General features: G+C 72.6%; 51 protein-coding genes and 1 tRNA gene (1 of these 52 running past the window's edge). 13 read left to right on the forward strand and 39 right to left on the reverse strand.

The genetic code is table 11. The annotated features are described in order from the left end of the window. Positions 1-490, forward strand: a 490-nt coding sequence (locus MOPEL_RS10545) for a hypothetical protein (RefSeq protein WP_040634093.1), incomplete at its 5' end; no start/stop codon positions are given. 23 nt (positions 491-513) lie between these two features. Here the strand turns inward: MOPEL_RS10545 and MOPEL_RS10550 are convergent. From MOPEL_RS10550 to MOPEL_RS10570, 5 genes are all read right to left on the reverse strand, one after another. Continuing rightward, the gene (locus MOPEL_RS10550) at positions 514-828 is read right to left on the reverse strand and encodes a transcriptional regulator (protein ID WP_040634096.1); all 315 of its coding nucleotides are present in this window, start codon (positions 826-828) and stop codon (positions 514-516) included. Then, the gene (locus tag MOPEL_RS10555; RefSeq protein WP_009482894.1) at positions 825-1,277 is read right to left on the reverse strand and encodes a hypothetical protein; all 453 of its coding nucleotides are present in this window, start codon (positions 1,275-1,277) and stop codon (positions 825-827) included. Before MOPEL_RS10555 ends, MOPEL_RS10550 begins: the two co-directional genes overlap by 4 nt. A gap of 121 nt (positions 1,278-1,398) precedes the next feature. Then, complete coding sequence (locus tag MOPEL_RS10560) at positions 1,399-3,756, reverse strand: ATP-binding cassette domain-containing protein (protein ID WP_009482895.1); 2,358 nt, start codon at positions 3,754-3,756, stop codon at positions 1,399-1,401. 136 nt (positions 3,757-3,892) lie between these two features. Beyond that, positions 3,893-4,726: an undecaprenyl-diphosphate phosphatase gene (locus tag MOPEL_RS10565; RefSeq protein ID WP_009482896.1), complete on the reverse strand. Its 834-nt coding sequence runs from the start codon at positions 4,724-4,726 to the stop codon at positions 3,893-3,895. Between the two features lie 59 nt (positions 4,727-4,785). After that, positions 4,786-5,340: an NUDIX hydrolase gene (locus MOPEL_RS10570; RefSeq protein ID WP_009482897.1), complete on the reverse strand. Its 555-nt coding sequence runs from the start codon at positions 5,338-5,340 to the stop codon at positions 4,786-4,788. A 104-nt stretch (positions 5,341-5,444) separates the two neighbouring features. Between MOPEL_RS10570 and MOPEL_RS10575 the strand changes: the two genes are divergently transcribed. Then, on the forward strand, positions 5,445-5,966 hold the full coding sequence (locus MOPEL_RS10575) for a glycine cleavage system transcriptional repressor (protein WP_009482898.1): 522 nt from the start codon (positions 5,445-5,447) through the stop codon (positions 5,964-5,966). A 116-nt stretch (positions 5,967-6,082) separates the two neighbouring features. Here the strand turns inward: MOPEL_RS10575 and MOPEL_RS10580 are convergent, their stop codons facing one another. Next, on the reverse strand, positions 6,083-6,256 hold the full coding sequence (locus tag MOPEL_RS10580) for a CsbD family protein (protein ID WP_009482899.1): 174 nt from the start codon (positions 6,254-6,256) through the stop codon (positions 6,083-6,085). 266 nt (positions 6,257-6,522) lie between these two features. Here MOPEL_RS10580 and MOPEL_RS17300 point away from each other — a divergent pair, with 266 nt between their 5' ends. Both MOPEL_RS17300 and MOPEL_RS10590 read left to right on the forward strand, forming a co-directional pair. Further along, positions 6,523-7,842 carry a M15 family metallopeptidase gene (locus MOPEL_RS17300; RefSeq protein WP_009482900.1) on the forward strand — a complete coding sequence of 440 codons (1,320 nt, stop codon included), beginning with the start codon at positions 6,523-6,525 and terminating at the stop codon, positions 7,840-7,842. 182 nt (positions 7,843-8,024) lie between these two features. Next, positions 8,025-8,378: an RNA polymerase-binding protein RbpA gene (locus MOPEL_RS10590; protein WP_009482901.1), complete on the forward strand. Its 354-nt coding sequence runs from the start codon at positions 8,025-8,027 to the stop codon at positions 8,376-8,378. A 152-nt stretch (positions 8,379-8,530) separates the two neighbouring features. Here MOPEL_RS10590 and MOPEL_RS16060 read toward each other — a convergent pair whose 3' ends face one another. The 4 genes from MOPEL_RS16060 to MOPEL_RS10610 form a co-directional block, all read right to left on the reverse strand. After that, a complete protein-coding gene (locus MOPEL_RS16060; protein WP_009482902.1) occupies positions 8,531-9,106 on the reverse strand; it encodes an FxsA family protein in 576 nt (191 codons plus the stop codon). A gap of 10 nt (positions 9,107-9,116) precedes the next feature. After that, complete coding sequence (locus MOPEL_RS10600; RefSeq protein WP_009482903.1) at positions 9,117-9,938, reverse strand: polyprenol monophosphomannose synthase; 822 nt, start codon at positions 9,936-9,938, stop codon at positions 9,117-9,119. Positions 9,939-9,969: 31 nt separating this feature from the next. After that, entirely contained in the window at positions 9,970-11,733 is a 1,764-nt protein-coding gene (lnt, locus tag MOPEL_RS10605) for an apolipoprotein N-acyltransferase (protein ID WP_009482904.1), read from the reverse strand. A 107-nt stretch (positions 11,734-11,840) separates the two neighbouring features. Then, positions 11,841-13,484 carry a methyl-accepting chemotaxis protein gene (locus MOPEL_RS10610; protein WP_009482905.1) on the reverse strand — a complete coding sequence of 548 codons (1,644 nt, stop codon included), beginning with the start codon at positions 13,482-13,484 and terminating at the stop codon, positions 11,841-11,843. 675 nt (positions 13,485-14,159) lie between these two features. Between MOPEL_RS10610 and ybaK the strand changes: the two genes are divergently transcribed. Both ybaK and MOPEL_RS10620 read left to right on the forward strand, forming a co-directional pair. Continuing rightward, positions 14,160-14,675 (forward strand): Cys-tRNA(Pro) deacylase, encoded by a 516-nt coding sequence (gene ybaK, locus MOPEL_RS10615; RefSeq protein ID WP_009482906.1) that lies wholly within the window; start codon positions 14,160-14,162, stop codon positions 14,673-14,675. 62 nt (positions 14,676-14,737) lie between these two features. Beyond that, positions 14,738-15,670: a 5'-3' exonuclease gene (locus tag MOPEL_RS10620; protein WP_009482907.1), complete on the forward strand. Its 933-nt coding sequence runs from the start codon at positions 14,738-14,740 to the stop codon at positions 15,668-15,670. Positions 15,671-15,727: 57 nt separating this feature from the next. Here the strand turns inward: MOPEL_RS10620 and MOPEL_RS10625 are convergent, their stop codons facing one another. The 12 genes from MOPEL_RS10625 to dop form a co-directional block, all read right to left on the reverse strand. Then, entirely contained in the window at positions 15,728-18,721 is a 2,994-nt protein-coding gene (locus MOPEL_RS10625; RefSeq protein ID WP_009482908.1) for a DEAD/DEAH box helicase, read from the reverse strand. 34 nt (positions 18,722-18,755) lie between these two features. Then, positions 18,756-19,505 (reverse strand): twin-arginine translocase subunit TatC, encoded by a 750-nt coding sequence (tatC, locus tag MOPEL_RS10630; RefSeq protein ID WP_051992289.1) that lies wholly within the window; start codon positions 19,503-19,505, stop codon positions 18,756-18,758. Positions 19,506-19,553: 48 nt separating this feature from the next. Further along, entirely contained in the window at positions 19,554-19,895 is a 342-nt protein-coding gene (gene tatA / locus MOPEL_RS10635) for a Sec-independent protein translocase subunit TatA (protein ID WP_009482910.1), read from the reverse strand. Between the two features lie 135 nt (positions 19,896-20,030). Beyond that, positions 20,031-21,161: a helix-turn-helix transcriptional regulator gene (locus MOPEL_RS10640; protein WP_009482911.1), complete on the reverse strand. Its 1,131-nt coding sequence runs from the start codon at positions 21,159-21,161 to the stop codon at positions 20,031-20,033. Next, positions 21,158-21,748 carry a helix-turn-helix transcriptional regulator gene (locus MOPEL_RS18535; RefSeq protein WP_009482912.1) on the reverse strand — a complete coding sequence of 197 codons (591 nt, stop codon included), beginning with the start codon at positions 21,746-21,748 and terminating at the stop codon, positions 21,158-21,160. The genes MOPEL_RS10640 and MOPEL_RS18535 overlap by 4 nt, the downstream gene beginning before the upstream one ends. A gap of 536 nt (positions 21,749-22,284) precedes the next feature. Continuing rightward, a complete protein-coding gene (locus MOPEL_RS10650; RefSeq protein ID WP_009482913.1) occupies positions 22,285-23,280 on the reverse strand; it encodes an FKBP-type peptidyl-prolyl cis-trans isomerase in 996 nt (331 codons plus the stop codon). A 322-nt stretch (positions 23,281-23,602) separates the two neighbouring features. Further along, complete coding sequence (gene pafA, locus MOPEL_RS10655) at positions 23,603-25,021, reverse strand: Pup--protein ligase (RefSeq protein WP_009482914.1); 1,419 nt, start codon at positions 25,019-25,021, stop codon at positions 23,603-23,605. Positions 25,022-25,106: 85 nt separating this feature from the next. Beyond that, entirely contained in the window at positions 25,107-25,874 is a 768-nt protein-coding gene (prcA, locus tag MOPEL_RS10660) for a proteasome subunit alpha (protein WP_009482915.1), read from the reverse strand. Continuing rightward, complete coding sequence (prcB, locus tag MOPEL_RS10665) at positions 25,871-26,737, reverse strand: proteasome subunit beta (protein WP_009482916.1); 867 nt, start codon at positions 26,735-26,737, stop codon at positions 25,871-25,873. Before prcB ends, prcA begins: the two co-directional genes overlap by 4 nt. Continuing rightward, positions 26,734-26,937: a ubiquitin-like protein Pup gene (locus MOPEL_RS10670; protein ID WP_009482917.1), complete on the reverse strand. Its 204-nt coding sequence runs from the start codon at positions 26,935-26,937 to the stop codon at positions 26,734-26,736. Before MOPEL_RS10670 ends, prcB begins: the two co-directional genes overlap by 4 nt. Positions 26,938-27,069: 132 nt before the next feature. Continuing rightward, positions 27,070-28,347, reverse strand: coding sequence for a biotin synthase BioB (gene bioB / locus MOPEL_RS10675; protein ID WP_009482918.1), 1,278 nt, complete (start codon positions 28,345-28,347; stop codon positions 27,070-27,072). A 280-nt stretch (positions 28,348-28,627) separates the two neighbouring features. Then, positions 28,628-30,163: a depupylase/deamidase Dop gene (dop, locus tag MOPEL_RS10680; protein WP_009482919.1), complete on the reverse strand. Its 1,536-nt coding sequence runs from the start codon at positions 30,161-30,163 to the stop codon at positions 28,628-28,630. A 150-nt stretch (positions 30,164-30,313) separates the two neighbouring features. Between dop and MOPEL_RS17770 the strand changes: the two genes are divergently transcribed. From MOPEL_RS17770 to MOPEL_RS10695, 3 genes are all read left to right on the forward strand, one after another. Beyond that, entirely contained in the window at positions 30,314-30,517 is a 204-nt protein-coding gene (locus MOPEL_RS17770) for a hypothetical protein (protein ID WP_169316308.1), read from the forward strand. Positions 30,518-30,931: 414 nt separating this feature from the next. Further along, on the forward strand, positions 30,932-31,912 hold the full coding sequence (locus MOPEL_RS10690) for a ribose-phosphate diphosphokinase (RefSeq protein WP_009482920.1): 981 nt from the start codon (positions 30,932-30,934) through the stop codon (positions 31,910-31,912). 43 nt (positions 31,913-31,955) lie between these two features. Continuing rightward, positions 31,956-32,375, forward strand: coding sequence for a DUF3054 domain-containing protein (locus tag MOPEL_RS10695; RefSeq protein WP_009482921.1), 420 nt, complete (start codon positions 31,956-31,958; stop codon positions 32,373-32,375). Between the two features lie 115 nt (positions 32,376-32,490). On the opposite strand, the gene MOPEL_RS10700 is transcribed toward MOPEL_RS10695, so the two are convergent. The 6 genes from MOPEL_RS10700 to metH all read right to left on the reverse strand — a co-directional run bounded on the left by MOPEL_RS10700 (position 32,491) and on the right by metH (position 42,192). Continuing rightward, on the reverse strand, positions 32,491-33,672 hold the full coding sequence (locus MOPEL_RS10700; RefSeq protein WP_009482922.1) for a thiolase family protein: 1,182 nt from the start codon (positions 33,670-33,672) through the stop codon (positions 32,491-32,493). 276 nt (positions 33,673-33,948) lie between these two features. Next, positions 33,949-35,637, reverse strand: a complete 1,689-nt coding sequence (gene arc / locus MOPEL_RS10705) for a proteasome ATPase (RefSeq protein ID WP_009482923.1) — start codon at positions 35,635-35,637, stop codon at positions 33,949-33,951. Further along, entirely contained in the window at positions 35,630-36,742 is a 1,113-nt protein-coding gene (locus MOPEL_RS10710; RefSeq protein ID WP_009482924.1) for a tRNA (adenine-N1)-methyltransferase, read from the reverse strand. The genes arc and MOPEL_RS10710 overlap by 8 nt, the downstream gene beginning before the upstream one ends. A gap of 34 nt (positions 36,743-36,776) precedes the next feature. After that, the gene (locus MOPEL_RS16075; protein ID WP_009482925.1) at positions 36,777-37,895 is read right to left on the reverse strand and encodes a site-2 protease family protein; all 1,119 of its coding nucleotides are present in this window, start codon (positions 37,893-37,895) and stop codon (positions 36,777-36,779) included. Positions 37,896-37,911: 16 nt separating this feature from the next. Continuing rightward, positions 37,912-38,601 (reverse strand): HAD family hydrolase, encoded by a 690-nt coding sequence (locus MOPEL_RS10720; protein ID WP_009482926.1) that lies wholly within the window; start codon positions 38,599-38,601, stop codon positions 37,912-37,914. Between the two features lie 3 nt (positions 38,602-38,604). Next, positions 38,605-42,192, reverse strand: a complete 3,588-nt coding sequence (metH, locus tag MOPEL_RS10725) for a methionine synthase (RefSeq protein WP_009482927.1) — start codon at positions 42,190-42,192, stop codon at positions 38,605-38,607. A 178-nt stretch (positions 42,193-42,370) separates the two neighbouring features. On the opposite strand from metH, the gene MOPEL_RS10730 reads away from it, so the two are divergent. Beyond that, positions 42,371-43,282 carry a PAC2 family protein gene (locus MOPEL_RS10730; protein ID WP_009482928.1) on the forward strand — a complete coding sequence of 304 codons (912 nt, stop codon included), beginning with the start codon at positions 42,371-42,373 and terminating at the stop codon, positions 43,280-43,282. Positions 43,283-43,416: 134 nt separating this feature from the next. Here MOPEL_RS10730 and mshC read toward each other — a convergent pair whose 3' ends face one another. The 6 genes from mshC to MOPEL_RS17775 all read right to left on the reverse strand — a co-directional run bounded on the left by mshC (position 43,417) and on the right by MOPEL_RS17775 (position 48,239). Further along, positions 43,417-44,685 (reverse strand): cysteine--1-D-myo-inosityl 2-amino-2-deoxy-alpha-D-glucopyranoside ligase, encoded by a 1,269-nt coding sequence (gene mshC, locus MOPEL_RS10735; protein WP_009482929.1) that lies wholly within the window; start codon positions 44,683-44,685, stop codon positions 43,417-43,419. A 31-nt stretch (positions 44,686-44,716) separates the two neighbouring features. Continuing rightward, positions 44,717-45,655, reverse strand: coding sequence for an SCO1664 family protein (locus tag MOPEL_RS10740; protein ID WP_009482930.1), 939 nt, complete (start codon positions 45,653-45,655; stop codon positions 44,717-44,719). Further along, entirely contained in the window at positions 45,652-46,170 is a 519-nt protein-coding gene (locus tag MOPEL_RS10745; RefSeq protein ID WP_009482931.1) for a DUF3090 family protein, read from the reverse strand. The genes MOPEL_RS10740 and MOPEL_RS10745 overlap by 4 nt, the downstream gene beginning before the upstream one ends. Positions 46,171-46,277: 107 nt before the next feature. After that, positions 46,278-47,003 (reverse strand): MSMEG_4193 family putative phosphomutase, encoded by a 726-nt coding sequence (locus MOPEL_RS10750; RefSeq protein ID WP_009482932.1) that lies wholly within the window; start codon positions 47,001-47,003, stop codon positions 46,278-46,280. A gap of 9 nt (positions 47,004-47,012) precedes the next feature. Beyond that, the gene (locus MOPEL_RS10755) at positions 47,013-47,906 is read right to left on the reverse strand and encodes an LLM class oxidoreductase (protein WP_009482933.1); all 894 of its coding nucleotides are present in this window, start codon (positions 47,904-47,906) and stop codon (positions 47,013-47,015) included. Next, positions 47,907-48,239, reverse strand: a complete 333-nt coding sequence (locus MOPEL_RS17775) for a hypothetical protein (RefSeq protein WP_009482934.1) — start codon at positions 48,237-48,239, stop codon at positions 47,907-47,909. Positions 48,240-48,359: 120 nt separating this feature from the next. On the opposite strand from MOPEL_RS17775, the gene MOPEL_RS10765 reads away from it, so the two are divergent. Beyond that, the gene (locus MOPEL_RS10765) at positions 48,360-48,542 is read left to right on the forward strand and encodes a DUF5703 family protein (protein WP_009482935.1); all 183 of its coding nucleotides are present in this window, start codon (positions 48,360-48,362) and stop codon (positions 48,540-48,542) included. A gap of 218 nt (positions 48,543-48,760) precedes the next feature. Here MOPEL_RS10765 and MOPEL_RS10770 read toward each other — a convergent pair. Then, positions 48,761-48,845: transfer RNA gene (locus tag MOPEL_RS10770), tRNA-Leu, on the reverse strand. Between the two features lie 84 nt (positions 48,846-48,929). Then, positions 48,930-49,193, reverse strand: coding sequence for a DUF3263 domain-containing protein (locus MOPEL_RS10775; protein WP_009482936.1), 264 nt, complete (start codon positions 49,191-49,193; stop codon positions 48,930-48,932). 169 nt (positions 49,194-49,362) lie between these two features. On the opposite strand from MOPEL_RS10775, the gene galE reads away from it, so the two are divergent. Continuing rightward, positions 49,363-50,310, forward strand: a complete 948-nt coding sequence (galE, locus tag MOPEL_RS10780; RefSeq protein WP_009482937.1) for a UDP-glucose 4-epimerase GalE — start codon at positions 49,363-49,365, stop codon at positions 50,308-50,310. A 227-nt stretch (positions 50,311-50,537) separates the two neighbouring features. Here galE and MOPEL_RS10785 read toward each other — a convergent pair whose 3' ends face one another. The 3 genes from MOPEL_RS10785 to MOPEL_RS10795 form a co-directional block, all read right to left on the reverse strand. After that, the gene (locus tag MOPEL_RS10785) at positions 50,538-51,371 is read right to left on the reverse strand and encodes a DUF2382 domain-containing protein (RefSeq protein ID WP_009482938.1); all 834 of its coding nucleotides are present in this window, start codon (positions 51,369-51,371) and stop codon (positions 50,538-50,540) included. A 365-nt stretch (positions 51,372-51,736) separates the two neighbouring features. After that, the gene (locus MOPEL_RS10790) at positions 51,737-53,986 is read right to left on the reverse strand and encodes a RecQ family ATP-dependent DNA helicase (protein WP_009482939.1); all 2,250 of its coding nucleotides are present in this window, start codon (positions 53,984-53,986) and stop codon (positions 51,737-51,739) included. A 70-nt stretch (positions 53,987-54,056) separates the two neighbouring features. Next, positions 54,057-54,854: a lysophospholipid acyltransferase family protein gene (locus MOPEL_RS10795; RefSeq protein WP_040634106.1), complete on the reverse strand. Its 798-nt coding sequence runs from the start codon at positions 54,852-54,854 to the stop codon at positions 54,057-54,059. Between the two features lie 119 nt (positions 54,855-54,973). Between MOPEL_RS10795 and MOPEL_RS10800 the strand changes: the two genes are divergently transcribed. After that, a protein-coding gene (locus tag MOPEL_RS10800; RefSeq protein ID WP_009482941.1) for a HipA family kinase crosses the window boundary here: on the forward strand, positions 54,974-55,733 show its 5' portion. Its footprint extends 11 nt past the window's final position; 760 of the gene's 771 nt are visible here — the first part of the coding sequence; its start codon is at positions 54,974-54,976; its stop codon lies beyond the right edge, outside the window.

Raw genomic sequence — 55,733 nt, forward strand, 5'->3', positions numbered from 1 at the left:
AACCCCGGGGGCGGCCTCGGGCATGGCCTGCCTAGTCCCACGCCTCAACGCCGGGAACCACGCAGGCCTGCAACAGGCACTGCTCGCCGGGCTCCGCAGCGAAGTGGCAGATCTCGTGCAGCTGCTGCTGATGTTCACACCCTCGAAGCGGACTTCCTCCGCGGCGACCGCGGCCAGGATCGGCTCGATCGAGGTCCATACCGTCGACCAGCCGGCGGCGCACCCCGTTGACGGACACGTGCTCACGGGGGACCTGCTCGATCACCCACCGGCACGCCCTGCTGGTCAGCTTCACCCGCGGCACCGCCACCGCCTCGCCCTGTTCGACGAAGGTCACGACCGGGCAGCCCGTGTACCGGCACACCCACCGCCGCTTGCGCCCGCGGATCCACACCGGAGCACCGAACACTGGCACGTCGACCAGCGGGCGCTGAGCGCCCGGCTCGGACAGGAGCTGGGCCGTGACTACGAGGTGGTCTACGAGCCCTGACCCCCGATGGGCGTCGATTCCGTTCAGGGTGACGCCGCGAGGCCGCGGACGATCTCGTCGAGCGCGGCCAGGTGCGCGGCGTAGGCGGCCCGGCCGGCGCGGGTGAGGGCGAGGTCGGTGCGGGGCGTGCGGCCGACGAACTGCTTGGTGATCCGCACGTAACCGGCCTGTTCGAGGATCGCGGCGTGCTTGCTCAGCAGCGCGTAGCTGACGTCGAGGGCCTCCTTGAGAGTCTGGTAGTCGGCCTGGTCGACGGAGGCGAGGGCGCTCATGAGGGTGAACCGCACGGGCGAGTGGACGGTGTCGTCGAGTGCCTTGCGCGCCGACGCGAGGCTCACCGGCGCCCGTCCTCGGTGCGTGCGGCACCCGTGAGGCGCAGGGCGAGGATCAGCGACGGCGCGACCGCAAGCAGGGCCACGAAGCTCGTCGCCCACCACGGCGAGGCGTGCGGACCCTGGGCGATCCAGAACCACCCCGCTACGGCGACGACCAGCACCGCCCATATCCCCGCACCGCGTGCCGCGCCGTTGAACCCGCGCGGGTGGACCCGGCGGTGCCGCGCGACGCGCGACGACAGCCCCACCTGGCCGAGCAGGAAGACCGCGAGCGCGACGAACGTGAAGATCCCGCCCCAGACGGGCAGGTTCGCCGCCTGGAACACCACCGCCAGCACGACGAGCTGGAACATCGCCCATGCGGTGAGGATGCGCCCTTCGCGGGCGCTCACCCCGACCGGGGCGGTGGGGGTGCGGGTGGCGGCGGAGGTGAAGCGTCCTGGGGTGCTCATGGCTTCACCCTTCCGTACACTCAATGTTTCGTCAAGTGGTCGACGATTCGTTGTGACGGTGGCCGCGGGCTCCTCGGGACCGCCCCACGAGCACCGCGCGCCGCCCCGTGGCCCCCCGTCCTCACTCCCCCACGTATCGGGCGAGGTGCCGGCCGGTGAGGGTGGAGCGGGAGGCGACGAGGTCGGCGGGGGTGCCTTCGAAGACGATGCGGCCGCCGTCGTGGCCGGCGCCGGGGCCGAGGTCGATGATCCAGTCGGCGTGGGCCATGACGGCCTGGTGGTGCTCGATGACGACCACGGAGCGGCCGGTGCCGACGAGGCGGTCGAGGAGGGCGAGGAGGTTCTCGACGTCGGCGAGGTGCAGGCCCGAGGTCGGCTCGTCGAGGACGAGGATGCCGCCCGGCTCCCCCAGGTGGGTCGCGAGCTTGAGGCGTTGACGCTCGCCGCCCGACAGGGTCGTGAGGGGCTGCCCGATCGTCACGTAGCCGAGGCCGACGTCCTCGAGCCGGTCGAGGATCTTGGCCGCGGCGGGCACCTTCGCCTCGGCCGAGCCGAAGAACTCCCGCGCCTCGCTCACCGGCATGGCGAGGACCTGCGCGATGTGGCGCCCGCCGAACGTGTACTCGAGCACCTCGGGCTGGAACCCGAGGCCGTCGCACACCTCGCACGGGCTCGATACCGTCTCCATGAACCCGAGCTCGGTGTAGACGACCCCGGCGCCCTTGCACGTCGGGCACGCGCCCGCCGAGTTCGCGCTGAACAGCGCGGGCTTGACCCCGTTGGCCTTGGCGAACGCCTTGCGGATCGGCTCCAGCAGCCCTGTGTACGTCGCCGGGTTGGATCGCCGCGAGCCCTTGATGGCGCCCTGGTCGATCTCGACGACGTCGTCCCGCCCGCCGAGCGCGCCATGGACGAGGGAGCTCTTGCCCGACCCCGCGACACCCGTCACGGCGACGAGCACCCCGAGCGGCACGTCGACGTCGACGTCCTGCAGGTTGTGCGCGGACGCGCCGCGGATCTCGACGTGCCCCTGTGGCGTACGCACCGACTCCTTGAGGCGGGCGCGGTCGTCGAGGTGCCGCCCGGTGAGCGTCCCGGAGGCGCGCAGCCCCTCGACCGTGCCCGCGAAGCAGACCGTGCCGCCGCCGGTGCCGGCCCCCGGGCCGAGGTCGACGACGTGGTCGGCGATCGCGATGGTCTCGGGCTTGTGCTCGACGACGAGCACGGTGTTGCCCTTGTCGCGCAGCCGCACCAGCAGGTCGTTCATCCGGTCGATGTCGTGGGGGTGCAGCCCGACGGTGGGCTCGTCGAAGACGTACGTGACGTCGGTGAGCGCCGAGCCGAGGTGACGGATCATCTTGACCCGCTGCGCCTCGCCGCCCGAGAGCGACCCGGCGGGCCGGTCGAGCGAGAGGTACCCCAGGCCGATCTCGACGAAGCTGTCGAGCAGGTGCGTGAGCGAGCGCAACAGCGGCGCGCCCGAGGGGGCGTCGAGGTCGCGCACCCACGCGGCGAGGTCGGTGATCTGCATGGCGCAGCACTTGGCGATGTTCGTCCCGGCGATGCGGGATTCGAGCGCGTGCCGGGCCAGGCGGGTGCCGCCGCACTCGGGGCACGGCAGGAACACGACGGCGCGGTCGACGAACGCGCGGATGTGCGGCTGCATCGCCTCCCGGTCCTTCGACAGGATCGACGTGCGGATGCGCGGCAGGATCCCCTCGTACGTGAGGTTGACGCCGTCGACGCGGATCCTCGTCGCCTCCTTGTGCAGGAGGTCGTCGAGCTGCGCGGGCGTGAACTCCCCCACCGGCGTGTCCATGTCGAACCCGAACCCGGCGAAGATGCGCCCGTACCAGCCGTCCATCGAGTATCCGGGCACGAGGATCGCCCCGTCCGCCAGGGATTTGGTGGGGTCGTAGATCGCCGTGAGGTCGATGTCGGAGACGTGCCCGGTGCCCTCGCAGGTCGGGCACATGCCGCCCGTGATCGAGAACGTGCGCTTCTCCTTCGTCCCCTTGCGAGCGCCGGTCTGGATCGTCACGGCGCCGGCTCCGGTGACGGAGGGCACGTTGAACGAGTACGCCTGCGGGGAGCCGACGTGCGGGTCGCCGAGGCGTGAGAACAGCACGCGCAGCAGGGCGTTCGCGTCGGTGGCGGTGCCGACGGTCGAGCGGATGTTCGCGCCCAAGCGTTCCTGGTCGACGGTGATCGCCGGGGTGAGGCCCTCGAGCACGTCGACGTCGGGGCGGGCGAGGCTTGGCAGGAATCCCTGGACGAACGCCGGGTACGTCTCGTCGATCATCCGCCGCGACTCCGCCGCGATCGTGTCGAACACGAGCGAGCTCTTGCCCGAGCCGCTCACGCCCGTGAACACGGTGAGGCGCCGCTTGGGGATCTCGACGGTGACGTCGCGCAGGTTGTTCTCCCGCGCCCCCTCCACGCGGATGACGTCGTGACGGTCGGCGGGGTGCGCGGTCATGGGTCTCCCTGCGGGTGAGGACGCCTCAGGGGTGGGTGGACGGTGGGCGTCCCGATCATTGTGGGGCAGCCCGCCTCCGACCCGCGTCAGGCGCGACCGCCGAGCGACACGACCGGGCGAGGAGTCGGGGGGCCGCTCAGACCTGGTCGTCGGGGCGCACGACGCCGGCGGCGAGGAGCGCTGCGACGAGTCCCGCGAGCGCGACGCGGTACCGGACGAACAGGCGCAGGTCGGCCTCGGCGAGGTGGTGCATGAACCAGCCGATGACGACGTACCCGGTGCCGAACGCGACGCCGGTGGCGGCGGCGATGCGGCACCACTCCGGCGGTTCGGGGTCGTGGGTGACGTCGAGGGCCTGCTGCGCCCCCGAGAGGAGCACGGCGGGGATCGCGAGGAGGAAGCTGTACCGGGCCGCGTCGGGTCGCGGGTAGCCGAGGAGGAGACCCCCGGTGATCGTCGCGCCGGATCGGGACACGCCCGGCACGAGCGAGAGGGACTGCGCCCAGCCGAACCGGACGCCGTCGCGCACGGTCATGTCGCCGAGTCCCCTGTCGGGCTCGGCGATCTCGTCGACGACGGCCATGACGACGCCGAACCCCGCGAGCATCGCCGCGGTGAGCTGCAGGTCGCGGAACGGCCCGGTGATGAGGTGCCGCAGCCCGGCGCCGACGACGCACACGGGCACCGTGCCCGCGACGATCGACCAGCCGAGACGCGCGTCGGGGTCCTCGTGCGGCACCCGCCCCGTCACCGCGCCGGTCCAGCCGCGGACGATGCGGGTGACGTCGTCGCGGAACCACCAGAGCACGGCGGCCTCGGTGCCGAGCTGCGTCACCGCCGTGAACGCGGCGCCGGGGTCACGCCCGCCGAACAGCCGCCCGACGAGGGAGACGTGGGCGCTCGAGGAGACGGGGAGGAACTCGGTGAGCCCCTGCACCGCCCCGAGCGTGAGGGCCACGCCCCACCCCATCCGGGCAGGGCGTGCGGGGAGGGTGGCGCGCGCGTCGCTGCAACGCCGACGGGGGCGTCTCACCCGACGGCCTCGGTGTGGACGGCGTACGAGCCGCTGCGGTGGTCCTCGACCCACAGCTCGAGCCCGCGCCGCACGGTGCGGAACGCCAGCTCGTCCCACGGGATCTCGTCGATCGTGAACAGCCCGTTCTCGATCGTCTCCGGCCCCGCCTCCAGGTCGAGGTCGAGGAGACGGGCACGGAACAGTACGTGCACCTGGCCGACGTGGACGACGTCGATCGCGCTGAACAGGCCGAGGAGCTCGACGCGCGCGCCGGCCTCCTCCCGCGTCTCGCGGGCGGCGCCCTCGCCGAGGGTCTCCCCCAGTTCGAGGAACCCCGCCGGCAGCGTCCAGTAGCCCTTGCGGGGCTCGATGTTGCGGCGGCAGAGAAGGATCCGCTCGTCGGGTCCGCCCTCGTCCCACACCGGGATCGTGCCGACGACGTTGATCGGGTTGACGTAGTCGATGTACCCGCAGTTCGGGCAGCACGGGCGCAGCCGGTCCTCCATGTCGGGGATGTGCTGCTCGGTGGGGGTCCCGCAGCGACGACAGAAGCGGATCTCGACGGCCATGTCCGAAACTCTAGAGTGCGCGAGCGGGCACGCCCGGGAGGTGTCCCTCGGTAGGCTCGTGGCGCCCTGGCATGCGATGCCGCTCCGACGAACAGGTGGACGACGTGGACGTACTCGTGGTGGCCTTCACCGGCGACGATGCTCCGGGGCTGGTTCATGCCCTCGCGGAGGTCGTCTCGGACCACGGCGGCAACTGGGAGTCGAGCCACATGGTCTCGTGGCACGGCGTGTTCGCCGGCACCCTCGTCGTCTCCGCCGAGCGGGACCGCTGCGAGGCGCTCGCCGAGGACCTGCGCGCCCTCGACGGCATGCTCCAGGTGACCGTGCACCACGCCTCCGGCACCCCGGAGCGTCCCCACGCGCAGTCGCTCCACCTCGACGTCGTCGGCGGCGACCACCCCGGCATCGTCGAGGACATCGCCGCCGCCATCGCCCGCCCCCGGGTCAACGTCCGCTGCCTCGACAGCGAGAGCCGGCCCGCCGCCGCCGACGGCGCGCACGAGTTCCACGTCCACGCCGAACTCGAGGTCGGCGCCGACGTCGACGTCGCCGCGTGGGGCGAGGAGCTCCGTTCCCGGGGAGAGGCCGTCGGTGTCACGGTCGACCTCGTCCCCGTCGAGGACTGACGCCCCCCCCGCACTGCGTCCGAGGTCTGCCCCACGACGAGCCGAGGGCGGGGGAGCATCGCGCCCCCCGCCCTCGGCTCGGCCACGTCACCCGAGAGGGCGCGTGGTCGTGGACGTCACTTCTCGAAGGCGTCCTTGACGTTCTCGCCGGCCTGCTTGAGGTCGGCACCCATCTGGTCGCCCTTGCCCTCGGCCTGGAGGCCCTTGTCGTCGGTGGCCTTGCCGGCCGCCTCCTTGGCCTTTCCACCGAGGTCCTGGGCGGTGTTCTCGAGCTTGTCGCCGATACCCATGTGCCACTCCTTCGTGCGGGGACGTACGGACACCGGCACGTTACGTCGGCGTGTCGGGCGGCGCCAGATCCCGGCTCCGTCGGCGCGGCGGAACCGTCGGTGGCCGCGAGGTGAACAGTGGCCTGAACAGGGACGATGCCACGCCGAGGTCAGACGTCCGAACGGGCCGGCGCGTTTGTCGCGGAGGGAAACACCGGGCTACCGTGGATGTCGGTGGGGCCGTGCGTCGTCGCGTACGGACGATGCGGACGAGGGGTGGACGAGGGATGCAGAAACGCCGGTGGACGACTGCTGCGACGGTCGCCCTCCTCTCGCTCGGTGTGTTCGGCGCCCCGGCGGAGGCCGCCCCCCGCACCTCCCCGATCGTCTCCACCCGGGTGGGCAGCGCGCCCGCCTCGAAGGACCACGGCTCGGGCAACTCCGACGTCCCACGCGCCTTCGGACCCGGAACGGTCGCGAACCCCGCTCCCACGGTGCCCCCTCGTGCGGGAGCCGACGAGCGAGCCCCGCTCACCGCGGGTCAGGTGCAGGCCCAGGTGGCCGAGGCGACGCGGCTGCAGGAGCAGCTCACGAAGGACGACGCTCAGCTCGCCGTCGCCGGCGGCAAGCTCGCCGAACTCGCGGCCGCGTCGAACACCCGGATGAACGCCGTGACGGAGGCCCGCGCCGCGGAGGACGCCGCGCGACAGGCCGAGAAGCGCGCCACCGTCGAGCTCGGCGCGCTCACCAAGGAGGTCGCCGCCGCCCGCGCCGACCTCGACGGCATGGCCTACTCCGCCTACGTCAACGGCTCCGGCATGCTCGGGCACGTCGCCGCGCTCGTCGACCTCGTCGGCTCCGGGGGTGCCCGTGCCGACGCCGCCGCCAAGGCCGACTACCTCGCCAAGGCGCGCTCCGCCGACGAGGAGCACTACGCCAGACTCGCCGCCGAGCAGCGCCGCACCGCGGCCTCGGCCGCCGCCGCACGGGCCCGCAGCGAGGCCGCCGCCGCCGAGGCGGAGAAGGCGCAGAAGGCCGCCGCCGATGCGGTGAAGCAGCAGCAGGCCGCGGTCGCCGAGCTGCAGAAGCTCACCGGCGAGCGGCGCGCCCGCCTCGAGGCACTCGGTGTCGACGGCGGCATGCTCGCCGGGGTCGACCTCGCCACGCTCGGGCAGGTGACGACGACGCCCCTGTGCACCGAGGAGAAGGTCGCCCACCCCAACGGGCAGTGGCCCGGATCCGCGCTGTGCGCACTGCGCACCGCCCCCGGGCACATGCTCCGCCCGTCGGCCGCGCGCGCCTACGACGCGATGTCCGCCGCCTACGCCACGGCCCACCGAGCACCCCTGTGCGTCACCGACAGCTACCGCAGTCTCGCCGCGCAGATCGACGTCAAGCGACGCAAGCCCACCCTCGCCGCCACTCCCGGCACGAGCAACCACGGCCTCGGCCTCGCCGTCGACCTCTGCGGCGGCATCGAGAGCTTCGGCACCCCCCAGTACATCTGGATGAAGCAGCACGCTCCCCTGTTCGGCTTCTACCACCCCGGCTGGGCCGAGCCGACGGGCTCCAAGCCCGAGCCGTGGCATTGGGAGTTCGCCGGCTGACGCATCGTCGCCGCGCCCGACCCGTGGTGACGATTCGCGGGTGGTCACGGAATCGGGGAGAATGCCCCGAGCGGTATTCGGAACATCCACGCGCCCCGGCGCGTTCTTACCGAGCGCCCACACCCGCCCGGTGCACGTAGGCGGGTCGTCGCCCGGGCAGTCGAAAGTGATGGAGGAAGTCGATGGCAGAGCGATCGTTGCGGGGCACCAACCTCTCGGCGCTGAGTATGGAGACCGACGAGAACGTCATTCTCAGCGAACGCCGCATCACGCGGTACGTGTGCGAGAACAAGCACATCAGCGAGCTCCCGTTCTCGGTCGAGGCCGACGTTCCGCCCGTCTGGGAGTGCCGGTGCGGCCTCGAGGCCAAGCTCGTCGACGGGCCGGAGCCCGAGACGAAGCCGACCAAGGTGGCACGTACCCACTGGGACATGCTGCTCGAGCGTCGGTCGATCTCCGAGTTGCAGGAGCTGCTCGAGGAGCGTCTCGACCTCCTGCGCACCTCGAGAGGACAGAAGCCCAAGAAGAAGAAGTGACGAGGCACCCGGCCGTCCGCGGCCGGGTCGCCCACCGACGAGAAGACCGCCACCCGAACCTCGGGTGGCGGTCTTCTCGTCGGTGGGCGGGATCGGCGGCAAGGATCACCCCTGCGCGGTCTGCCCCCGGGGAAGGCAGGGGCGTCCGGTCGTCAGCGGCGTTCCGAGTCGGGACGCAGGTCGACGTGCGGCAGGACGTGGGAGGCGGGAGTGACCGGCGGCGTCGGGTCGCCGAGGCGCACCGACCGGACGACGTTCGCCCGCACGTCCATGCGACGCTCGACAGCCCGGTGCAGGAGACGGGCGGCCGCCGGCCGGGCGACCGGCAGGAGCAGGACGAGCGCGGCGACGTCGGTGAGGAACCCCGGCAGGACGAGGAGCGCCCCGGCGAAGAGGACGATCGCCGCGTTGGCTACCTCCGCCGTCGGCATGCGACCGGCGCGGGTGGCCTCCGTGAGGGACCGCCACGCCGAGAGGCCCTCACGCTTCATGAGCCACAGCCCGAGGACGGCGACGACGAGCAGGACGAGCACCGTCGGCAGCACGCCGATCGACCGGCCCGCGAGGACGAGCGCGGCGACCTCCACGACGGGCAGGAGGACGGCGAGGACCACGACCGCGAGCAGCGTCGGGCGCAGCCGACGACGTCCACGGGGGGCGGAACCGGTGAGCTGCGGGCCCGGGTGCACGATGCGCGGGCCCGAGCGCGGAGGGAAGGGGGACGACACGGTGGTGCTCCTAGCGGCGCGCGGACCCCCCGGACCGACGGGAGGAGAGTAGTCCGCGAACCTGGTCGTACCGGTAACGCACACCCCATGCCGTGACGTTCCGCAACGACTCGGCGAAGATGTCGCGGCTCATCTTCGAGTCGCCCGCGTCGCGCTCGACGAACGTGATGGGGACCTCGACGACGCGCATCCCCGCGCGCACGACGCGCCACGTGAGGTCGACCTGGAAGCAGTAGCCCTGGGAGGCGACGCCGTCGAGGTCGATGTGACGCAGGGCTTCGGCGCGGTAGGCGCGGAACCCGGCCGTCGCGTCCATGACGGGCATGCCGAGGAGCATCCGCACGTACTGGTTGCCGCCGACGGAGAGGAACAGGCGGTGCGGAGGCCAGTTCTCGATGTCGCCACCCGAGACCCAGCGGGACCCGATGACGAGGTCCGCCGTCGGCGCCGCGGCGAGGACGGCCGGGAGGTCCTGAGGGCGGTGGGAGCCGTCGGCGTCCATCTCGACGAGGGTGTCGTAACCGCGGTCGAGCGCCCACGCGAACCCGGCGAGGTAGGCCCGACCGAGCCCCTCCTTGCCGGTGCGGTGGAGGACGTGGACCGCGGGGTCGGTCTCGGCGAGGGTGTCGGCGATGTCGCCCGTGCCGTCGGGCGAGGCGTCGTCGATGACGAGGACGTCGACCTGCGGACACACGGCACGCACCTGGGTGACCTGCCGGACGATCGAGTCCTTCTCGTTGTACGTCGGGATGAGGACGACGACGCGCTCCACCGGAGCGCTCGAGAAGAGTCGCCCGGGGGCGTGGGGCCGGGGGCGAGGAACGGCGGGCATGGATCTCCTCGGGGTGGGTCGAACGGCCAGTCTATCGAGCGGGGGTTGCGCGGCCGCGGCGCCGCCCGGGCAGCAGTAGCCCCGCGGCGGCGAGTGCGGCGAAGGCGGCATCGGGGAAGACCCCGAGACGCGTCGCGAGGGTGGCCGTGTCGCGTAGGGGCAGCGTGCCCGAGACGACCGCAGGGGTGAAGAGCTCGGTCGCCCCGTGCGCCACCCCGTCGGGGGTGACGAGCGCGCTGATGCCGACGTTGCTCGCGTGGACGACGCCCCGCCCGTACTGCACCGCCCGCACCCGACTGATCGCGAGCTGCTGGGCGGACTCGGCCGAGAAGTCGAACATCGCGTTGTTCGTCTGCACGACGAGGAGGTTGGCACCCTCCCCCACGGCCGCGTCCATGACGTGGTCGACGGCGACCTCGAAGCAGATGCCGAGTCCGGCGCGGATCGTGCCGCCGCCGTCCCGGAGTGGCACCTCGACGACACCCGGCGTGTGACCGGGCACGAAGTCCCGCTCGAGGAGGTCGACCTGGCGGGTGATCGCGCGGAAGAACGCCCGGTACGGCATGAACTCGGCGAACGGCACGAGCGCCTGCTTGTCGTAGCGCACGGACGTCGCGCCGACGCCGGGCTCCCAGAGGATCGACGTGTTCGTGAGGTCGTTGCGGCCCCCGCCGAGGACCGCCCCGACGAGGACCGGACGCCCGATCGCGTCGACCGCCCCGTCGACGACGATCCCCGCGTCGCGGTTGACGAAGGGGTCGATGTCGCTCGCATTCTCGGGCCACACGACGAGATCCGGCATGGGGAGCCGGCCCGCGGCGATGTCGTCGGCCGCCTGCCGCGTGACGCGGCCGTGGTTGTCGAGGATCTGTCGCCGCTTCGCGTTGAAGTCGAGACCCGTGCGCGGCGCGTCGCCCTGGACGGCCATGAGCCTCGCGGGGATGCCGTCCGTCGGCGTGGGGACGAGCATCGGCGTCGTCGCGACGAGGAGTGCCGCGACGGTGGGGACGAGGATGGGGACGAGCGCCGGACGCGACGACGTGACCGCGGGGGATCTCGTGCTCGACGCGGCATGGGAGCCGGTCGGCTCGTGGGCGTGGGCGTGGGCGTGGGCGTGGGCGACGGCGGATGCGTCGTGGTGCGCGTCGTGGCATGAGCCGACGGTGCGGTCGCTCCCGCCCTGCGTGCGGGCCGTGGTGCGGGCGTGGCGGAGGGCGTCGACGGCGGCGAGGACGAGACATCCGAGGAGCGCGGTGCCGAACCCGAGGAGGGCGGGGCCGCCCCACGCGGCGAGATGGAGGAGCGGGCCGTCGGCCTGGCTGTAGGCGACGCGTCCCCAGGGGAACCCGCCGAACGGCCCCGAGGCGCGGGCCCATTCGCACGCCGACCAGCTCGCGGCGACGACGACGGGCCACCACGGGCCCCACGGTGCGCCGGACCGGAGAGCGCCGAATCGTGCAGCGGAGGCGGTGTGGTCGGTGGACGCATGCGCACGACGGCGCCGGTGCGCGACCGCGACGAGCGTACCGAATACCCCGACGAAGACGGCCTCCGCGGTCGCGAGCGCGAGCCACGGGAGCGGGCCGACGTGGAGACCCGTCCACGAGACGTAGGGGACGAACCATCCCAGGCCCGCGACGAACCCGAGCCCGAACCCGGCAGCCGGGCGGACGTCGCGGCACGCGGCGACGATCAGGGCGATGCCGAGCGGGGCCGCCGCCCACACGCCGATGTCGGGGAACGCGATCCAGACGAGGAGGCCTCCGAGGAGAGCGAGGACGGGACGGCGCAGCACCCGCTCAGACTAGGGGCTCCCCCGTCTTTCCCCGCCCGCCCCGGAGTCCGGGCTCGGTGGGGCGGTGGCGGAGATGACACCCGTCGGGCGGGTGGCGACGGCGGTCGTCAGTACCGGAACCGGCCGACGAGCGACTGGAGCTCCTGGGCCCGGCCCGCGAGCTCCTGCGCCGCGTGGGCGGTGTCCCCGGCGGCCTGTGTCGTCTCGGCGGAGGCCTGGGAGACCTCGCCGACGTATGCGGCGATCTGCGTGGCGCCGGTCGAGGCGTCGGAGACGTTGCGGCCCATCTCGTTCGTCGTCGCGGTCTGCTCCTCGACCGCGCTGGCGATGGTGGCCTGGGTGTCGTTGATCTGCGCGATGATCGAGCCGATCTGGGAGATCGCGGCGACGGCGGCCTCGGTGTCGACCTGGATCGCCTCGACCCGGCGGCCGATGTCCTCGGTCGCCTTGCTCGTCTCCTGGGCGAGGTCCTTGACCTCGTTGGCGACGACGGCGAAGCCCTTGCCCGCCTCCCCGGCACGCGCCGCCTCGATCGTCGCGTTCAACGCGAGGAGATTCGTCTGCTCCGCGATGCTCGTGATCGTCTTGATGACGTTGCCGATCTCGACCGAGCTCTCACCGAGCTTCGCGACGGTCCCGTTCGTCCGGTCTGCGACCTGCACGGCACTGGCGGCCACACCGGCGGCGTCGTTCGCGTTCTTCGCGATCTCCCGGATGCTCGCGGTCATCTCCTCGGTGCCCGCGGCCACCGTCGAGACGTTCTGAGAGACCTCGCCCGCCGAGCCCGCGGCGGCGTCGGCGCGCTGGGCGCTGAGGGTCGCCGAGGAGTTCATCTGGGCGGCCGTCGCGGTGAGCTCCTCCGAGGCGGCCGCGACGGTGCCGGACGCCTGGCCGACGTCGCGGAGCACCCCCCGCAGCGACTCGCGGCTCTCCTCGAGGGCCCGCGCCATGTCGCCGATCTCGTCGTTCGTCGACACCTCGGCACCGACGCGCAGGTCGCCCTCACCCATCGCCCGCACACTCGTGAGGACGCTGCGGACACCGCGGAGGATGTTCCCGGAGATGCGCCCCGTGAGCACGGTGAGCGCGAGCGCCGCGAGGAGGAGACCGGCGAGGGAGATCCACATCGCGCGGTTCTCCGCGGAGGCGGCCGCGGCCTTCGACTGGGCGACCGCCGTCGTGATCGCCGAGTCGATCTCGCCGTACGCGGATCGGATCTCGTTGACGGACGCGGCGGACTCCGTCGCGCCGAGACGCTTCGCCTCGGCGAGATCGGCCGGCTTGCCCGTCTTCACGAGGCCCGCGATGCGGTCGTCGTTGGCCTTCCATCCGTCGACGGCCTTCGCCATCGTCGCGAAGGCCTGCTTGCCCTCGGCGGAGTCGGCGCCGGCGCCGAGCTCCTTCAGGTGGGTGTCGAGCTCCTTCGAGGCCTCGAGGTACGCGGCCCGGCTCGGTGACGACGGATCCACGGCCTTCGCGCCGATCTCGTCGGCCTCGAGGAGGTACCCGTTCTGCTGCCCGTCGAGTTCGCTGATCTCACCGTTCACTGCCTCGACGAGGCGACCGGCCGTGAGGGCCCCCGCCTGCGACTCCGCTGCGGCGTCGAGCCGTGCGAGGGAGGAGAGGTTGAGAAGGGTCAGCAGAACCGCGACGAGGAGGCCGGAACCTCCGAGTGCGGTGAGCTTCGCCCGGATCCCCACCCGGCGTCGGGTGGGGGTGGTGTCGGGGACGTCGTGCTCCGAGATGCTCATCGTGATCCTTGGCCGGACGTGGTTGATCACGTCCCGGCGTGGCATGGCGGCGCAGTGCACCGCGGGGTGGGGAGGGGGGTGTCACCGTGCCCATCGGCAGCGAACGGCCGGAAACGAGGACCGCCAGCGGATCGTGCGCCTCCTCGCGGGAGGGCCCGCGGGCGCGTCGTCCTCGCGGGCGCCCGCGAGGGGGCGAGGCCTGCACACCGGTGGGGCCAGACTCCCGCCGCCAGGAGGCGGAGAGCCTGTTGTCTACTGGGTGTGCAGGCCTCGCAGCCACCGCGTTGGTCCGGGGAGCCGTGGAGGTCTCCCCCGCCGGAATCGACGACCGCGCGCGCACGTCGCCGCGCCGGGCAGTGCGGAGGGGACCACCGTGGGCCCTGGCAGGGGTCCGGCGGTGACAACACGTCCACGCTACCGGTCCCTCGATCTCAGTCAACACGGCCCCCACCTGCATCGATTTGACAAATTCGCAGATGGGACCTGGACGGCACGAAACGTCAGCATTCGTTCAAGAAGTTGGCGGGCACCTGCACGGATGACCGGAGGTCTCAGGCGCCGACGTGCCCCCTGCTGCGTGAGGCGCGCGGAGCGATCGCCGTGTCGCACAGGAGAGCCGTCGAGAGGGGCCTCTCCACCGCGAGTGGCTCTCCCCCACCGTGGGAGACTGCGCCCATGGCGCGACGCACCACCACGAAGCCCGCACACGGCGGGGCGACCCCGGCCGTGACGCTTCTCACTCGACTCGGCGTGCCGTTCACCGAGCACCACTACGACCACGATCCCGACGCCGAGTCCTTCGGTCGGGAGGCGGCCGAGAAGCTCGGCGTCGACCCGGCAGTCGTCCTCAAGACCCTCGTCGTCGACCTCTCCCCCGGCGGTGGACGCGGCCTCGGCGTCGCCATCCTCCCCGTCGACCACCGGCTCGACCTCAAGGCCGCCGGCGCCGGACTCGGCGTGAAGAAGGTCGCGCTCGCCGACCACGCCGCCGCGGAGCGCTCGAGCGGGTACGTCGCCGGGGGCATCAGCCCCCTCGGCCAGCGGACGGTGCTGCCCACCGTCCTCGACGAGTCGACCCTCGCCCACGAGACGGTCTACGTCTCGGGCGGACGCCGCGGTTTCGACGTCGCAATCGCCCCGGCCGACCTGGTCTCGATCCTCTCGGCCCGCACCGCCCCGATCACGCGTTGAGGCCGACCGAACCCGCCCGCCCGTCCCCCCTCACCGACCGGAGACGCCCCGTGAGTCCTCTCATGCTGCTCGACACGGCCTCGCTGTACTTCCGCGCGTTCTACGGCGTGCCCGACAGGTCGGGACCCGGGGAGACGCCGCGCAACGCGGTGACGGGCCTCGTCGACATGATGACGACCCTCGTCCGGACACACCGCCCGTCGGGCCTCGTCGCGTGCTGGGACGACGACTGGCGTCCGGCGTTCCGCGTCGAGGCGATCCCCTCCTACAAGGCGCACCGCGTCGACGAGGGCTCCGTCCACGAGGGCGTCCCCACCGGCGTCGCCGAGGAGGTGCCCGAGACGCTCGCCGTACAGGTGCCGGTGATCGTCGACCTCCTCGCGGCCATCGGCATCCCCCGCATCGGGTACCCCGGATACGAGGCCGACGACGTCATCGGCACCCTCACGACCCGGGCGAGCGAGGCGGGGCGTCCCGTTCTCGTCGTCACCGGCGACCGTGACCTCTTCCAGCTCGTCGACGACGACGCGGGAGTGCGGGTGCTCTACACGGCGCGTGGCGGGATCCGCGGTGGGGACGTCGTCGACGAGGCGTTCCTCCAGGAGCACTACGGGGTGCCGCACGGAGCGGCGTACGCCGATCTCGCGCTCCTGCGTGGGGATCCGAGCGACGGCCTTCCCGGCGTCAAGGGCATCGGCGAGAAGACCGCGGTGCGGCTGCTCGCCGAGTACGGCAGCGTCGCCGCGCTGCAGGAGGCCGTCGCCGCCGGCGACCCGCCGAAGGGAGCCGTCGGGCGTCGCCTCGTCGACTCGGGCGACTACCTCGACCGGGCCCGACCCGTCGTCCTCGTCGCCCGCGACATCCCCGTGGAAGGCTCGATCGACGGCGGCGTGCCCGAACGCGTCGCCGACCCGGCCGCCCTCGCCCACCTCGTCGAGACCCACCGACTCACCGGCGTCCCCCGCCTCCTCGACGCCCTTGGGATCCGTCTCTGAGCCCCGCCCGCGACTCCGGCCGGGCCGTTCGTGGCCCGACCGAAGGGGAGCGACGGTTCAGTCGAGCCGGTCGGCCGCGATGACGCCACGCATGACGGCGTCGACGGCCTTGCGCGCCGCGAGCGACACCTTGGCGTCGGGGGCGACGTCGGCGATCTGGTCGAGGAGGTCGACCGTCTGCTTGCACCGGCGCACGAAATCGCCTGCGGCGAGATCGGAGTCGCGGAGCACGACCCCGAGGCTGCGGCCGCTGGCCCATCGGTACACGAGCGGTGCGAGGCCCGGATCGGGGTAGGCGGTCGTCGGCAACCCGTGGTCGTTCTCGGCATCCTCGATGCCGCTCCAGAGCCGCACCATCTTCGTGTGGACCTCGTCGAGGGTGTGCGTCGGCATCTGCGGGAGGAGATCACCCTCGTCGCGCCTCGGCTCGTGGATGAGGCACGTGACCGCCGCGGCGAGCTCCGCCGGGGTGAGCCCAGAGAACAGCCCGTCCCGCAGACACTCGGCCGTGAGGAGGTCCCGCTCGGTGTAGACGTGCCGCAGCCGGCCGCCGAGCTCGGTGACCTCCTGCCCCGCCTCGTCGAGGTACCCCCGCGCCGAGAGCAGGTCGCACACCCGGTCGAACGTGCGGGCGACGGATCCCGTGCGGCCGCCGACGCGACGTTCGAGGTCGGCACGCTCCCGCTGTGCCCGCCACCAGCGTTCCGCCCAGCGGGCGTGGGCCTCCCGATCCGAGCAGCCGTGGCACGGGTGGGCGCGGAGCTGCCGCCGCAGCTCGGTGATCTCCCGCTCCTGGGGTGAGAGGGGCGCGTCGTCGACTCCCCCATCGGAGCGGGCGGCGTCGTCGCGCGGCTCGTCGGGGATCTTGACCCGCATCGTCGCGGCGAGGTCGCGTCGCTCTTTCGCGTTGCGGGGGTTGAGACCCTTGTCGACGGTGAGATGCGCGTACGGCTCGAGCGGACCCTGCACGTCGTCGGTGGTGAGGCGCCGCAACCGGGCCTCCTCCGTGACGACCTGCGGCGCCGCCCCCTGCCCCTTGTGCCCGCGCGAGGCCGTGACGACGACGGCACGCCCGCCGTGCCGCCCCGGCAGCCACACGACGTCGCCGGGGGCGAGCTCGGCGAGGGAGGCGTCGACGGCGAGACGCGCCGACGCGGCCCGCGCCCGGCCCGCGTCCTTCTCGACGTCCGCGAGTCGACGACGCAGCGCCGCGTACTCGGTGAAGTCGCCGAGGTGGCACGTCATCGCCTCCTCGTAGCCGGCCATCGCCTCGGTGAGCTCCCGGATCGTGCGGTTGAGCCCGACGACGGACCGGTCGGCCTGGAACTGCGCGAACGACGTCTCGAGGACCTCACGGGTGCGCTCCCGCCCGAACCGCGCGACGAGGTTGACGGCCATGTTGTACGTCGGCCGGAAGCTGCTCCGCAGCGGATACGTGCGCGTCGAGGCGAGGCCGCCGACCGCGAGCGGATCCATGTGCGGGTTCCACACGACGACGGCGTGCCCCTCGACGTCGATCCCGCGCCGCCCCGCGCGGCCCGTGAGCTGCGTGTACTCCGCCGGCGTGATGTCGGCGTGGGTCTGCCCGTTGAACTTGACGAGCTTCTCGAGGACGACGCTGCGCGCCGGCATGTTGATGCCGAGCGCGAGCGTCTCCGTGGCGAACACGGCCTTGATGCGGCCCTGGGTGAAGAGGAGCTCGACGATCTCCCGGAACGCCGGCAGCATCCCCGCGTGGTGGGCGGCGAACCCGCGCGAGAGCCCCTCGACGAAGGTGGCGTACCCGAGGACGACGAGATCGCCCGGCGCGATGCCCCGCACCGCGTCCTCGACGAGGTCGTGGATGCGTTCCCCCTCCTCGTGCGGGATGAGACGCATGTCGGCGACGATCATCTGCTCGACGGCCGCGTCGCACCCGGCACGACTGAAGATGAACGTGATCGCGGGCAGCAGAGCTGCCCGGTCGAGCGCGGCGACGACCTGAGGACGCGTCGGCAGACCGCCAGGACGCCCGCCCCGGCGGGGTCCGGCAGTCTGCGGGTCGACCGGCGACCACGTGTCGGCCTCGCCTCGGCGCGCGCCGTGACTGCGGCGGTCGCGTCCGTGGCCACCACGGGACTCCCCGCCGCGGGGACGGCCGCGTCGACCGCGGGGCGCGCCCGCGTCCTCGAGCCGGCCACGACGTCGCTGCGAGGACCGCTTCATCGCCTCGATCGCCTCGAGGAGATCCGGGTCGAGCGTCGCGCGGATCTCGCGTTCGCGGTCGGACCGCCGCTCGGCGCGGCGCCGGTGACGGGACGCGCGCCCGGCCCCGCCGGAACGGCTCTCCCCGCCGTCGATGCCGCCCGGGTCGGGCTCCCCGGTGTCGGTCTGCTCGACGAAGAGGTCGAAGAGGTCGCGGCCGACCATCATGTGCTGCCACAGCGGCACGGGCCGGTGCTCGGAGACGACGACCTCCGTCTCGCCCCGCACCTCCCCCAGCCAGGCGCCGAACTCCTCGGCGTTGCTCACCGTCGCCGAGAGGGACACGACCTGCACGTGGCGCGGCAGGTGGATGATGACCTCCTCCCACACGGCTCCGCGGAGCCGGTCGGCGAGGTAGTGGACCTCGTCCATGACGACGAACCCGAGCCCCCGCAGCGTCGTGGAGTCGGTGTACATCATGTTGCGGAGCACCTCGGTCGTCATGACGACGATCGGCGCCTCGCCGTTGATCGAGGAGTCACCCGTGAGGAGGCCGACGTTCTCGGCGCCGTGACGCTTGGCGAGGTCGGCGTACTTCTGGTTGGAGAGGGCCTTGATCGGCGTCGTGTAGAACGCCTTCTGGCCGCGCGCGAGGCCGAGGTGGACGGCGAACTCCCCGACGACCGTCTTGCCCGCACCCGTGGGGGCGGCGACGAGGACGCCCTTGCCGTCCTCGAGGGCGCGGCAGGCGCGCACCTGGAAGTCGTCGAGGTCGAAGTCGAGACGGCGTTCGAACAGTGCGAGCTGGGAGACCGCGTGCTCGCGCCGGCGTCGGGAGGCGGCATACCGTTCCGCAGGGGAGGACATGGCCGCAAGGCTAGGGCACGCGACCGACGACCCGTCAGAGCGGGCTGGCCTCGTCGTCGGGTGTCTCGATCCAGTCGGGGCGACGCTTGGCGCGGATGCGGTCGAGGATCGCGGCGACGCCGCAGGCCCCGAAGTACAGGCCGACCATCGGCAGTGCCATGCCCGACATCGTCCACGGGTCCGGCGTCGGGGTGATGACCGCGGCGAAGACGAAGATGAGCAGCACGGCCCACCGCCACGCCTTGAGCATCGTCCTCGCGGGGAGCACCCCGACCATGTTGAGGGCGACGAGGAGGATCGGCAGAAGGAACGAGAACCCGAACGCGAGGATGAACCGTGTGACGAACGTGAGGTAGAACGACGCGTCGATGATGTTGTCGCCCACCGTCGGGGTGAACCCGAGGAGGACGTTGACCGCGGCGTCGAGGGTGCGGTAGGCGAACCAGCACCCCGCGAGGAACAGCGGCACCGAGCACGTGATGAACAGCATCGCGATGCGCTTCTCGTTCTTGCGCAGGCCGGGCACGACGAACGCCCAGATCTCCCACAACCACACCGGGCTGGAGAGGATCACCGCGACGAAGAGCGCCACCTGGAGGTGGACGACGAACGGGTCGGTGAGGTTGGCGAAGTTGAGTTCGGCCCCGCGCCGCTTCATCGGCGCCGCGAGGGCGGCGATGAGCGAGTCGTAGAGCACCCATCCCGGGATCGCCGCGACGACGAGCGCGACGGCGGCGACGAGGATGCGGTTGCGGAGTTCACGAAGGTGCGCCCCGAGTGTCATCCTCCCCTCGGGGTCGCGCTTCGCACGACGGAGCGCCACGGTCGGCGCTCAGGCCATCGGCGGGCGGTACTGGGGGTCCGCGTCGCCCGCGGCACCGTCGACGACACGCTCCTCGTGGATCGTCGTGCGCGTCTCGGTCGGCGCGGCACGGTGGTCCTCGGGGGCGAGGGTCTCGGCGTGCGTCTCCGTGCGGGTCTCGCGGCGCGCCTCACCCTGGACGGTCTCGCGGCTCGCCGCGCTGGGCTTGTCCTTCATCTCCTCGACCTCGGCCTTGAAGATGCGCATCGAGCGCCCCAGGCTACGGGCCGCGTCGGGCAGCTTCTTGGCGCCGAAGAGCACGACGAGGATGAGGACGATGACGAGGAATTCCGTGGGGCCGAGATTGGGCATGGGCTGAGCCTTTCGAGTCACGGAGAGGTGGTGCGCGAGCGCCGTAACGGGCCGGCGTCGGTCAGTCTACGACCGGTGCTCGGGTGCCCCGACCACCCGGTGGGTGGGGCGGGTCGCCCACGCCGGGGGCCGTGGTCAGGAGGACGTCGTTCCGGGAGGAGGACCGTCGTCGGACCCGGGAGGGCCGTCCACGTCGGCGCCGTGGCGCGGGTCCGTGCCGGAGGCGGTGGCCTCGTCGTGGTCGTCGTCGTCGTGGTCGCCGGGGTAGAGCGCGAGGGCGGCGAGGGCCTCGTCGTGGATGCGCTCGACCATCTCCGGCGGGGCGACGACGCGGGCCCGTCCGCCGAGGCGACGCATGAGTCGCGTGATCCACGCGGGGTCGGACGCGGGCATCGTGATCGTCACCCGCTCCCCGTCGGCCGACCCGACGACCTCGTGCGGGTAGTAGTCGAGCATCCACCGCGCCGCGGGTTCGAGGACGACGGTGACGCTGAGCTCGGCCTCCTTGGGGTGGTAGGGGCCGCGCGCGAGATCGCGGGGCCGTGCCTCCGGCGGTGGGGTGCCGTCGACGTCGAGGACCTCGAGGCCCTCGATGCGGTCGAGGCGGAACAGGCGGGTGTCGCGGGCGAGGTGGCACCATCCCTCGAGGTACCAGTGCCCGCCGTCGGCGCGGGCGAGACGCATGGGGTCGACGTCCCGCTCGGTCGCCTCGTCGCGGGTGGGGACGACGTAGCGCAGGTGGACGCGTCGGCGGCAACGGAGCGCCTCGCGCAGGGCAGGCACGTGGCGCGTCTCGGTCTCGGCGCCGGCGTCGACGTGGATCCGTCGGCCGGCGGCACGGGCGAGCGCCGCCGACGACGGGTCGACGGCGGACTCGAGGAGTTCGATCGTCTCGGCGACGAGGTCGGGATCGGCGAGCCCGGGAACCTCAGCGAGGCTGCGGAGCCCGACGAGGAGGGTGAGGGCCTCGTCGGCGCCGAGCCGCAGGGGGCGGGCGATCGTGTCGGCGTTGCCGAGGTACACCCGGCCCGACTCCCACTCGGCCTCGATGAGGTCGTCGGGCATGCCCCCGGGCAGGCCGCAGACGAAGAGCAGCCCGAGGTCGGACTCGATCTGCTCGCGGCTCACGCCGAAGCGCCGCGCGGCGTCGTCGATGTCGACGCCTTGACGGCGCAGCAGCCACGGCACCATCGTAAGGAGGCGCCGGAGCCGCGCCGTCGCCGATTCCTGTCCGGCGCCGCCCGCGCCACGTCGCGCGGGGCTCATGCCGTTCCCCCGGCGTCGTGCGTCTCGGGGACCTCGGGGGCCTCGTGGGCGGTGACGACGGCCTGCAGGCGACGCCGCACGAGATCGCGCAACGAGTCGGGCGCGGCGACGGCGACGTCGGCGCCGTGGCCGAGGACCTCGTCCGCGAGGGCGGAGGCGTCGGCGGCGACGACCTCGACGACGTCCCAGTCGGTGGTGCCGGGCGCGCAGGACGGGGCGAGCGTGGCGGTCTCCTCGGGTGGGAGGACGCGTGCGCCGCGTCGGAGCACATTTCCCCGGCCGGGACGCAGGCGCAGACACGCGGTGACGGGCTCGCCACCCGCGAGGGAGGACGCGACGACGGCGCGGGGGTCGTGGTCGTCGGGGATCTCGTAGGAGCCAGGCGCGCCGGCGAAGGCGACGGAGCCGGTGACGCGGTCGAGGCGGAACACGCGCGGCTCGCCGCGGTCGACGTCGAACCCCGTGAGGTACCAGTGGCCGTGCCACGCCGTGATCCCCCACGGCTGCACGTGCCGCTGCGTCACCTCGCCGCGGCGACCGCGGTAGGAGAACCGGACGGGCCGCGCGGTGACGACGGCCGTGCGCACGGCCTCGAAGGCGGGATCGCTCGTGCGGATGCCGGCCTCGATGCGGTCGAGGCCGTCGGCGACCTCCGCGTCGCCGTCGTCGGTGGCGACGGCCTCGATCTTGCGCAGCGCCCGCGCAGCGGCACCCCCCGAGGGAGGCCTCCGACCACGTGCGGCCGGCGAGGGCGAGGAGCGACATCTGCTCGGGCGTCACCTCGAGGTCGGGCAGGGCGTACTCGCCGCGGTCGATGCGGTAGGCGGGCTCGTCGGAGAAGTAGACGTCGAGGTCCTCGGTGAGCACCGGGATGCCGAGCTCGCGCAACTCGTCCTTGTCGCGCTCGAACATGCGCTCGAAGGCCTCCTCGCTCGCCGCGTCGCGATACGCGGCGACCCGGCGGCGGATCTCCTCACGGGGCAACGCTCGTCGCGTCGAGAGCAGAGCGATGACGAGGTTGAGGAGCCGCTCGGTCTTCGCTGCGGCCATCGGCGTGGACCTCATGAACGCACGCTAGCGCACAGACGTTCGATGAGGAGGGGCGACGCGGGGTCGCCCCCGCTCACTTGGCGTCGAGGATGTCGAGGACGAAGACGAGGGTGTCGGTGCCCTTGATCGCCTCGCCCTTGCCCTGGGCGCCGTAGCCGTCCTTCGGCGGGACGACGACGAGGAGGCGGCTGCCGACCGGGTGACCGGGCAGACCCTTGTCCCACCCCTTGATGAGCTGGCCCTCGCCGACGGGGAACTCGACGAACCCCTGCGGGCTCTGGCCCGAGTGGTCGAACGGCTTGCCCGGCTCACGCCACGTCGCGCCGGTGTACGTCACGCGCACCGTCTGGCGGGGCTCGACCTTCGGGCCCTTGCCGACGATGAGCGGCTGGACGACGGTCTCCTTGGGCGGTGTCGCGCCCTTGGGGATCGCGAACGTCGCCGGGTCCTTGGCCGTCTTGCCCATCGTCACGGTCGGCAGACCCGCCTTCGGGGGCACCGGGGTGCCGGTCGCCTTCGTCAGCGGCGTCTTCGCGTCGACGACCTCGAAGTAGTAGAGGAGCGTGTCGGTGGGTCCGACACCGAGCTGGGAGTTGCCCTGCTCGCCGACGGCCTCCTTGCCGGGGATCGCGACGACGATCTGCGCGCCGGCCTTCTGCCCCACCATCGCGGTGCGGATGGCCTGCTGGAGGGTCTCGTCGCTGAGAGACATCCCGACGACCTCCTTGCCGAAGCGGGCGTCGAGCTGCTTGCCGTCCTTGCCGTTGACGAGGAGGTAGTGCGCGCTCACGTCGTCCTGGCCGCCGATCTGGGTGCCGGAGCCCTCCTTGAGGACGCGGAACCCGCGGCCGCTCGTCGTGAACGGGGTGCTGGGGAGGACGAGACGCGGCTTCTCGGTGCCCGCACCCTCGACCTTGATGCCGGCGAGCTCGGCCGACTGGGCCGGCGCCGAGGCGGTGGTGGGGGCGGGGGCCTGGGCCGAGGTGTCGTCCGGCTTGTCGCCGCACGCGGTGAGGGCGAGGGCGACGGGGAGCACGGTGGCGGCGAGGCGCAGTCGGATCGAGGACACGCGGGAGCCTTCTCGGTGAGTCGGACGGGACGGCCGGGTGGATCACCCGACTCCCCACCATAACCAGGGGCGCAGGCGCGGGACCGTTCCGGGCGGGGCGGCGACGCGTGTCGGGACGCGATCGTCGACGGATCGTGACCTCACACAGGGGATCCGCCCACCTCGCTCCGACGCGGGGCGTCGAGACGGCACATGCCGCCACGTCGGGACGTCCACGCCTCGGCCCTGCGCCGTCGGACCTCGTGCGGCCGATCGTCGCGTCACCCCATCGGCCGCCGTACCTCGGGACGCCGGTACTCACACGCCGGCGCTCACACATCGCTCAGACGGGTGGCGTCATGGGCGCGCCCGTGCCGTCCCCCGAACCGGCCGGATCCTCGATCGCGGCGAGGAGGGCGTCGACCCGCGGGTCGGTCGAGGCGAACGGGTCCTTGCAGAGCACCGTGCGGCCCACCGCATCGTCGAGGCGCAGGTGGCTCCAGTCGACGGTGTGGTCGCGCCCGTGCCTGCGGGCCGCCTCGACGAACGTCCCGCGCAGGTGGGCGCGCGTCGTCGCCGGCGCCGTCGTGCGGGCCCGCTCGATCTGCTCGTCGGTCACGACCGACGCGACGAGACCGCGCTCGCGCATCCGGGCGACGGCCCCGCGTCGCGGGTCGATGTCGTGGACGTTGAGCTCGAGCTGCCCCACCCGCGAATCGGTGAGCTCGAGGCCGTGGCGCTCGGCGAACCGCGTGAGGAGGCGGTGCTTGACGACCCAGTCGATCTCGGAGGCGACCCCGCTCATGTCGCCGCGTTCGAGACCGTCGAGGGTGCGTCCCCACAGGTCGAGGACCTCGAGGTCGAGGGGGCGGGCAGGGCCCTCCGCCTCGAGGTGGGCGGCGACCATGTCGTGGTAGGCCCACTGGATCTCCCGCGCAGTGACGCGCCCGCCCCGGTCGAGCACGACCTCGCCCACGCCGGTGAGGTCGCGGCTCGCCGCGCGGATCGCCGTCATCGGGTTCGCGAGGGCGAGGTCCGAGGTACGGCGCCCCGCCTCGAGGGCCCGCAGGACGAGGTCCGTGGACCCGACCTTGAGCATCGTCGTCGTCTCGAGGAGGTTGGAGTCCCCGACGATGACGTGGAGGCGCCGGAACCGGTCGGCGTCGGCGTGCGGTTCGTCCCGGGTGTTGATCATCGGGCGTGACCGCGTCGTCGCGCTGCTCGCGCCCTCCCACATGACGTCGGCACGCTGGGAGAGGACGTAGTGCCCGACGCCGCCCGCGTCGACGAGGACGTGCCCCGCGCCGCAGAGGAGCTGGCGGGTGACGAGGAACGGCAGGAGCGTCCCGCTCAGGGCGTCGAGATCGGTGGACCGGGCGACGAGGTAGTTCTCGTGGCAGCCGTAGGAGGTGCCCGCGGAGTCGAGGTTGTTCTTGAAGACGTACACCGACGCGTCGATGCCGTCCTCGGCCATACGGGCGTGGGCCTCGTCGGCGAGCCCCTGGACGATGCGTTCCCCCGCCCGGTCCTGGGCGAGGAGATCGACGAGCGTGTCGCACTCGGCCGTGGCGTACTCGGGGTGGTTGCCGACGTCGAGGTACAGCCGCGCCCCGTTGGTGAGGAAGACGTTCGAGGAGCGACCCCGCGCGACGATCCCCCGGAACATGTACCGCGCGACCTCGTCGGGCGACAGACGCCGCCTGCCCTCGACGGTGCAGGTCAAGCCGTACTCGGTCTCGATGCCGTAGATGCGCCGGTCCATGCGCCGACTCTACGGCTCCCCTCCCCCGCCGGGCGGGCTGCCGGGCGGCCGGCCAGGGGAGGACGCGGGATCGCCCGCGCGGAGATCAATGCCCGCTGGGGTCCCCGGGGCCTTCCACCCCGAGCACGGCCGCGAGGTCGGTGGCCGTGAGCCTGCGGAACGTGCGGCGCGCGCGGGGCGGCACCGCCGTCCGGTCGGCGAGGAGACGACGGTCGAGCAGCGCGACCTCGACCTCCGGCGTCTCGCCGCGCGCGGACGCGGGGGTGGTCGCGGGGGTGCTCGAAGGCGCGGCCTCGAGGGCGGCGAGGGCGAGACGGGCGGCCTCGTCGCGGGTGAGACCCGCGGACCACCGTTCCCGCAGGACGGCCCCGACGGGCTCGGCCGCGCCGCCGATGGCGACGAACCCGCGCTCGTCGGTGACCGAACCGTCGTAGGTGAGGCGGTAGAGCTCGTCGTCCTCGGGCGTGGGCCCGACCTCGGCGAGGACGATCTCGACCTCGTACGGCTTGGCCTCCTGGGTGAAGACCGTCGCGAGGGTCTGCGCGTAGGCCCCGGCGAGGCCGCGGGCATCGACGTCCGACCGGTCGTAGGAGTAACCGCGCAGGTCGGCGTGACGGATGCCGGCGACGCGGAGGTTCTCGAACTCGGTGTACCGGCCGACGGCGGCGAAACCGATGCGGTCATGGATCTCGGCGACCTTGTGGAGGGTGCGTGAGGGGTTCTGCGCGGCGAGGACGATGCCGTCGGCGCACGAGAGGACGACGACGGAGCGTCCACGGGCGATGCCCGCGCGGGCGAACTCGGCCCGGTCCTTCATCCACTGTTCGGGGGCGACGTAGAACGGCGTGCTCATCGGACGCCTCCCGGGTTGTCGCGGCGGTCCTCGACGAGCGCGGCGACGACGTCGCCGACCTCCGCGTCCGACAGGAGTCGGGCGCCCCCGGCGTCGACGACCGCGACCGTCGGCCAGATGCGTCGGCCGACGTCGGGCCCACCCGTGGCGGCGTCGTCGTCGGCGGCGTCGTGAAGCGCCTCGACGACGACCCGCACGGCAGCCGGTTCGTCGAGGCCGCGACGCCACAGCTTCTTGAGGGCGCCGCGGGCGAAGAGCGCGCCGGAGCCGACGCCGTGGTGGTCGTGCTCCTCGTAGCACCCGCCCGCGACGTCGTACCCGAAGACGCGGGCGACGTGGGCCCGGGTGTCGTACCCGACGAAGAGCGGCACGACGGCGAGGCCCTGGAGCGCGAGCCCGAGGTTGCTGCGCAGGAGCGTCGCGAGGCGGTTCGCCTTGCCGTCGAGGGACAGCGGGGCACCCTCGACCTTCTCGTAGTGCTCGAGCTCGACGGCGAAGAGGCGGACGAGCTCGGTCGCGATGCCCGCGGTGCCGGCGATGCCGACGGCCGTGTGCGCGTCGGTGAGGAAGACCTTGCGGATGTCCCGGCTCGCGATGAGGTTGCCGAGCGTCGCGCGCCGGTCACCGGCGAGGACGACGCCCTGCGGCGCGTACCCCTCGGAGACGTGCCGACCGCCGCCTGCTCCACCCGCGGGGTCGCCGAACGTGACGGCGACGATCGTCGTGCCGTGCGGGGTGAGCTCGGCGCCCGCGGCCGTGGGCAGCACTCGGTTGCCCGGGAGGAGATCCGGGGCGTGCGCGCCCAGGAACTCCGTGAACGAGGACGACCCCGGCGCGCGGAACTCCGGCGGCAGCGCGGTCACTCCCCGCCCTTCTGGACGAACCCGCGGACGAACTCCTCGGCGTTGACCTCGAGGACGGAGTCGATCTCGTCGAGGACCGAGTCGATGTCGGCGTCGAGCGCGGCCTTGCGCTCCGCCGTGGGCGGCGCGGGCGGCGGGGTGGTGTCGCCGGGGTCGCCGCCCTCGCGGTACTCCGGGCGGATCTGCTCCTGACCTGACATGACGTGCTCCTTCCACCGACGACGTCGGTGCTCGCAGGGTGCCACACGCCGGGACGTGAGGGGCCCCCGGATGTGCCGCGTCACCACCGGCGTGGGCCGACGGTGACGCGACGGAGGATCGGGCGGGTGGACTCAGGCGTTGGGGGCGAGCTCCGTGCCGATGCCGCGGCGGCGCACCCGCACGGCCTCGGCGCCCTCGTGGGGCCCGTCGTGGAACGCCGCCGCAGTCGCCATGACGCGGTCGGCCGCCGCACGGTCGGCGTCGACGGGGGCCGCGTCGGCCTCGTCGTGACCGCCGCAGCCGCCCTCGCCACCGCAGGCGTGGCTGCCGCCGCACCCACCGGCGTCGTGACCGCCGCAGCCGCCGACCGCGGCCTCCTCGACGAAGTCGGAGCGGTGGAGACCACGGGCGAGGATCTCGCCGGGGCGCCCCTCCTTGCCTTCGACGACGAACCCGGCGTCGGCGATCATCTCGAGGTCCGCCGTCGCGGCCTGTCCCTCGCTCGTGAGGTAGTCGCCGAGGAAGATCGAGTTGGCGATGTGGAGACCGAGCGGCTGGAGGCTGCGCAGGTGGATCTCGCGGCCACCGGCGATGCGGACTTCGGAGTCGGGGCAGACGAACCGCACCATCGCGAGGATGCGCAGGCACTCCTGGGGGGTGAGGTTCCACTCCTCCGACAGGGGCGTGCCCTCGAACGGGATGAGGAAGTTGACCGGGATCGAGTCCGACCCGATCTCCTTGAGCGAGAACACGACCGAAACGAGGTCCTCGTGCGACTCACCCGTGCCCGCGATGAGACCGGAGCAGGCCGACATGCCCGCCTCGTGGGTCTTCGTCACCGTGTCGACGCGGTCGTCGAAGGTGTGCGTGCTGCAGATGTCGTCGTACCGCTCGGCGGCGGTGTTGAGGTTGTGGTTGTAGGCGTCGGCGCCGGCCTCGGCGAGACGCTTCGCCTGGCCCTCCTTGAGGAGACCGAGGCACGCGCACACCTCGACGTCGGGGTGCTCGGTCTTGAGGGCCTCGATCGCGTCGGTGACCTTGGTGATGTCACGGTCGCTCGGGCCGCGGCCGCTGCTCACGAGGCAGACGCGCTTGGCGCCGCCCTCGACGCCGGCCTTCGCCATCGAGAGGACGGCTTCGGGCTTGGCGAGCGAGTACTTGAGGATCTCGGCCTCGCTGCCCAGGCGCTGGCTGCAGTACGTGCAGTCCTCGGGGCAGAGGCCGGACTTGATGTTGACGAGGTAATTGAGCTTGACGCGGCGTCCGAAGAACTCGCGGCGGACCCGGTAGGCGCCCGCGACGACGTCCATGACGTCGTCGTCGCTGGTGCGCAGGACCGCGAGGGCCTCCTCGCGGGTGGGGGTCTCGCGCCGGAGCGCCTTCTCGACGAGGCGGTCGATGAGTTCCATGGGGGCCTTTCAGTGCTCGACGGCGATGTCAGGTCCTCAACATAGCGGCAGCCCCGGCGAGCGGCGCGGCCCCCCGCGACGTGGGACGAGGGTCCCGCGCAGGGGCGCTTCCGTTCATGGGGCACCGGGGACGGGAGCCGAAGCGGACCCGCGAGGCGGGGCCGGTCGAGGATCGGTGTGGGAGCGGGGCCGTGGTGGACGTGGAGATCGGCAGAGCGCGGGGCAGGGACAGGACGCAGTGGCAGGGCGTGCCGCGGCGTCCCGTGGCACGCGCCGCGTCTCAGGGACCGGCCGCTCCGCCCGCGGTGAGCTCGGTGAGGAGGCCCTCGACGTCGGGGTGCCGGTCGAGGAGGGCCTCGGTGAGGGCACGGGTGCCCTTGAGCGGCTCGGGCGTCGCGATGCGCTGGAGCGGGCCGCCGTCACCCCGGTCGAGGAGGATCGACTGCCACGACGCGGCGACGACGGCGTCGGGGTGGCGTCGCACGCACTCCCCGCGGAACCACGCCCGGGTCGTCGGTGGGGCGTGGTCGACGGCGCGGTCGATCTCCTCCTCGGTCGTGAGTCGCTCGAGGCGCCCGCGCGCCTCGAGGCGACGGGCGAGCCCCTTGCCCGGCGTGCCGTGCGACCACTGGAGGTCGACGAGGAGGAGCCGCGGGTCGTCCCAGCCGAGCCCGTCGCGGGCCCGGAACCCCTCCAGCACCTGGCGCTTGGCGACCCACTCGACCCAACGGGCCGCCTCGGGCGCGCCCGTCTCGAGGGCGGTGAGCACCGCGTCCCAACGTGTGAGGACCTCGCGCGTGTCGTCGTCGGCGAGCGCGAGCGGGTCTCCGCCGAGCTCGGCACGCAGATGCGCGTGGACGTGCTCCTCGTAGCGGCGGAGGAGCTGCAGCCCGGCGAGCCGCCGGCCGTCGACGAGTTCGACCGTCGTCGTGAGGTCGGGGTCGTGTGAGATCGCCTTGAGTGCGCCGACCGGGTCGACGAGGGAGAGGTCCTCGGACATGCGGCCCGACTCGATCAGGGCGAGGACGAGGCTCGTCGTGCCGACCTTGAGCAGCGCGGACACCTCCGACAGGTTGGCGTCGCCGATGATGACGTGGAGGCGCCGGTACCGGGAGGCGTGCGCGTGCGGTTCGTCGCGGGTGTTGACGATCGGGCGGCGGAACGTCGTCTCCAGCCCCACACGCGCCTCGAAGAAGTCGGCGCGCGAGGAGATCTGGTAGCCGGGGGTCTCGGAGTTCTGCCCGAGGCCGACGCGTCCCGCGCCGCAGAGGATCTGGCGGGCGACGAAGAACGGCGTGATCTGGTCGACGAGCCGCTCGAACGGGGTGGCCCGCGCGACGAGGTAGTTCTCGTGGGTGCCGTAGCTCGCACCCTTGCCGTCGGTGTTGTTCTTGTAGATCTCGACGGGCGGCTCGTCCGGCAGGTCGGAGGACCCGACGCGCGCCGCCTCGGCCATGACGACCTCACCCGCGCGATCCCACACGAGGACCTCACGCGGGCTCGTCACCTCGGGGGCGGAGTACTCGGGGTGGGCGTGGTCGACGTAGAGGCGGGCCCCGTTGGTGAGGACGACGTTGGCGACGCGAGGGTCGTCGGCCCACTCGTCGGTGAGCTGGCTCTCGTGGGCGAGTGCGCGGCTCACCGAGAACCCGCGGGCGTCCTCGAGAGGTGACTCCCCCGCGTAGTCCCAGCGAGTGCGGTGGACCCGCCCGTGTCCTCCGGCCGCGTACCGCTGGACGACCCGCCCCGACAGGAGGACCGGGTCGACGAGCGGCCGGCCCGGCACGGCGATGCCGTACTCCGTCTCGACGCCCATGACGCGGCGAACCGAGCCCGGCGCGACCGCGGCCGAGGACGGTGGCGCCTCGGCCTCGGTTCCGGCCCGGGGGGTCCGGTCGGACGGGGCGGACGAACTCGTCGGTGAGGTCATGGGCCCAGCGTAGGCGGGGGCTCCGACACCCGGGCGGTGCCGTGCCACACCGACGTCCTCCTCGGCCGCCGCCTCGACCGCCTGCGCGCCGTCCTCGGCCATGCCGGCGACCTCGAGGTCCTCGGCGCCGCGGAGGAAGATCCACAGCGCGTGCCGCATGAGCTGCTCGTCCTCGGCGACGAGACGCCGACGGATGGACTCGCCGGGCCCGGCTCCCCCGAGTCCGCAGGAGCCCCATGACCCTCGCCGGCCGCGTCGGTGCCGCCGTCGCCCTCGCCGCATCCGGGGTGGTCGGGCCACTCGGCCCGCCCGCCGCTGCGGGCACGCTCCCCGACGGCGCCTCCGCGCGGTGGAACACGTCGGGCAGGTCGGGCAGGCACGACACCGGGTCCGGGCGACCTCGTCGTCCGGGTCGAGAATCGCCTCGACGACCGCGCCTCCTCGCCCCGGACGCCCTCGACCGGCGTCGGACTCGACTCTCTCGCCGAACGACTCCGTCTCCTCGGCGGGACGCTCGACCACGGTGTGCACGACGGTCGCTGGGTGTTGCAGGCCCGCATCCCCCTCACCGCGCCCCTCGCCGGGTCGGTCGGCCCGGTGCCCGGGTCATAGGATGACGACGACCCCTGCCACCCGCCCCCTCGAGGACCCGACGTGCGTGACGTGATCGTCTTCTCCGGTTCGGCCCACGAACCACTCGCCCGACAGATCTGCGACCACCTCGGCGTCCCCCTCTCGGGCGTCGACATGGCGCGGTTCAGCAACGACTGCCTCCAGGCGCAGCTCCTCGTCAACTGCCGACAGCGCGACGTGTTCATCGTCCAGCCGCTGGTGCCGCCGACGCAGGAGCACCTCATGGAGCTCCTCATGATGATCGACGCCGCCCGGGGTGCCTCTGCCGCGCACGTCACCGCGGTCATCCCCCACTACGCCTACGCGCGCAGCGACAAGAAGGACGCCTCCCGCATCTCCCTCGGCGGTCGTCTCGTCGCCGACATGCTCGTCACCGCGGGCGCCGACCGGGTCATCACGATGGCCCTCCACGCCCCCCAGGTCCACGGCTTCTTCTCGTGCCCCGTCGACCACCTCACCGCCATCGGCGCCCTCGCCGACCACTTCCGCGGCCGTGAGCTCGACGACCACGTCGTCGTCTCCCCCGACCTCGGCAACGCGAAGACGGCCACTCTCTTCGCGCGCCTCCTCGGGCTGCCCGTCGCCGCGGGCAACAAGCAGCGCCTCGCCGACGACCGCGTCGTCATCGACTCCATCGTCGGCGACGTCGCCGGCAAGCGCGCCATCGTCCTCGACGACGAGATCGCCACCGGCGGGTCGATGATCGAGCTCCTCGACAAGCTCGACGAGGCCGGATGCCCCGGAGCCTCCGTCGTCTGCACCCACGGTCTCTTCGCCGGCGCCGCCGTGGAGCGTCTCAACGGGCACTCCCTCATCACCGAGGTCGTCTCCACCGACACCGTGCCCGCGCCCGAGGGGCTCGAGAAGCACGCCGTCGTCTCCGTCGCCGACCTCTTCGCCGAGGCCATCGCCCGCATCCATGCCGGCGAGTCGGTGAGCAGCCTCTTCGACGGCGTCGACCCCCGCCATGCCCCGCCCCAGCTCAAGCTGCCGTCCCTGTGAGCGCGACCGTCCGCGCCGTCCCCGACCCCGCTGAGGAGCTCCGATGACCACCCCCGCCACGCACACCGATCCCGAGGACGTCCCCGTCGTCGTCGTCACGATGAACCCGTTCGTCGCTGCGGCCCTCGATCTCGTCCTCGTCGTCGTGTTCGCCGCGCTCGGCCGGGCCGCCCACGGCGAGGCCTGGACCGGCGCGCTCTCGACGGCGTGGCCGTTCCTCTTCGGCTGCGGTCTCGGCTGGGCGATCTGGTGGGGTCTGCGTCGCGTCGCGCCGCTCACGGTCCCCGCCGGTGTCGTCGTGTGGCTCACGACCATCGCGGGTGGCATGGCCGTCCGCGCGGTCCTCGGTCAGGGCACTCACTGGAGCTTCGTCGTCGTGAGTCTCCTCGCCACTGCGATCTTCCTCCTCGGCTGGCGTGCGATCGCCGCGATGCGCGCGAAGAAGGCCGCCCGCACCGCCTGATCCAGGTCGGGTGCGGACGGCCTCGTCGTCCTCGTCCCGGGGTCTCCCCCGGAGCCATCCCATGGTCGGCCCGTGGTCACCCCCCCCAGGGGGCGGCCACGGGCCGATCTCGCTGTCAGACGCGGCGGAACAGCGCGGCGAGCGCCTGGCCACCGCCGATGCACATCGTGACGATGCCCGTCTCGAGGTCGGCGCGGACGAGGTGCTTGGCGAGACGCAGCGTGAGGATCGCGCCCGTCGCGCCCACCGGGTGGCCCAGGGCGATCGCGCCGCCGTAGGGGTTGACCTTCTCGATGTCGAGACCCGTGTCGCGCACGACGGCGACGGCCTGGGACGCGAACGCTTCGTTGAGTTCGACGACGTCGACGGTCTCGGGCGTGAGGCCCGTCTTCTCGAAGAGGTCGTGCAGCGCGTACGTCGGGGCGTAACCCATGAACTCCGGTTCCATCGCGGCGACCGACACGTGCTCGAGGGCGACCATCGGCGTGAGCCCACGCTCCTTCGCCGCCGTCTCCGTCGCGAGGACGACCGCGGCGGCACCGTCGTTGATGCCGGAGGCGTTGCCCGCCGTCACTGTGCCGTCCTTGGCGAACGCGGGACGCAGCCCCGCGAGGGCCTCGAGGGTCGTGTTCGGCTTGGGGTGCTCGTCGACCTCGACCGTGACGGGCCTGCGACCGGCCGTCTGCACGGCGACGATCTCCTCGGTGAACGCCGCCGTCGCGACCTCGCTCGCGGCCCGCTGCTGCGAGCGGAGCGCGAACTCGTCCTGCTCCTCGCGGGAGACGCCGTACTTCGCAGCGACGTTCTCCGCCGTGACGCCCATGCCGACGCCGTGGAACGGGTCGGTGAGCATGAGCATCGTGCCGTCGGTGAGGGTGCGGTCGCCGAGCTTGTAGCCGCTGCGGGCGCCGAAGTCGTAGAACGGCATCATCGACATGTTCTCGTCGCCACCGGCGACGGTGATGTCGAGGCCGTTCCAGCGCATCTCCTGCGCCGCCGACCAGATGGCCTGCAGGCCACTGCCGCAGAGACGGTTGACGGTGAAGGCGGGGACGGAGTTCGGCAGGCCCGCCTCGATGCCGACGCGGCGGGCGTTGTAGGCGTCGGGGCCGACCTGCCCGATGCACCCCATGACGACCTCCTGCACGTCCTCCCCCGGCACGCCGGCGCGGGAGAGGGCCTCGGTGACCGCGGTGGCCCCGAGGACGTGGGCGGGGGTCGCCTTGAACGCGCCGCCGAAGCTCCCGATCGGGGTGCGTGCCCCGTCGACGACGACGATCTTCTCGGCTCCGGACATGTGAGGGCCTTCCTGTCGATGCTGGTAGGTCGCCAGGCTAGGCGAGCGGAGACGTCACCGTGCGCCGGGCGAGGGTCGCGTGGGTCACGCTCACTCGCGATCACGCCGCCGCGGTCGCGAATCGGAGCGGGTAGTCACCGACGGCGAGCCCTCGCGAGCCCAGAGCCGGGACCTCGCGGGATCCGCGACACTGCCCGCCGGCCGGGGGGACGCGAGGTCCCGAGGGGGCGGTCGACGGCGCGCACGGACGGCGTGCGCGTCGACCGCGCCCGGATGTCAGAGGACGTCGCCCTCGACGGGGACGTCGACGACCGCGGGTGCGGCGACGCTCCCGCGGCGTTCGGCGGCGAGACGACGGATCCGTTCGACGCGGGTGCCCTTGCGGCCTGACACGCGTGCCCAGTCGTCGGGGTTGCTCGCGCCGGGGAGGTCCTCGTTCTCGGTGAACTCGGCGGCGAGGGCCTCCTCGAGGTGCCGGTGGGTGAGACCGCGGTCCCCGCCGGCGAGAAGATCCTTGATCGCCGCCCGCTTGGCGCGGTCGACGATGTTCTGGATCATCGCGCCGGAGGCAAGATCGCCGAAGTGGAGCACCTCACGCGTGCCGTCGGCGTAGAGCAGTTCGAGGTACTGGTTCTCGGGCGTGCGGGCGTACATGCGCTCGACGACGTCGTCGATCATCGCCGCGACCGACGCCTCCCGTGAACCGCCGTGCGCGTCGAGCTCGGCCTCGGCGAGCGGCAGATCGGGTGTGAGGTACTTGCCGAAGATGTCGCGCGCGGCATCCGCGTCGGGGCGGTCGATGCGGATCTTCGCGTCGAGACGGCCCGGTCGGAGGATGGCGGGGTCGATCATGTCTTCCCGGTTGCTCGCCCCGATGACGATGACGTTGTCGAGCCGCTCGACGCCGTCGATCTCGGCGAGAAGCTGCGGGACGATCGTCGTCTCGACGTCGCTCGACAGGCCGGAGCCGCGCGTGCGGAAGAGAGAGTCCATCTCGTCGAAGAAGACGACGACGGGCGCGCCGCCCGAGGCGTGCTCGCGGGCGCGGCGGAAGATGAGCCGAATCTGGCGCTCCGTCTCGCCGACGTACTTGTCGAGGAGTTCGGGGCCCTTGACGTTGAGGAAGTAGCTCGTCGTGTCGTCCTCGCCCCGCAGCGCCGCGCTCTGGCGGGCGAGGGACGCGGCGACGGCCTTGGCGATGAGCGTCTTGCCACAGCCGGGCGGGCCGTAGAGGAGCACGCCCTTCGGCGGCCGCAGGTGGTGCTCACGGAAGAGCTCGGGGTGAAGGTAGGGCAGCTCGACGGAGTCGCGGATCGCCTCGATCTGTCCGGACAGCCCGCCGATGTCGGCGTAGGAGATGTCGGGCACCTCTTCGAGGACGAGGTCCTCGATCTCGACCTCGGGGACGAGTTCGAGGGCGAACCCCGAGCGCGCGTCGTAGACGAGGGAGTCCCCCGCCCGCACGGTCTCGGCGCGCAGCGGTTCGGCGAGGCGCGCGACGCGCTGCTCCTGGCCGTGGAGGATGACGACGACCCGCATGGCGTCGAGGACCTCGTGGACGGTGACGACCTGCCCGAGGTCCTCGTATCCGCCGACGCCGACGACGCAGAGCGTGTCGTTGAGTCGCACCTCGCGACCCGGGCGGAGGTCGGCCTCGGCGACGTCGGGCGAGACCGTGACGAGCATCGGCCGACCGCCGGTGAGGACGCGGACGGTGCCGTCACGCGCCTCGCGGAGCACCGTGCCGTACTGCAGCGGCGGGCTCGCGAGTGCGTCGACCTGCGCCTTGAGGCCAGTGAGCTGGTCGCGTGCGTACGTGAGGGCTCCGGTGAGTTCCTCGTTGCGGCGGGAGAGGGTCGTCACGGCCGCCTCCACCGACGCGAGGCGACGGCCGGGGTCGGCGTTCGGCTGCGTGAGCGGACCCTGGGAGCGGAACCTCATGCTGTCGCCGCCGGTGTCACTCATCGCTCTCGCCCTCCCGCCTCGTGCCGGTCCCGTCGTCCTCCTCGGCCGTGGTCGCGTGCACCTCGACGGCGTCGGCGTAATCGGTGCCCGATCGGTCGAGAACGGCGTCGGCGGCGCGGCGCATGCGGCGGATCTTCTTCTCGCTCACCGGCCGCTCCCCCACGTCCTCGGGGCTCCACTCGTCGGTGGTGAGGGCCGGGCTGTCGGCGCCGGCTCCGTCCTCGCCGTAGGCGCCCTTGGCGGGGCGGCGCTTGCGCAGCGGCGGTGTGACGCCCGGCGCGAGGCGGCGCGCGGTGATGAGGAAGCCGGTGTGGCCGTGCATGCGGTGCTCGGGGCGGACGGCGAGGCCCTCGAGGTGCCAGCCGCGGACGAGGGACTCCCACGCGGACGGCTCGGTGAACCCGCCGTGCTCGCGCATGTCCTCGGCGACGCGCGACAGCTGCGTGGCGGTGGCGACGTAGCAGATGACGACTCCGCCGGGCGCGAGTGCGTCGGCGACGACGTCGAGGCACTCCCACGGGGCGAGCATGTCGAGGACGACCCGGTCGATGCTGCCCGGCTCGACGGCGCTCGGCAGGGACTCGACGAGATCGCCGACCTGCACGCTCCACGCCGGGTGGGGGCCGCCGAAGAACGCCTCGACGTTGGCGCGGGCGATGTCGGCGAAGTCCTCGCGGCGCTCGAAGGAGTAGAGACGCCCCTGGTCCCCCACCGCACGCAGGAGCGACATCGAGAGGGCGCCGGAGCCGACGCCCGCCTCGACGACGCGGGCACCGGGGAAGACGTCGGCCATCTGGACGATCTGACCGGAGTCCTTGGGGTAGACGACGGCGGCGCCGCGGGGCATCGACATGACGTAATCGGCGAGGAGCGGCCGCAGGACGAGGTATTCGACGCCGGAGGTGTTCGTCACCGTCGAGCCGTCGGGCGAGCCGATGACGTCGTCGTGGGCGAGGCTGCCGCGATGGGTGAAGAACTGCCCGCCCCGGGCGAGGGTGATCGTGTGGAGGCGGCCCTTGGGGTCGGTGAGCTGGACGCGGTCACCGGCAACGAAGGGGCCTCGGCGCAGGTGCGCGCCGGTGGGCGAAGGGAGGGCGTCGGTCATACCCGCGAGTCTAGGTCGTGGCGGCCCTGGCCCGTCACCCGTGCAGACCCGCACGGGTGAGCGCGTCCTGGACCGCGGCGGCGGTCACGGCACCCTCGACGCCGACGGACGAGCGGAGGAGGAGGACGGGGGCGCCGGTCGCGTGCATGTGATCGACGAGGTCCGGCAGCGGCGGTCGCGTCGCGGCGTCGAGGATCCACCCGGCGGGGGCCCGCGCGGCGACGGCGGAGACGGGGACGTCGGCGGGGCATCCCGGCGGCGGGTCGAGGAGGAACCACGTCTCGGCCGGGGCTGCGGGGTCACCGACGAGGACGACGGGCGTCGTCGCCTCCTCCCCCACGCTCGGGAGGGCGTCGCCGAGCAGGGTGTCACCGGGGACGACCCGGAGGGGCGCGACGACGTCACGGGTGTCGACTCGGGCGTAGGCCCGCAGCCGACGTCCGGCGCGGACGGCCTGGGAGGCGCCCGCCCAGAGCATCGCCCCGACGAGTCCCGCCCACGCGACGAGGACGAGCGAGGGCCGGGACCCCGCCGAGAGCGGGGCGAGGACGAACCAGGCGACGACGGCGAGGGCGACGATCCGCCCCGACCATCCCGAGACGAGGAGGCCGAGGTCACGACGACCGCTCACGCGCCAGACGAGCGCGTCGAGGAGATGACCGCCGTCGAGCGGATGACCGGGGACGAGGTTGAAGACCGCGACGACGGCGTTCGACCACACGAACGCGACGGCGAGGAGGAACGGCACCCCGTCCGGGACGAGGGGCAACACGGCCCATCCGAGCGCGGCGAGGATGCCGTTCGCGACGGGACCGACGACGGCGACGAGCGCCGACTGCCCCGGCGTGAGCCGTCCGGCCTCGTAGACCGTGTGCCCGCCGAAGAGGTCGAGGACGATGCGGCCGACGCGCGCGCCACCGGCCCGCGCGACGAGGGCGTGTGCGGCCTCGTGGGCGAGGACCGACGTCGCGAGGAGGACGGCATACGCCACGGCGACGAAGTAGGCGCCCGCACCGATCCCTGGCAGGACGCGCTGCACCTGCGGCCCGAAGTAGAGCACCATGAAGACCGCGAAGACGGGCCAGCTCGAGGCGAGGTGGACGGGCACGCCGAACGGCGCCCCGAGACGCACGCCGTGCGGTGCGGCGCTCATGCGTCGCCTCCCCCGGTCAGGCCTGCGACAGCCGCCACAGGTCCCCCGGGGCGACCCCGGCGAGCGTGGGGACCTTCGCGAGTCCCGGCGCGTCGGGGATCTCGACGAGGTGCGGCACCGCGACGGTGCGCGCGCCAGAGGCGAGTGCCGCCCCGACGCCGGATCGGGAGTCCTCGAGGGCGACGCACTCCGCGGCCTCGACGCCGAGCTCGGCGATCGCCGTGAGGTACGCCTCCGGGTCGGGCTTGCCGCGCTCGACGACGTCGCCGGTGACGACGGTGGCGAACGTCCCCTCGGGCAGGGCCTCGAGGAGGACGTCGACCATCGGACGCCACGACATCGTCACGAGCGCGCACGGCACGCCCGCCTTCCCCAGCGCCGCGAGCAGCTCGGCCGCCCGGGGACGCCACGGCATCCGGTCACGCATGTCGGCCATGACACCGGCCTGCATCCGCACCGTGATCTCCCGCTCCGGCAGGTCGACCGGCGTCGTCTCACGGATGTACCGCGCCGACACCTCGAGGGGGTTGCCGACGCAGGCGAGCATGTCGTCGTGCGTCCACGTGCCGCCGAAGGACTCGACGAGCGCGGTCTCGTGCCGGGCCCACGAAGGCTCGGTGTCGATGAGCGTGCCGTCCATGTCCCACAGCACCGCCGCGGGCAGACGCCGGGCGGTGTCGGGGGCCGGGGTTGTCGCGTCGTCCACGGCTCAGACCTTGAAGTAGGACGCTTCGGGGTGGTGGACGACCATCGCGTCCGTCGACTGCTCCGGGTGCAGCTGGAGCTCCTCGGAGAGTTCGACGCCGATGCGCTCGGGTTCGAGGAGGCGCACCATCGTCGCCCGGTCCCCGAGCTCCGGGCACGCCGGGTAGCCGAAGGAGTAACGGCAGCCGCGGAACTTGACGTCGAGGATCTCGCCGAGGCCGAGCGAGTCGGGGTCGCCGATGCCGAGCTCGTCACGCACGCGGGCGTGCCACATCTCGGCGAGCGCCTCGGTGAGCTGGACGGACAGGCCGTGGAGCTCCAGGTAGTCTCGGTAGGCGTTCTTCGCGTACAGCCCGGCGGTGACGTCGCTGACCTTCGCGCCCATCGTCACGAGCTGGAAGGGCACGACGTCGGGGACGCCCGTCTTCTCGTACTCCTCCTTGCTGCGGAAGAAGTCGGCGAGGTCGAGACGGCGGTCGCGGCGCTGGCGCGGGAACGTGAAGCGCTCGCGGATGTCGCCCTCGTGGTGCTCGACCTCCCGGCCGTCGACGGTGTGGGTGCCGCCCTCGTGCCAGAGGACGACGAGGTCGTTGCCCTCGCTGTAGCAGGGGAAGTAGCCGTACACGACGGCCGGCTCCATGATGTCCTCGGTCTTGATGCGGTCGAGCCACATGCGCAGACGCGGACGTCCCTCGGTCTCGACGAGCTCCTCGTAGTCGGGACCGTCGCCGCCGCGGGTGGGCTTGAGGCCCCACTGGCCGAGGAACGTCGCCCGCTCGTCGAGGTAGGCGGCGTAGTCGGCAAGGGCGATGCCCTTGACGATGCGCGTGCCCCAGAACGGCGGGGTGGGCACCTCGGCGAGGCGAGCGACGTCGGAGCGGGTCGTGTCCGTGAACTCGGCGCCCTCCTCGGCGGCGCTGCTGCGCGCGACGCGGCGCTTCTTCAGTGGCGGCAGGGCCTCGGCGAGGTCGGAGCCGTCGCGCTTGGCGGCGGCGATCGCGTCCATGAGGCGCAGGCCCTCGAACGCGTCACGGGCGTACCGTACGTGGCCCTCGTACATCGAGGCGAGGTCGTCCTCGACGTAGACGCGGGTGAGGGCCGCGCCGCCGAGCATGACCGGCCACTTCGCCGCGAGGCCGCGCTTGTTGAACTCCTCGAGGTTGTCCTTCATGACGACCGTCGACTTGACGAGCAGGCCGCTCATGCCGACGACGTCGACGTCGTTCTCCTCGGCGGCCTCGATGATCTCGTTGACCGTCTTCTTGATGCCGATGTTGACGACGTCGTAGCCGTTGTTCGACAGGATGATGTCGACGAGGTTCTTGCCGATGTCGTGGACGTCGCCCTTGACGGTGGCGAGGAGGACCTTGGCCTTGGCCTGGCGGCCGGTGCCACCGGAAGCGGCGACCTGCTCCTCGATGACGGGTTCGAGGTGGGCGACGGCGGCCTTCATCGTCTCGGCCGACTGGAGGACGAACGGCAGCTGCATCGTGCCGGCGCCGAACCGTTCGCCGACGACCTTCATGCCCTCGAGCAGGTGGTCGTTGATGATCTGCAGCGCGGGGGTGCCGCCGGCGACGGCCTCGTCGAGGTCGGCGTCGAGGCCCTGGCGCTCACCGTCGATGATGCGCTGCGCAAGACGCTCCCCCACGGGCAGGGAGTTGAGCTCCTCGAGGCGGGACTCCTTGAGCGAGGCGGAGTCGACGCCCTCGAACATCTCGAGCATGACCTGGAGCGGGTCGTAGGTGCATTCGCTCTCGCCGGGCTCGCCCGCCCACTCGCGGCGGTCGTAGACGAGGTCGAGCGCGACCTTGTACTGCCCCTCGTCGATGCGGGCGATGGGGAGGATCTTGGCGGCGTTGACGATCGCGCTGGACAGTCCGGCCTTGACGCACTCGTCGAGGAACACCGAGTTGAGGACGACGCGCGCGGCGGGCTTGAGGCCGAAGCTCACGTTGGAAACGCCGAGGGTCGTCTGGATGTCGGGGTAGGCCTCGGTGATGCGCCGGATGGCCTCGAGAGTCTCGAGACCGTCGCGGCGGGTCTCTTCCTGGCCGGTGGCGATGGGGAAGGTGAGGGCGTCGACGACGATGTCCTCGACCCGCATCCCCCAGTCGTTCGTGATGGCCTCGACGAGCCGGGTGGCGATCTCGACCTTGCCGTCGGCGGTGCGGGCCTGCCCGTTCTCGTCGATCGTGAGGGCGACGACCGCGGCGCCGTGCTCCTTGGCCAGACGCATCATGCGGGTGAAGCGGGAGTCGGGGCCGTCGCCGTCCTCGTAGTTGACGGAGTTGATGACGGCGCGACCACCCATGCGCTCCAGACCGGCCTCGACGACGCCCGGCTCGGTGGAGTCGAGGACGAGGGGCAGCGTCGAGCTCGTGGCGAAGCGGCTGACGATCTCGCTCATGTCCTCGGCGCCGTCGCGGCCGACGTAGTCGGCGCAGACGTCGAGCAGGTGCGCGCCCTCACGGGTCTGGTTCTTCGCGATCTCGACGCACTGCTCCCAGTCGGCGGCGAGCATCGCCTCGCGGAACGCCTTGGAACCGTTGGCGTTCGTGCGCTCTCCGATGGAGAGGAAGCTTGCGTCCTGACGGAACGGGACGGCGGTGTAGAGGGAGGAGACGGCCGGCTCCGGACGCGGGTCGCGGGGCGTGACCGGCATGCCACCGACGGCCTCGACGACGGCGGCGAGGTGCGCCGGCGTCGTACCGCAGCAGCCGCCGACGAGGGAGAGCCCGTAGTCCTCGACGAATCGGCGGTGTGCCTTGGCGAGGTCGTCGGGGCCGAGCGGGTAGACGGCACCGTCCTTGCCGAGCTCGGGAAGACCCGCGTTCGGCATGCAGCCGACGGCGATGCGGGCGTTCTGCGACAGGTGCCGCAGGTGCTCGCTCATCTCGGCCGGGCCGGTGGCGCAGTTGAGGCTGATCATGTCGATGCCGAGCGGCTCGAGCGCGACGAGCGCGGCGCCGATCTCGGTGCCCATGAGCATCGTGCCCGTCGTCTCGACGGTGACCGAACAGATGATCGGCACGTCCTCGCCCAGCTCGGCGAGGGCCCGCCTGGAGCCGACGATCGCGGCCTTGGCCTGGAGCAGGTCCTGGCATGTCTCGACGAGGAGCGCGTCGGCCCCACCCCGGACGAGCCCGCGGGCGCACTCCTGATAGGCGTCGCGCAGCTGCGCGTACGGTGCGTGGAGGAGCGAGGGCAGCTTCGTGCCCGGACCCATCGAGCCGAGGACGAACCGCGGCTTGTCCTGCGTGGCGTGGGCGTCGCACGCCTCGCGGGCGATGCGTGCGCCAGCCTCGGCGAGCTCCTCGATGCGGTCGGCGATGTCGTACTCGGCGAGGTTTGCCCAGTTCGCGCCGAACGTGTTCGTCTCGACGGCGTCGACCCCCACCGTGAGGTACTCCTCGTGCACCGACCGGACGATGTCGGGCCGGGTGACGTTGAGGATCTCGTTGCAGCCCTCGAGGTTCTCGAAGTCCTCCATGGAGGGGTCGGCCGCCTGGAGCATCGTGCCCATGGCGCCGTCGGCGACGATGACTCGCTCGGAGAGGAGGGTGCGGAACTGGTCGGAGCGGCTGCTCACAGGTGGTGGCCTCACGTTCAAGGGGGACCGTCGCGTCACGGGCCCGGGACGGGAGCCGCGTCGCGGCCCCGTCGGACGGGTCCACCGCGGCCGGTGGGGACGACGTCCATGCTAGTGGCCTCCACCGACAGTGCCGGACCGCCCCGTAGGGTGGAGGGATGATCACGGAGCGGCACACATGATCGAGGTCGAGGACCTACCCGAGCTGACGCGGCCCGTCGTCGTCGCGGGCTTCGAGGGGTGGAACGACGCCGGGGAGGCCGCGACGTCGGTCATCGGCCATCTCGCCGACCTCTGGGACGCCGAGCCGGTCGCCGCGCTCGACCCCGAGGACTACTACGACTTCCAGGTCAACCGGCCACGCGTCGGGTACCACGAGGGCGTCCGGCGCATCACGTGGCCGACGACCCGGATCCTCCTCGCCCGCGACCCGGGCTTCGGCCACGACGTCCTCCTCGTCCAGGGCATCGAGCCGTCGACGCGGTGGCGCTCGTTCGTCATCGAACTCCTCGGGCTCGCGCTCGAGGTCGAGGCCGAGTTGCTCGTCTGTCTGGGGGCGCTGCTCGCCGACGTGCCCCACACCCGGCCCTGCCCCGTCGTCACGACGACGGAGGATCCCGACGTCGCCGAACGGTTCGACGCGGAGCCGAGCACCTACGAGGGGCCGACGGGGATCGTCGGCGTCCTCGCGGACGCGGCCCGTCAGTCCGAGCTGCCGTGCGTGTCGTGCTGGGTGTCGGTGCCGCACTACGCGGGCGCCCACAACTCCCCCAAGGCATCGCTCGCCCTGCTGTCGTGCATCGAGGGGTTGTTCGACCTCGCGCTCCCGCACGGTGACCTCGAGGAGCTCGCGTTCGCGTGGGAGCGGGGCGTCGACGAGCTCGCGGAGTCCGACGAGGAGATCGGCGAGTACGTCCGGGCGCTCGAGTCTGCGCAGGACACCGCCGACAGCCCCGAGGCGAGCGGCGACGCGATCGCCGCCGAGTTCGAGCGCTACCTGCGTCGTCGTGGCGCCGAGGGCCCGGGAGGACCGGGTGGCACCGAGGGCCCCGCCGTACCCGACGACCCGGAGGACCCGCAGGCCCCGTAGGGCCGAGCCGGTTCCTCCCGTCGCCGGACGGTGACGGGACGCAGACACGAGGCCGACGTCCGACGGGGCCCGCCCCCGGTCGTGGGGCGGGCCCCGTCGTGTGTCGTTGTCGCGCCTCGTGTCCGCGCGTCGTGTCAGAGGCGGATGCCGAGGATCGTGTCGACGATGTGGTGCAGGGACGCGCCGCCGAGCGCGGCGGGGTCGGCGCCGTCCTCGATCCACGCGTCGACGGTGGCGAGGGCGCCGGGGGTGTCGAGGTCGTCGGCGACCCGTGCCCGCACCTCGCCGAGAAGGCCGGTCGTCCCCGTCGATCCCTGCGTCACCGCGTCGCACGTACGGGCGTCGGCGTCCCGCCAGCGGGTGAGGCGCAGACGGCCCTCGTCGAAGACCTCCTGCGTCCAGTCCCACGGGGCGCGGTAGTGGTGGGCGAGGAGCACGAGACGGATCGCCGCCGGGTCCTCCCCCGCCTGGCGCAGGCGGGAGACGAGCACGAGGTTGCCCTTGGACTTGCTCATCTTCTCGCCGTCGAGCCCCACCATCGCCTGGTGGAGGTAGGCCTGGGCGAAGGCGCCGTCGCCGTGGAGGGCAGCGGCCTGCACGGCGCTCATCTCGTGGTGGGGGAAGACGAGGTCCGAACCGCCGCACTGCACGGCGAAGCGCGGTCCGAGGTACTCGACGGCGATGGCGGAGCACTCGATGTGCCACCCGGGCCGACCGGTGGGCAGGCCGGGCACGTCCCACTGCGGTTCCCCGGGACGGGCCGCGCGCCACAGGAGGGGGTCGAAGCGGCTGCGCTTGCCCGCGCGGTCGGGGTCGCCGCCGCGGTCGGCGAAGACGTCGTCCATGTCGCTCGTGGAGAAGCGGCTCGTCCGGCCGAAGTCGGGCCGGGTCGTGAGGTCGAGGTAGACGTCCTCGAGGCCCCGGCCGTCGGCGTCCGGGGTGCCGATGCAGTAGGCGGCACCCTCCTCGAGGAGCGCCCGCACGTCGCGGCCGATGAGGTCGACGCTCTCGACGACCCCCGCGAAGTGGTCGGGCGGGAACACCGCGAGGGCGGTCATGTCGTCGCGGAAGAGCTGGATCTCCCGCGTCGCGAGCTCGCGCCAACCGACGCCGTCCCGCTCGGCCCGTTCGAGGAGCGGGTCGTCGACGTCGGTGACGTTCTCGACGAACGTCACCTCGGCGCCCGCGTCGAGGAGTGCCCGGTTGAGCACGTCGACGGTGACGTAGGTGGCGGCGTGCCCCATGTGCGTCGCGTCGTAGGGCGTGATGCCGCAGACGTAGACGCCGACGCGCCCGTCGACGACTTCGAGGCGACGTGGACCGGCCGTCGCGGTGTCGTGGATGGTCGGGACGTCTCCCCGACCGGGCAGCGGGGTACGGGTGGGTGCAGGCCAGGCGATCACGTCGTGATCGTAGACCGCCGCGCGGCCGATCTCAGAGCACGGGCCACGGGACCGCCGGCCAGCCGGGGCTCGGGCTCGGGTGGACCCGCTCGGTGAGGAGGCGATCGACGCGGGCGGTGAGGGCGTCGAGCTCGGCACCCGTGAGGAGTTCGGCCAGCTCCGCGCGACGCTCCCCCGGCGCGAGGGCGTCACGGACGGCCCGGACGCGTGCGAGATCGGTCGTGGTGAGCGGTTCACCGGCCCACCCCCACAACACCGTGCGGAGCTTGGGGTCGGTGTGGAGGCTCACGCCGTGGTCGATGCCCCACAGGTACCCGCCGGGTGCCCGCCGGAGGTGCGAGCCCTTGCGGTCGCCGTTGTTGAGGATCGCGTCGAGGACGGCGACCGAACGGAGTTCAGGGGTGTCGGCGTGCGCGAAGACGACCGGGCGGCCGTCCGGCAGCTCCCCGGCGAAAACCGGGAGCCAGCCGGGGGCCTCCCCTCCCGGCGGGACGAATGCGAACAGCGAGTCGTCGATCTCCTCCTCGTCGAGGTAGCCGTCCGTCTCCTCGTCGTCGTCGTCCTCGGCGGCGGTCTCGGCGTCGTCGAACGCGTCGTCGAACGCGTCGTCGTGGTCGTCGAGTTCGTCCTCGTCCGCCGGGGTGAGCGCCGCGGGGTCGGTGATCCACCACTGGACGACGCCGGGGCCGGCGGGGCCGTCGTAGAGGATCGTCGGCGGGATGATGCCGAAGCCCCCGGCCGCGTCGAGGAAGTAGGCGGCGCGTTCGCGGTGGGCGAGGCACCCCGTGGGGAAGTCCCACAGCGGCCGCTCACCACGGATCGGCTTGTAGGCGACGGGGGTCGGGCCGAGGTGGCCGAAGAAGACGGCGTTCGACGCGTCGAGCAGTCGCCCGACGATCTCGAGCGGATGGTCGGCCGCGGCCCGGGCGAGCCCGGCGACCGACGGGACCTCGTGAGTCGCCTCGGTCACCGCTTGTAACCGTTGGCGCGGGGACACACGTGACCCGCGGGGTCGAGCGGCGCGCCGCAGAACGGGCACGGAGGCCGGCCGGCGGACACGACCTTCGTGCTGCGGTTGGCGAACGACCGGGCGTAGCGGGCGTCCATGCTCACCCGCAGGCTCAGGGTGTCGAGGACGGCGAGATCCGTCGTCTCGTCGACCTCCTCTCCCACGGGGACGAGGTGGAGGACGAGGCGCTGGGTGAGGGGGTCCCAGTCGAGGCGGATCGTGCCGACGACGAACTCCTCCGTGAGCGGCATGTCGAGGGGCGCGTTGTCGACGAGGTCATCGGCCTCGACGTCGGGCGCGTACTCCTCGAGAAGGTCGTCGATGCGCTCGGCGAGGACCGCCACCTGTGCCTTCTCGCACGCGACCGACGTGACCCGGCCACCACCGCTCGCCTGGAGGTAGAACTGACGCTGCCCAGGGGGGCCCACCGTGCCGGCGACGAAGCGCTCCGGGGGGTCGTAGTCGATGACGGCCATGGGTCCACCGTAGTCCGCGCCCTCTCCTTCGGGTGCGAGCGGGAGGCGGGGACGCGGTCCCGTGGCGTCACCGCGGGTGGGGCGTCGGCGTCGCCCGGGTGGGCGCGTCAGGCGCCGCCGCCGACGACCCCCGCCGTCCCCGTCGTGCCGGGGGCGTCCGTGGTCGCGGCGTCGGCGGCCGGCGGCGGGACGAGTCCGGCGAGGTCGGCGCCGGTGTCGTTGACGCGGGAGACGTAGGGACGTTCCGCGGTATACCGCACGACGGAGAGCGAGGCCGGACCGACCGTGAACCTCTGGAAAAGGTCGAGGTGGGTGCCTGCGGCATCGGCGAGGACGGCCTTGATGACGTCGCCGTGGGAGACCGCGACCCACAGGGCGCCGGGCCCGTGCTCGGCCTCGATCGCGGCGTCGTGACGACGCACCGCGGCGACGGCTCGCGCGGACATCTCGCTCAGGGACTCGTGCCGGTATTCCTCCGACGGCGGGAACGTGGCCGCGGAGGGCTGGCGCTGCACGGTCTGCCACAGTGGCTCCCCCGCGAGGTCGGCGAGGGGCCGCCCCGTCCACGCCCCGTAACGGCACTCGCCGAGGTCGTCGCACTCCGTCCGCGACACCGGCGGCCGGCCCCGCAGGAGGACGTCGGACGTCTGGAGACAGCGCGTGAGCGGACTCGAGACGAGGGCGACGAGGGAGAGGTCGCGCAGACGCGCCGCGAGGGCCTCGGCCTGAGAGCGGCCCGTGTCGTCGAGTTCGACGCCACTGCTCCATCCCGCGAGGAGCCCGCCGGCGTTGGCGCTGGTGCGTCCGTGTCGGACGAGGAGGACTGTGGCCACGGGGCCAGCTTAGGGCCCCCGAGGGCAGTCACCGCCGACGGCCGCTCGGACGAGCGGCAGCACCGTCTCGGGGTCGTAGTCGTGGACGGCGAGACCCACTCCGTCCGCCCCGGCACCGCGGTACTCGGCGAGCCGTGCGGGCAGGTCGTCGACGACGAGACAGGTGGACCGCACGAGGTCCTCCGGGACGGCCCGGGCGGCGCGCTCGGGGAGCCCGAGCGCGTACGCCTGCTCCACCTCGCCGAGGAGGCCGCCGAAACCTCGACGTCGGGCGACGGCGCGGCCCGCGTCGTGTCCGGGCACTCCGGGGACGGCCAGGCGCTCCGCGACGACGGCGGCGAGGCCGTCCACGGCATCGGCCGCCGCGACGTCGAGCCACACGTCGACCGCCGGGGACGACTCCCCGACCAGGTCTGCCCGGAGGCGGGTCACCGCCTCGGCATCGACCCCGCGCAGGACGAGGCGGTCGACGTGGGGTGCGGCGAGACGGGCGGTCTCCACGTCGTGCACCGCCGCCGAGGCGGGGACGCCCGCACGTCGCGCGAGGGCGGCCGCCTCCGCCAGCCTGTCCTCCCAGCCCGGTCGGGCGAGGGGCGACAAGGTCGTGGGAAGGGAGAATACGAGGGACGCCCGTCCGGGCGCGAGGAGCGAGATCGTCGAGAGGGTCTCCTCGAGATGATCCGAGCCACGGGACGTCACGGGGACGAGCCCGAACCCCAGACGGAGGTCGGGCACGACGGCGGCGAGGGCGGCGAGTCGGGCCGGCGCTCCCTCCACGTAGGACTCACCCACCCAGACCCCGGTGCATCCCGAGGCGAGCGCGGCACGCGCGGCCTCGATGTCACGAGAGGGGGTCGGCGACGCGCTCGCCCCCAGGACCAGCCAGTACGGCAGGGTCGTCACCTAGCGGTGGGGACGGAACGCGCCCTCGTCGTCGGCGTCCTCGTCATCGTCGTCATCATCGTCATCGTCGTCATCATCGTTGTCGTCGTCGAGGTCGTCGTCCTCGTCGTCGAGGTCGTCGTCGTACTCGTCGTCGGTGAAGATCTCGAGGGGGGTGACCTCCTCGAACGCCTCCATGAGCGCATCCTCGTAGGCGTCGAACGCGTCCGCGACGGCCTGGTAGGCGGCCACCACGGCCGGGTCGTTCTCGCCCCGGCGAGAGGAGGCGGCCTCGAGATGACGTTCGAGGGCGGTGACGAAGGTGACCAGGGCGGCCCGCGGGTCTGCGCTCATGCCTCGACGCTACCCCCTACGAGGGCTCGAGGCGAGGTAAATCGCATGCGCCACCGCCGTGCCCGCAGTGACGGGTGCCCCCGGAGGCCTGCTTGCGTCCGAGGTGCGAGACTGGTGGGGATGTTCGAGTACGAATACCGCGAGTTGACCTTCCCCTCCCGGGTGCCGCGCAACGAGCTGCGCGCCCTGCTCGTCGCCGAGGCGGAGCACGGCCACTGGGAGCTCGCCCGCGTGCGCGTGTACGTCGGAGGTCGGCGCAGGGTGTCGTTGCGCCGCAAGATCATCCGCGTCCCACGCCCCTGACTCGGCTCCGGGCCGCGTCCACGGATGCGCTGCTCCACGACCCAGGCCGGACGGCGCCGCAGTGGGCCGCTCCGCCGGATCGGTGAACACGATCGTCCGCGGCACGAGCCCCATTCGACGGCAGTCGTCGGACGCCCGCCGTCCTCGACGATGAAGGCACCGGCGGCATGCAGAACGAGGTCCTCCCAGGTCGTACCCGGGAGGACCTCGTTCTTGGGTGTCCGGAGGGGGACTTGAACCCCCACGCCCGATAAAGGGCACTAGCACCTCAAGCTAGCGCGTCTGCCATTCCGCCACCCGGACAGGGTGTCCGCTTCGCCTTTCGGCGCCGCGACCTCCGGAACACTAGCACGGCTCGCCGGGCAATGTGAAAACGACGTCGAGGCGTCAGTTCGGACGGTGCCTCTCGCGGTGTGCGTCGCGGATCTGACGGAGGCTTGCCATCGTCTCGGGGTCAGCAGCGTGGGCCGAGGGGTCGTCGATGAGGCTGTTGACGACGAGGGTGTACGAGCGCGCATCCAGGCCGAGGCGTTCCTGTGCCTCGTCGAGCTTCATCGGTGTCGCCGACGGCCCGGGGCCCCACCGGCGCTCGATCTCGATCACCTCTCGGTCCCGGTCGCTGAGACCGGGGCTGCGGTACGGACGTCGCATCGGGATCCCTTCTGTCGGCCCCCCCATCGGCCGTGGGTTGCAGCGGTTGAGAACCACGCGTCCTGGGCCCCTCGGCCTCGGTCTCGGGAGAACCCCGATGGCGTCGACAGTTCCACCTCTAGAGTGAGAGCGGCCCGTCTCCGGGCCGAGGACACCCAGGAGGGCACACATGAAGCTCGTCGTCACGGGGGGTGCCGGCTACATCGGGTCGGTCGTCACGTCCCAGCTGCTCGAGGCCGGTCACGACGTGGTCGTCGTCGACGACCTGTCCACCGGTCACGCCGACGCCGTTCCGGAGGGGGCTCGTCTCGAGATCTGCCGCATCCACGACGCGCACGACCTCCTCGCCCGGGGTCGCTTCGACGGCCTGCTCCACTTCGCCGCGAAGTCCCTCGTCGGGGAGTCCGTGGAGCGTCCGGAGATCTACTGGGAGAACAACGTCGTCGGCTCCTTCGCGCTCTTCGACGCGGTCCGTGCCGCAGGCATCCCGCGGGTCGTGTTCTCCTCGACGGCGGCGGTCTACGGCGAACCCGAGGTCTCCCCCATCACGGAGGACGCCACACCCTCCCCCATCAACCCCTACGGCCACTCCAAGCTCGCCGTCGACATGCTGCTCACCGGCTACGCCAAGGCCTACGGCATCGGCGCCACCTCCCTGCGCTACTTCAACGTCGGAGGTGCACGTGGGCGGTTCGGGGAACGGCACACCGTGGAGACCCACCTCATCCCCAACGTGCTCAAGGTGCCTGCGGGCCAGCGGGAGTCCGTGTCGATCTTCGGCGACGACTACGACACCCCCGACGGCACCGCGGTCCGCGACTACCTCCATGTCGTCGACCTCGGCCGCGCCCACCTCCTCGCGCTCGAGACGTCCGAGGCGGGGACCCACCGCGTGTTCAACCTCGGCAGCGGCACCGGTTACTCCGTCAAGGAGGTCGTCGATGCCTGCCGCGAGGTCACCGGACATCCGGTGCCCGCCACCGTCAAGCCGCGACGAGCGGGCGACCCGACGACGCTCGTCGCGTCCTCGGAGCGCGCCGCGCATCAACTCGGCTGGCGCCCGGAGCTGTCGCTCCACGACATCGTCGCCGACGCCTGGGCGTTCATGCAGCAGTGAACCCGAGCGTGTCGTGAACGGGCTGCCCGGGAAGAATCCCGGGCAGCCCGTTTCGTCTCCCCGGTCACGGGACTCTTCCACGCCGCGGGCAAGCCGGGCCACCGTGGCCAGCGGACGCGGGCGTCGTCGACACCCCGGACCGCGTGAGACCCCCGGACCCACCATGGCGGTGGGTCCGGGGGTCTGACGAAGAGCTGCTACGGGGTGACCCCGTTCAGCGCATCCGCTCAGCGGCGGGTGTCATCGCGAGACGCGTCGTCGCGGCGGACGTCACCCTCACGCTCGACCTCGACCTGCTCCTTGCGGACCTCGGCCGAGACCTGCTCGGTGTCGCGGTGGGTCTCCTTCTCGAGGCCGACGCGCTCCTTGGCGACGGTCTCCTTCTCGACCACCGGGCGCTCCTCGTGGAGCTCGACGGAGACGTTCTCGTCGCCACCGATGCGGCCGCCGACCTCACCGTCACGGACGGGCTCGCGAACGACGTGGACCTCTTCGCGCTCGACGGGGACCTCGACGGTCTCCGTGTCGGTGACGACGTGCTTGCGAAGGTGCACACGGCCGGCGCCGACGCGCTCCTTGCCCACGCGGAGCTCCTCCTCGCGGCGGACGACGGAGCCGTCGTCCGTGTGGTCCTCGCGGTCGCGCAGGTCGGCGCGGTCCTCACGGACCTCACCGGCAACCGCGTCGCGGCGGTCCACGTCGGCGTCGCGGCGGTTCACGTCGGTGTCGTTGTAGCCCCGGTCGAGGTTGTAGTAGCGGTAAAGCTCCTCTTCCTCGGACTCGGAGATGTGGTGGTCCGCCTCCATCTTCGGGGCGTCCTTGATGAAGTCCTTGGTGTAGGGAACGCGGATGGCGTCGCCCTCACGGGTGGCCTGGTCGAGGGGGACGAACGTCTCCTTCGTGCCGAAGAGGCCGGTCTTGACCGTGACCCAGGTGGGACGCGAGGTCTGGTCGTCGAGGTAGATCTGACCGACGCCACCGACCTTGTCGCCGTTCTGGTCGATGACCTCGGCGTTGCTGAGACGGCTGATGTCTTCCTGCGTCGTGTTCTGGTCGAACATATGGTCTTCCTCTCGTCAGGGGCGATGGCGAGAAAGATTCTCCGACGCCATCACCTTGAGCGTCCTCGGCGCCGACTGTCGGAGGGGTGGCCCCCCGAACGGTCCGTGACGGGCCGTGCCGAGCGTCGTACGCCCTCCATGTTGCCCGAAGGCTCCGGGCTTCAAACCTCCGTCCGGAGGAAAAAACTCCGACCTCCTCAATCCTTTTGTGCCGCAGCGATTCCCTGCGGAGAGTCCCAGTGGGCGATTGCGTGGTCCCGTCACCGTGATCCCGGCGCGAGTCCGTCCGAGCCGCCCTGCGAGAGGGGCGGACGGCGCGAGAGGGTTCGACCGGGGCGTCCTCCGCCGCCCGCCGTACGCGGGCGTCAGGGACGCCGATGCACGAGGAGGGGGAGGACGCCGGCCGCGCCGTGGGAGCGGAGCAGGGACGCGGCGACGGTGGGCGCCCACGTCGTGGAGGAGGCATCGACGACGAGGAGCACCCATCGGCCGCGGATGCGTGCCTCGTCGTCCGACGCAAGGAGCAGACGCCGAGCCCACCCGGCCGCTTCGACCGCTCCGCCCGCGTCGCCGTCGGCGGGGTCCGCCCCGACTTCCTCGGCCGAACGCACCGTGAGTGCGGCGCGGTCCAGGCGGCCCACCTCGGCCAGATGGGCGGCAAGGGCCTCGACGATCCGGGGATGTCCTTCGGCATCGAATGCGACGACGACCTCGGGCCGGGAGGGCCACGAGGTGCGCCAGTCGGCGAGGATACGCACGGCGTGGCCGAGGAGCTCCGCGTCGGGTTCGTCGGCGGCGAAGCGCTGGAGGTTGCCTCGCCATTCCGGGGCGTCCGCGTGGATGAGCACCCGGCCCGTCTCGGCGGCCTCCCCCGCCGGGATGCGTCCGCGGCGGTCGTAGGGTGCCCCCGGCCACATCCTGCGGGGCGGCAGCTCGTGGAAGCGGGTGCGCAGCCTCGCTCCGATGCGCAGCACGAGATCGGGGCCCGGTCGCTCGCTCAGCCCGTCGGGCAGACGCCCCAGGCACGCGGAGCACCGGCCGCACGCGCGCGCGTCGGGGTCGTCGAGCGTCCGCTGCAGCAGCGCCATGAGGCACTCTTCGCCGGCGATGTAGTCGCGCATGATGTCGGCCTCGCGTCGCCGCTGGGCGAGCACCCCCTCGTAGTGGGCGGCGTCGTAATGCCACGGCACGTCCGTGACGACCCAACCCGCGTCGACGCGATCGACGCAGCCGTCGACGGCGAGCTGCTTGGTGAGGAGTTCGACCCGGCCGCGACGGATCCCCGTGCGGGCCTCGATCGCGACGACGCTCAGGGGCTCGGGGGCGGCCTCGCGCAGGGCGGCGAGGATCGCCTCGACCTGGCGCGGGTCCGGCAGCGTGGACGTCGCGAAGTGCTCCCAGACGGCCTCGTCACCGTGCGCGGGGAGGAGAACGACGACGGCGTGGTCGATGCCACGACCGGCGCGTCCGACCTGCTGGTAGTAGGAGACCGGGGACGGCGGGGGGCCGACGTGGACGACGAATCCGAGGTCGGGCTTGTCGAAGCCCATGCCGAGGGCCGAAGTGGCGACGAGGGCCTTGACCCGGTTGTCACGCAGGTCCTGCTCGAGCCGGGCACGCTCGTCGGCGGGCAGGCGGCCGGTGTAGGCGGCGACAGGCGCCTCGGGGCCGAGCTCGGCGGTGATCGCCTCGGTGAGACGTTCGGCGTCGGCGACGGTGAGGGCGTAGACGATGCCCGATCCGGGCAGTCGACGGAGGTGTTCGACGACCCACGCGTACCGGGCGAGGGGGTCGAGGTGGGGCACGACGGCCAGCTGGAGGCTCGACCGGGCGAGCGGCCCGCGGAGCACGAGGGTGGCGGGGCCGAGCTGGTTCGCGATGTCGGCGGTGACGCGCGCATTGGCCGTCGCCGTCGTCGCGAGCACGGGGCACGTCGGGTCGAGGTCGCGCCACGTGTCGGCCACCCGGCGGTAGTCGGGGCGGAAGTCGTGACCCCAGTCGGAGATCGAGTGCGCCTCGTCGACGACCAGGAGGCCGAGCCGACCCCGCAGTCCGCTGAGCACGCGGCGACCGAAGCCGGGGTTGGCGAGGCGCTCGGGCGAGACGAGGAGCACGTCGACCTCGTCGGCGCGGAGCCGCGCCTCGACGACGCCCCACTCGTCGACGTTGCCGGAGTGGAGGGTCTCGGCGACGAGTCCCGCCCGACCGGCGGCCGCGACCTGGTCACCCATGAGCGACAGGAGCGGGGAGACGACGAGCGTCGGTCCCGCACCGGCGGCGCGGCGCAGGGCGGTGGCCACCCAGTAGACGGCCGACTTGCCCCACCCGGTCGCCTGGACGACGAGGGCGCGAGCACCCGGCACGGTGAGCGCGGCGACCGCAGTCTCCTGGTCCGCCCGCAGCCGGGCGCCCGCCCCGGCGAGATCGGTGAGGACCCGGTCGGCGATGCGCCGCTGAGCCTCGTCGAGACGGGGCACACGTGTGGTGTCCGCCGTGGCCTCGTCGCCGGAGGCCGGAGTCGAGGTGGCGGAGGTCGCCGTCTCGTTCGGAGACGCCTCGCGCGCGGTGTCGGCGGCGTCCGGCCGCGGCGTGGGGGTCGTCTCGCTCGTGCTCATGCGGGCACCGTAGGCGGCCGGGGTGACAACCCTTCGACCAGCGGCGTCATCGCCCGACGACGTCCCGGCGTCACGGCTGGCCGGCGACCTCGTCGGGGTCGGTCCCGGCGGCGTCCTGCGCGAGCCTGCGCTGCCGACGCAGGCGGGTCTCCTCGAGGTCGAGGGCCGTCGCCTCCTCGAGTGTCGGGGCCGTGCCTCCGAGGCGCGCCGGCATGAACGCGCGGTCCTCGAACGGGACGGTGGGGTAGGCGTCCTGGGCGGCCTGGAGCATCGTCGTCATCCGCGCGTGCAGATCGGCGACGACCTGCGTCACGTCGGCCCCGCGCGGCACGTCCATGGGGGCGCCCACGTCGATCGAGATCGGCGTGTGGGTGCGCCCGAGCCGCTTCGGGTGGCCCTTCGTCCAGACCCGCTGGCTGCCCCAGAGGACGACGGGGATCATCGGCACGCGGGCCCCCTGCGCCATGCGCACCGCACCGGACTTGAACTCCTTGAGCTCGAACGAGCGGGAGATCGTCGCCTCGGGGAACACCCCGACGAGTTCGCCGTCCTTGAGGGCCCGCAGCGCGGCCCGGAACGACGCCGACCCGTTCTCGCGGTCGACGGGGATGTGCTTCATCCCGCGCATGAGCGGCCCGGCGACGGGGTGGTCGAAGATCGTGTCCTTGCACATGAACCGGATGACGCGCCCCGACGGACGCGCCGCGAGACCGGCGTACGTGAAGTCGAGATATGACAGGTGGTTCATGACGACGACCGCGCCATCCTCGTGGGGAATGTGCTCCGAACCGGTGACGCGGAACCGCAGCCCCTGGGCGGCGAAGAGGGCGCGGGCGAGGCCGATGACGGGGGTGTAGACCGGTTCCATGGGCACACGGTAGCGGCGTCGTCGCACCCGGGCAGCCGGGAGGGCAGGGCGGAGGACGGCGGGATGACGGGGGGAGGACGCCTCCCGGGGTCCTACCCTGGCGTCGTGAGGACGACGTGATGGAGAAGGTGCGGGCCACCCGCTACGTGTTGCCGCTGCGCGAGGGTGGGTCTATGCCCGGGCTCGTCGAGGCCGACGACGACGGCATGTACGTCGTGAAGTTCCGCGGCGCCGGGCAGGGACTCAAGGTCCTCGTCGCCGAGGTCGTCGTCGGGCTGCTCGGTCGGACGATCGGCGTCGACGTGCCCGATCTCGTCGAGATCGAGCTGCCCCCCGCCATCGCCCGCTACGAGGCGGACGAGGAGGTGCAGGACCTTCTCGACGCCTCACTCGGCAGCAACCTCGGCCTCGACTTCCTCCCGGGCGCGTTCGGGTACGACGGGTCCCGCGTGCCGGACGCCGCGACGGCGCAGGCGATCGTCTGGCTCGACGCGTTCACGGCGAACGTCGACCGGACGTGGCACAACCCCAACCTCTTGTGGTGGCACGACCGGCTCGTCGCGATCGACCACGGGGCGGCGCTGTACTTCCATCACTCCTGGCCCTCGCGCGCCCCCTCGCCGGAGCGCTTCGCGGCCCAGCGGTTCGACGCCTCGACGCACGTCCTCGCCGACGTCGCCGGCACCACGGCCGTCGCGGCCCGCCACGAGGAGTTGGCGGCACTCCTCACCCCCGAGGTGATCCGCGGGGTCGTCGAGGCCGCGCCCGAGGAATGGCTCGAGACGACCGCCGACCTCCCCGACGCGGACGCCGTGCGGGAGGCGTACGTCGCGTGCCTGGGTGCGCGGCTCGCGGCGCCCGCCGCCTGGCTGCCGGGGG

The organism is Mobilicoccus pelagius NBRC 104925, assembly GCF_000247995.1.
Classification (GTDB): Bacteria; Actinomycetota; Actinomycetes; order Actinomycetales; family Dermatophilaceae; genus Mobilicoccus; species Mobilicoccus pelagius.

What these genes read in the sequence shown, in the direction of transcription:
- MOPEL_RS10785 (WP_009482938.1), bottom strand. Translation starts at nt 51,371, where the DNA reads ATGTTCGACCAGAACACGACGCAGGAAGACATCAGCCGTCTCAGCAAC.
- MOPEL_RS10790 (WP_009482939.1), bottom strand. Translation starts at nt 53,986, where the DNA reads ATGAGCACGAGCGAGACGACCCCCACGCCGCGGCCGGACGCCGCCGAC.
- MOPEL_RS10670 (WP_009482917.1), bottom strand. Translation starts at nt 26,937, where the DNA reads ATGTCAGGTCAGGAGCAGATCCGCCCGGAGTACCGCGAGGGCGGCGAC.
- MOPEL_RS10700 (WP_009482922.1), bottom strand. Translation starts at nt 33,672, where the DNA reads ATGTCCGGAGCCGAGAAGATCGTCGTCGTCGACGGGGCACGCACCCCG.
- pafA (WP_009482914.1), bottom strand. Translation starts at nt 25,021, where the DNA reads ATGGACCGGCGCATCTACGGCATCGAGACCGAGTACGGCTTGACCTGC.
- MOPEL_RS10555 (WP_009482894.1), bottom strand. Translation starts at nt 1,277, where the DNA reads ATGAGCACCCCAGGACGCTTCACCTCCGCCGCCACCCGCACCCCCACC.
- MOPEL_RS10775 (WP_009482936.1), bottom strand. Translation starts at nt 49,193, where the DNA reads ATGCGACGTCCGTACCGCAGCCCCGGTCTCAGCGACCGGGACCGAGAG.
- prcA (WP_009482915.1), bottom strand. Translation starts at nt 25,874, where the DNA reads ATGAGCACGCCGTTCTACGTCGCCCCCGAACAGTGGATGAAGGACCGG.
- MOPEL_RS16075 (WP_009482925.1), bottom strand. Translation starts at nt 37,895, where the DNA reads ATGAGCGCCGCACCGCACGGCGTGCGTCTCGGGGCGCCGTTCGGCGTG.
- MOPEL_RS10580 (WP_009482899.1), bottom strand. Translation starts at nt 6,256, where the DNA reads ATGGGTATCGGCGACAAGCTCGAGAACACCGCCCAGGACCTCGGTGGA.
- MOPEL_RS10695 (WP_009482921.1), top strand. Translation starts at nt 31,956, where the DNA reads ATGACCACCCCCGCCACGCACACCGATCCCGAGGACGTCCCCGTCGTC.
- MOPEL_RS10600 (WP_009482903.1), bottom strand. Translation starts at nt 9,938, where the DNA reads ATGCCCGCCGTTCCTCGCCCCCGGCCCCACGCCCCCGGGCGACTCTTC.
- MOPEL_RS10610 (WP_009482905.1), bottom strand. Translation starts at nt 13,484, where the DNA reads ATGAGCATCTCGGAGCACGACGTCCCCGACACCACCCCCACCCGACGC.
- MOPEL_RS10795 (WP_040634106.1), bottom strand. Translation starts at nt 54,854, where the DNA reads ATGGAACCGGTCTACACCCCCGTCATCGGCCTCGCCCGCGCCCTCTTC.
- MOPEL_RS10565 (WP_009482896.1), bottom strand. Translation starts at nt 4,726, where the DNA reads ATGGGGTGGGGCGTGGCCCTCACGCTCGGGGCGGTGCAGGGGCTCACC.
- MOPEL_RS10640 (WP_009482911.1), bottom strand. Translation starts at nt 21,161, where the DNA reads ATGAGCCCCGCGCGACGTGGCGCGGGCGGCGCCGGACAGGAATCGGCG.
- MOPEL_RS10560 (WP_009482895.1), bottom strand. Translation starts at nt 3,756, where the DNA reads ATGACCGCGCACCCCGCCGACCGTCACGACGTCATCCGCGTGGAGGGG.
- MOPEL_RS10620 (WP_009482907.1), top strand. Translation starts at nt 14,738, where the DNA reads ATGCTGCTCGACACGGCCTCGCTGTACTTCCGCGCGTTCTACGGCGTG.
- tatA (WP_009482910.1), bottom strand. Translation starts at nt 19,895, where the DNA reads ATGCCCAATCTCGGCCCCACGGAATTCCTCGTCATCGTCCTCATCCTC.
- ybaK (WP_009482906.1), top strand. Translation starts at nt 14,160, where the DNA reads ATGGCGCGACGCACCACCACGAAGCCCGCACACGGCGGGGCGACCCCG.
- tatC (WP_051992289.1), bottom strand. Translation starts at nt 19,505, where the DNA reads ATGACACTCGGGGCGCACCTTCGTGAACTCCGCAACCGCATCCTCGTC.
- galE (WP_009482937.1), top strand. Translation starts at nt 49,363, where the DNA reads ATGAAGCTCGTCGTCACGGGGGGTGCCGGCTACATCGGGTCGGTCGTC.
- MOPEL_RS17300 (WP_009482900.1), top strand. Translation starts at nt 6,523, where the DNA reads ATGCAGAAACGCCGGTGGACGACTGCTGCGACGGTCGCCCTCCTCTCG.
- MOPEL_RS10570 (WP_009482897.1), bottom strand. Translation starts at nt 5,340, where the DNA reads ATGGCCGTCGAGATCCGCTTCTGTCGTCGCTGCGGGACCCCCACCGAG.
- dop (WP_009482919.1), bottom strand. Translation starts at nt 30,163, where the DNA reads ATGGGCGTCGAGACGGAGTACGGCATCGCCGTGCCGGGCCGGCCGCTC.
- MOPEL_RS10730 (WP_009482928.1), top strand. Translation starts at nt 42,371, where the DNA reads ATGATCGAGGTCGAGGACCTACCCGAGCTGACGCGGCCCGTCGTCGTC.
- MOPEL_RS10590 (WP_009482901.1), top strand. Translation starts at nt 8,025, where the DNA reads ATGGCAGAGCGATCGTTGCGGGGCACCAACCTCTCGGCGCTGAGTATG.
- MOPEL_RS10710 (WP_009482924.1), bottom strand. Translation starts at nt 36,742, where the DNA reads ATGACCGACGCCCTCCCTTCGCCCACCGGCGCGCACCTGCGCCGAGGC.
- bioB (WP_009482918.1), bottom strand. Translation starts at nt 28,347, where the DNA reads ATGGAACTCATCGACCGCCTCGTCGAGAAGGCGCTCCGGCGCGAGACC.
- MOPEL_RS10745 (WP_009482931.1), bottom strand. Translation starts at nt 46,170, where the DNA reads ATGGCCGTCATCGACTACGACCCCCCGGAGCGCTTCGTCGCCGGCACG.
- MOPEL_RS10765 (WP_009482935.1), top strand. Translation starts at nt 48,360, where the DNA reads ATGTTCGAGTACGAATACCGCGAGTTGACCTTCCCCTCCCGGGTGCCG.
- arc (WP_009482923.1), bottom strand. Translation starts at nt 35,637, where the DNA reads ATGAGTGACACCGGCGGCGACAGCATGAGGTTCCGCTCCCAGGGTCCG.
- MOPEL_RS17775 (WP_009482934.1), bottom strand. Translation starts at nt 48,239, where the DNA reads ATGAGCGCAGACCCGCGGGCCGCCCTGGTCACCTTCGTCACCGCCCTC.
- MOPEL_RS10625 (WP_009482908.1), bottom strand. Translation starts at nt 18,721, where the DNA reads ATGTCCTCCCCTGCGGAACGGTATGCCGCCTCCCGACGCCGGCGCGAG.